Origin of the sequence: Marinobacter vinifirmus, assembly GCF_002258215.1 — a bacterium.
GTDB classification, from domain to species: domain Bacteria; phylum Pseudomonadota; class Gammaproteobacteria; order Pseudomonadales; family Oleiphilaceae; genus Marinobacter; species Marinobacter vinifirmus.
In genome coordinates this window covers 227,277-284,947 of sequence record NZ_NEFY01000003.1, presented here as the reverse complement: position 1 = coordinate 284,947, position 57,671 = coordinate 227,277, and the positions used below count along the sequence as shown (strand labels likewise).

Annotated in this window: 51 protein-coding genes (2 of these 51 cut by a window edge); 20 read left to right on the top strand and 31 right to left on the bottom strand. The window is 60.0% G+C overall.

Going from position 1 to position 57,671, the window contains the following annotated elements; translation table 11 throughout:
• The 3 genes in view from B9Q17_RS05805 to B9Q17_RS05795 are tightly spaced (each overlapping or abutting the next) and all read right to left on the bottom strand, a layout consistent with a single transcriptional unit that may run on beyond the window.
• Nucleotides 1-1,041: the 5' portion of a tripartite tricarboxylate transporter permease gene (locus tag B9Q17_RS05805; RefSeq protein ID WP_022989593.1), read on the bottom strand. The gene continues 486 nt to the left of window position 1, outside the view; the window shows 1,041 of its 1,527 coding nt (coding positions 1-1,041); its start codon is at nt 1,039-1,041; the stop codon falls past the left edge of the window.
• Nucleotides 1,041-1,487, bottom strand: a complete 447-nt coding sequence (locus B9Q17_RS05800; protein WP_022989594.1) for a tripartite tricarboxylate transporter TctB family protein — start codon at nt 1,485-1,487, stop codon at nt 1,041-1,043. The genes B9Q17_RS05805 and B9Q17_RS05800 overlap by 1 nt, the downstream gene beginning before the upstream one ends.
• Entirely contained in the window at nt 1,484-2,461 is a 978-nt protein-coding gene (locus tag B9Q17_RS05795; protein WP_094624473.1) for a Bug family tripartite tricarboxylate transporter substrate binding protein, read from the bottom strand. The genes B9Q17_RS05800 and B9Q17_RS05795 overlap by 4 nt, the downstream gene beginning before the upstream one ends.
• Before the next feature lie 247 nt (nt 2,462-2,708).
• On the opposite strand from B9Q17_RS05795, the gene B9Q17_RS05790 reads away from it, so the two are divergent.
• Nucleotides 2,709-4,322 (top strand): ATP-binding protein, encoded by a 1,614-nt coding sequence (locus tag B9Q17_RS05790; RefSeq protein ID WP_244177321.1) that lies wholly within the window; start codon nt 2,709-2,711, stop codon nt 4,320-4,322.
• Entirely contained in the window at nt 4,319-5,005 is a 687-nt protein-coding gene (locus tag B9Q17_RS05785) for a response regulator (protein ID WP_094624472.1), read from the top strand. Before B9Q17_RS05790 ends, B9Q17_RS05785 begins: the two co-directional genes overlap by 4 nt.
• Before the next feature lie 139 nt (nt 5,006-5,144).
• Here B9Q17_RS05785 and B9Q17_RS05780 read toward each other — a convergent pair whose 3' ends face one another.
• From B9Q17_RS05780 to B9Q17_RS05770, 3 genes are all read right to left on the bottom strand, one after another.
• Complete coding sequence (locus tag B9Q17_RS05780; protein ID WP_094624471.1) at nt 5,145-5,903, bottom strand: putative 4-mercaptohistidine N1-methyltransferase; 759 nt, start codon at nt 5,901-5,903, stop codon at nt 5,145-5,147.
• 23 nt (nt 5,904-5,926) lie between these two features.
• On the bottom strand, nt 5,927-7,075 hold the full coding sequence (locus B9Q17_RS05775) for a mechanosensitive ion channel family protein (protein ID WP_094624470.1): 1,149 nt from the start codon (nt 7,073-7,075) through the stop codon (nt 5,927-5,929).
• A 68-nt stretch (nt 7,076-7,143) separates the two neighbouring features.
• Nucleotides 7,144-7,674, bottom strand: a complete 531-nt coding sequence (locus tag B9Q17_RS05770) for a glutathione peroxidase (protein WP_425268610.1) — start codon at nt 7,672-7,674, stop codon at nt 7,144-7,146.
• A gap of 191 nt (nt 7,675-7,865) precedes the next feature.
• Between B9Q17_RS05770 and B9Q17_RS05765 the strand changes: the two genes are divergently transcribed.
• The 7 genes from B9Q17_RS05765 to B9Q17_RS05735 all read left to right on the top strand — a co-directional run bounded on the left by B9Q17_RS05765 (nt 7,866) and on the right by B9Q17_RS05735 (nt 14,652).
• Entirely contained in the window at nt 7,866-8,855 is a 990-nt protein-coding gene (locus B9Q17_RS05765) for an LLM class flavin-dependent oxidoreductase (RefSeq protein ID WP_094624468.1), read from the top strand.
• Nucleotides 8,856-8,884: 29 nt separating this feature from the next.
• A complete protein-coding gene (locus B9Q17_RS05760; RefSeq protein ID WP_094624467.1) occupies nt 8,885-9,424 on the top strand; it encodes a YqiA/YcfP family alpha/beta fold hydrolase in 540 nt (179 codons plus the stop codon).
• A 139-nt stretch (nt 9,425-9,563) separates the two neighbouring features.
• A complete protein-coding gene (locus tag B9Q17_RS05755) occupies nt 9,564-10,592 on the top strand; it encodes a TRAP transporter substrate-binding protein (RefSeq protein WP_022989602.1) in 1,029 nt (342 codons plus the stop codon).
• Nucleotides 10,593-10,706: 114 nt separating this feature from the next.
• The gene (locus tag B9Q17_RS05750; protein ID WP_036219755.1) at nt 10,707-11,303 is read left to right on the top strand and encodes a TRAP transporter small permease; all 597 of its coding nucleotides are present in this window, start codon (nt 10,707-10,709) and stop codon (nt 11,301-11,303) included.
• Between the two features lie 36 nt (nt 11,304-11,339).
• Entirely contained in the window at nt 11,340-12,626 is a 1,287-nt protein-coding gene (locus B9Q17_RS05745) for a TRAP transporter large permease (protein ID WP_022989604.1), read from the top strand.
• A gap of 32 nt (nt 12,627-12,658) precedes the next feature.
• Nucleotides 12,659-13,102 (top strand): universal stress protein, encoded by a 444-nt coding sequence (locus B9Q17_RS05740; protein WP_022989605.1) that lies wholly within the window; start codon nt 12,659-12,661, stop codon nt 13,100-13,102.
• Nucleotides 13,103-13,239: 137 nt separating this feature from the next.
• On the top strand, nt 13,240-14,652 hold the full coding sequence (locus B9Q17_RS05735) for an alanine/glycine:cation symporter family protein (RefSeq protein ID WP_058342352.1): 1,413 nt from the start codon (nt 13,240-13,242) through the stop codon (nt 14,650-14,652).
• A 3-nt stretch (nt 14,653-14,655) separates the two neighbouring features.
• Here the strand turns inward: B9Q17_RS05735 and B9Q17_RS05730 are convergent, their stop codons facing one another.
• The 10 genes from B9Q17_RS05730 to B9Q17_RS05685 all read right to left on the bottom strand — a co-directional run bounded on the left by B9Q17_RS05730 (nt 14,656) and on the right by B9Q17_RS05685 (nt 25,969).
• Nucleotides 14,656-16,896: a GGDEF domain-containing protein gene (locus B9Q17_RS05730; protein ID WP_244177320.1), complete on the bottom strand. Its 2,241-nt coding sequence runs from the start codon at nt 16,894-16,896 to the stop codon at nt 14,656-14,658.
• A gap of 65 nt (nt 16,897-16,961) precedes the next feature.
• The gene (locus tag B9Q17_RS05725) at nt 16,962-17,816 is read right to left on the bottom strand and encodes an ABC transporter permease (RefSeq protein ID WP_094624466.1); all 855 of its coding nucleotides are present in this window, start codon (nt 17,814-17,816) and stop codon (nt 16,962-16,964) included.
• 4 nt (nt 17,817-17,820) lie between these two features.
• Nucleotides 17,821-18,681 (bottom strand): ABC transporter permease, encoded by an 861-nt coding sequence (locus B9Q17_RS05720; protein WP_022989609.1) that lies wholly within the window; start codon nt 18,679-18,681, stop codon nt 17,821-17,823.
• Nucleotides 18,678-19,772, bottom strand: a complete 1,095-nt coding sequence (locus B9Q17_RS05715) for an ABC transporter ATP-binding protein (RefSeq protein WP_094624465.1) — start codon at nt 19,770-19,772, stop codon at nt 18,678-18,680. The genes B9Q17_RS05720 and B9Q17_RS05715 overlap by 4 nt, the downstream gene beginning before the upstream one ends.
• A 5-nt stretch (nt 19,773-19,777) precedes the next feature.
• Complete coding sequence (locus tag B9Q17_RS05710) at nt 19,778-20,851, bottom strand: extracellular solute-binding protein (protein WP_094624464.1); 1,074 nt, start codon at nt 20,849-20,851, stop codon at nt 19,778-19,780.
• A gap of 156 nt (nt 20,852-21,007) precedes the next feature.
• Nucleotides 21,008-22,048, bottom strand: coding sequence for an extracellular solute-binding protein (locus B9Q17_RS05705; RefSeq protein WP_094624463.1), 1,041 nt, complete (start codon nt 22,046-22,048; stop codon nt 21,008-21,010).
• A complete protein-coding gene (potC, locus tag B9Q17_RS05700) occupies nt 22,045-22,815 on the bottom strand; it encodes a spermidine/putrescine ABC transporter permease PotC (RefSeq protein ID WP_022990627.1) in 771 nt (256 codons plus the stop codon). The genes B9Q17_RS05705 and potC overlap by 4 nt, the downstream gene beginning before the upstream one ends.
• Nucleotides 22,812-23,669, bottom strand: a complete 858-nt coding sequence (gene potB / locus B9Q17_RS05695; protein WP_094624462.1) for a spermidine/putrescine ABC transporter permease PotB — start codon at nt 23,667-23,669, stop codon at nt 22,812-22,814. The genes potC and potB overlap by 4 nt, the downstream gene beginning before the upstream one ends.
• Entirely contained in the window at nt 23,662-24,783 is a 1,122-nt protein-coding gene (gene potA, locus B9Q17_RS05690; RefSeq protein ID WP_094624461.1) for a spermidine/putrescine ABC transporter ATP-binding protein PotA, read from the bottom strand. Before potA ends, potB begins: the two co-directional genes overlap by 8 nt.
• Nucleotides 24,784-24,901: 118 nt before the next feature.
• Nucleotides 24,902-25,969: a TRAP transporter substrate-binding protein gene (locus tag B9Q17_RS05685; protein WP_022990624.1), complete on the bottom strand. Its 1,068-nt coding sequence runs from the start codon at nt 25,967-25,969 to the stop codon at nt 24,902-24,904.
• A gap of 161 nt (nt 25,970-26,130) precedes the next feature.
• Between B9Q17_RS05685 and B9Q17_RS05680 the strand changes: the two genes are divergently transcribed.
• Entirely contained in the window at nt 26,131-27,483 is a 1,353-nt protein-coding gene (locus B9Q17_RS05680; protein WP_094624460.1) for a CHAD domain-containing protein, read from the top strand.
• Between the two features lie 7 nt (nt 27,484-27,490).
• Here B9Q17_RS05680 and B9Q17_RS05675 read toward each other — a convergent pair whose 3' ends face one another.
• The gene (locus B9Q17_RS05675) at nt 27,491-28,264 is read right to left on the bottom strand and encodes a cation diffusion facilitator family transporter (protein ID WP_094624459.1); all 774 of its coding nucleotides are present in this window, start codon (nt 28,262-28,264) and stop codon (nt 27,491-27,493) included.
• A 93-nt stretch (nt 28,265-28,357) separates the two neighbouring features.
• Between B9Q17_RS05675 and B9Q17_RS05670 the strand changes: the two genes are divergently transcribed.
• Nucleotides 28,358-29,239, top strand: a complete 882-nt coding sequence (locus B9Q17_RS05670; protein WP_094624458.1) for a LysR family transcriptional regulator — start codon at nt 28,358-28,360, stop codon at nt 29,237-29,239.
• On the opposite strand, the gene B9Q17_RS05665 is transcribed toward B9Q17_RS05670, so the two are convergent.
• The 4 genes from B9Q17_RS05665 to B9Q17_RS05650 form a co-directional block, all read right to left on the bottom strand.
• Nucleotides 29,236-29,463: a DUF3565 domain-containing protein gene (locus B9Q17_RS05665; RefSeq protein ID WP_022990620.1), complete on the bottom strand. Its 228-nt coding sequence runs from the start codon at nt 29,461-29,463 to the stop codon at nt 29,236-29,238. The two genes, B9Q17_RS05670 and B9Q17_RS05665, sit on opposite strands and share 4 nt — an antisense overlap.
• 39 nt (nt 29,464-29,502) lie before the next feature.
• Nucleotides 29,503-30,114 carry an outer membrane beta-barrel protein gene (locus B9Q17_RS05660; protein ID WP_167373009.1) on the bottom strand — a complete coding sequence of 204 codons (612 nt, stop codon included), beginning with the start codon at nt 30,112-30,114 and terminating at the stop codon, nt 29,503-29,505.
• A gap of 101 nt (nt 30,115-30,215) precedes the next feature.
• On the bottom strand, nt 30,216-31,106 hold the full coding sequence (gene rarD / locus B9Q17_RS05655; protein ID WP_094624456.1) for an EamA family transporter RarD: 891 nt from the start codon (nt 31,104-31,106) through the stop codon (nt 30,216-30,218).
• A 7-nt stretch (nt 31,107-31,113) separates the two neighbouring features.
• The gene (locus tag B9Q17_RS05650; protein ID WP_094624455.1) at nt 31,114-31,578 is read right to left on the bottom strand and encodes a YchJ family protein; all 465 of its coding nucleotides are present in this window, start codon (nt 31,576-31,578) and stop codon (nt 31,114-31,116) included.
• Nucleotides 31,579-31,680: 102 nt separating this feature from the next.
• Here B9Q17_RS05650 and B9Q17_RS05645 point away from each other — a divergent pair, with 102 nt between their 5' ends.
• Nucleotides 31,681-32,634, top strand: a complete 954-nt coding sequence (locus tag B9Q17_RS05645) for a sensor domain-containing diguanylate cyclase (RefSeq protein WP_094624454.1) — start codon at nt 31,681-31,683, stop codon at nt 32,632-32,634.
• 27 nt (nt 32,635-32,661) lie between these two features.
• Here B9Q17_RS05645 and B9Q17_RS05640 read toward each other — a convergent pair whose 3' ends face one another.
• Nucleotides 32,662-33,087, bottom strand: a complete 426-nt coding sequence (locus B9Q17_RS05640) for a hotdog fold thioesterase (RefSeq protein WP_022990615.1) — start codon at nt 33,085-33,087, stop codon at nt 32,662-32,664.
• Nucleotides 33,088-33,235: 148 nt separating this feature from the next.
• Here B9Q17_RS05640 and B9Q17_RS05635 point away from each other — a divergent pair, with 148 nt between their 5' ends.
• Nucleotides 33,236-33,700 carry a c-type cytochrome gene (locus tag B9Q17_RS05635; RefSeq protein ID WP_094624453.1) on the top strand — a complete coding sequence of 155 codons (465 nt, stop codon included), beginning with the start codon at nt 33,236-33,238 and terminating at the stop codon, nt 33,698-33,700.
• A 13-nt stretch (nt 33,701-33,713) separates the two neighbouring features.
• Here the strand turns inward: B9Q17_RS05635 and B9Q17_RS05630 are convergent, their stop codons facing one another.
• The gene (locus B9Q17_RS05630; RefSeq protein WP_094624452.1) at nt 33,714-34,400 is read right to left on the bottom strand and encodes a cytochrome b/b6 domain-containing protein; all 687 of its coding nucleotides are present in this window, start codon (nt 34,398-34,400) and stop codon (nt 33,714-33,716) included.
• 120 nt (nt 34,401-34,520) lie between these two features.
• Nucleotides 34,521-35,297 (bottom strand): substrate-binding periplasmic protein, encoded by a 777-nt coding sequence (locus B9Q17_RS05625; protein ID WP_244177319.1) that lies wholly within the window; start codon nt 35,295-35,297, stop codon nt 34,521-34,523.
• A gap of 165 nt (nt 35,298-35,462) precedes the next feature.
• Here B9Q17_RS05625 and B9Q17_RS05620 point away from each other — a divergent pair, with 165 nt between their 5' ends.
• Nucleotides 35,463-36,146 (top strand): type 1 glutamine amidotransferase domain-containing protein, encoded by a 684-nt coding sequence (locus B9Q17_RS05620; protein ID WP_094624450.1) that lies wholly within the window; start codon nt 35,463-35,465, stop codon nt 36,144-36,146.
• 87 nt (nt 36,147-36,233) lie between these two features.
• Here B9Q17_RS05620 and B9Q17_RS05615 read toward each other — a convergent pair whose 3' ends face one another.
• Nucleotides 36,234-37,346 carry an S-(hydroxymethyl)glutathione dehydrogenase/class III alcohol dehydrogenase gene (locus B9Q17_RS05615; RefSeq protein ID WP_094624449.1) on the bottom strand — a complete coding sequence of 371 codons (1,113 nt, stop codon included), beginning with the start codon at nt 37,344-37,346 and terminating at the stop codon, nt 36,234-36,236.
• 152 nt (nt 37,347-37,498) lie between these two features.
• Here B9Q17_RS05615 and B9Q17_RS05610 point away from each other — a divergent pair, with 152 nt between their 5' ends.
• On the top strand, nt 37,499-38,773 hold the full coding sequence (locus B9Q17_RS05610) for a DASH family cryptochrome (RefSeq protein WP_094624448.1): 1,275 nt from the start codon (nt 37,499-37,501) through the stop codon (nt 38,771-38,773).
• Nucleotides 38,774-38,897: 124 nt separating this feature from the next.
• Complete coding sequence (locus tag B9Q17_RS05605) at nt 38,898-39,293, top strand: YkvA family protein (protein WP_094624447.1); 396 nt, start codon at nt 38,898-38,900, stop codon at nt 39,291-39,293.
• A 10-nt stretch (nt 39,294-39,303) separates the two neighbouring features.
• On the opposite strand, the gene B9Q17_RS05600 is transcribed toward B9Q17_RS05605, so the two are convergent.
• Both B9Q17_RS05600 and B9Q17_RS05595 read right to left on the bottom strand, forming a co-directional pair.
• The gene (locus B9Q17_RS05600) at nt 39,304-42,465 is read right to left on the bottom strand and encodes an efflux RND transporter permease subunit (RefSeq protein WP_094624446.1); all 3,162 of its coding nucleotides are present in this window, start codon (nt 42,463-42,465) and stop codon (nt 39,304-39,306) included.
• Nucleotides 42,462-43,700: an efflux RND transporter periplasmic adaptor subunit gene (locus B9Q17_RS05595; RefSeq protein WP_094624445.1), complete on the bottom strand. Its 1,239-nt coding sequence runs from the start codon at nt 43,698-43,700 to the stop codon at nt 42,462-42,464. Before B9Q17_RS05595 ends, B9Q17_RS05600 begins: the two co-directional genes overlap by 4 nt.
• 135 nt (nt 43,701-43,835) lie before the next feature.
• On the opposite strand from B9Q17_RS05595, the gene B9Q17_RS05590 reads away from it, so the two are divergent.
• Nucleotides 43,836-44,282, top strand: a complete 447-nt coding sequence (locus B9Q17_RS05590; protein ID WP_094624444.1) for a potassium channel family protein — start codon at nt 43,836-43,838, stop codon at nt 44,280-44,282.
• Between the two features lie 5 nt (nt 44,283-44,287).
• Here B9Q17_RS05590 and B9Q17_RS05585 read toward each other — a convergent pair whose 3' ends face one another.
• The 4 genes from B9Q17_RS05585 to B9Q17_RS05570 all read right to left on the bottom strand — a co-directional run bounded on the left by B9Q17_RS05585 (nt 44,288) and on the right by B9Q17_RS05570 (nt 52,429).
• The gene (locus tag B9Q17_RS05585; protein ID WP_094624555.1) at nt 44,288-47,518 is read right to left on the bottom strand and encodes an efflux RND transporter permease subunit; all 3,231 of its coding nucleotides are present in this window, start codon (nt 47,516-47,518) and stop codon (nt 44,288-44,290) included.
• A 5-nt stretch (nt 47,519-47,523) separates the two neighbouring features.
• On the bottom strand, nt 47,524-48,579 hold the full coding sequence (locus tag B9Q17_RS05580; protein WP_208618759.1) for an efflux RND transporter periplasmic adaptor subunit: 1,056 nt from the start codon (nt 48,577-48,579) through the stop codon (nt 47,524-47,526).
• Between the two features lie 87 nt (nt 48,580-48,666).
• Nucleotides 48,667-50,274 carry a BCCT family transporter gene (locus tag B9Q17_RS05575; RefSeq protein ID WP_208618758.1) on the bottom strand — a complete coding sequence of 536 codons (1,608 nt, stop codon included), beginning with the start codon at nt 50,272-50,274 and terminating at the stop codon, nt 48,667-48,669.
• Between the two features lie 154 nt (nt 50,275-50,428).
• On the bottom strand, nt 50,429-52,429 hold the full coding sequence (locus B9Q17_RS05570; RefSeq protein ID WP_094624441.1) for a TonB-dependent receptor domain-containing protein: 2,001 nt from the start codon (nt 52,427-52,429) through the stop codon (nt 50,429-50,431).
• 249 nt (nt 52,430-52,678) lie between these two features.
• On the opposite strand from B9Q17_RS05570, the gene gdhA reads away from it, so the two are divergent.
• The 3 genes from gdhA to B9Q17_RS05555 all read left to right on the top strand — a co-directional run.
• Entirely contained in the window at nt 52,679-54,028 is a 1,350-nt protein-coding gene (gene gdhA / locus B9Q17_RS05565) for an NADP-specific glutamate dehydrogenase (RefSeq protein ID WP_022990586.1), read from the top strand.
• 7 nt (nt 54,029-54,035) lie between these two features.
• A complete protein-coding gene (locus tag B9Q17_RS05560; protein WP_094624440.1) occupies nt 54,036-56,609 on the top strand; it encodes a PEP/pyruvate-binding domain-containing protein in 2,574 nt (857 codons plus the stop codon).
• Between the two features lie 63 nt (nt 56,610-56,672).
• Nucleotides 56,673-57,671, top strand: partial view of a sensor histidine kinase gene (locus tag B9Q17_RS05555; RefSeq protein ID WP_094624439.1) — the 5' portion only. Its footprint extends 276 nt past the window's final position; the window shows 999 of its 1,275 coding nt (coding positions 1-999); it begins with the start codon at nt 56,673-56,675; its stop codon lies off the right edge, out of view.

Below are 57,671 nucleotides of genomic sequence, written 5' to 3'. Positions count from 1 at the left end.
CGGCCCCGGCGTAATGTTGAGGGAGATCAGCATGGCCAGCAGCACCGCAGTGGTTCCACTACCCGGCACACCCAGGGTCAGCATGGGCACCAGCGCGCCGGAAGACGCCCCGTTGTTACCCGCCTCCGGAGCAACCACACCCCGGATATCGCCCTCGCCAAACTTGCCCTTCTTGCCGATCACCTGCTTTTCCAGGGTATAGCTGATAAAGCTCCCCAGAGACGCACCGGCACCAGGCAGAACACCGGAGATAAAGCCCAGTACACCACCCCGGATCTGGGTAGGAATAGTACTGACGATTTCCTTGAAGCTCAGGCTCAGCTTACCCACAGACATCTTGTCGCGCCCACTGCCCATGCGATGCTCTACGAAGAACAACAACTCCGAAATCGCAAATAAGCCGACAATCGCCAGGATAAAATCAATACCTTCATACAGCTCCAGCACACCGAAGGTGTAACGCTGGGTGCCGGTCGAGATATCGATACCGACGGTAGAGATCATGATACCGAGCGCAGCAGCGATCACCGTTTTCATCGGGTTCTTGCCGGTAATGCCGCCCAGGGTGGCAAACGCCAGCAGGAACAGGGCGAAGTATTCAGCCGGGCCGAAACTCAGCGCAAAACGGGCCAGCACCGGTGCCAGCATGATCAAACCAATGGTACCGATCAGGCCACCGGCGAAAGACGCCACCGCCGAGATAGCCAATGCGTCTGCAGCACGCCCGTTCCGGGCCATGGGATAGCCGTCCAGGCAAGTCATCATGGCAGGCTCATCACCCGGAATGTTCAGCAGGATGGAGGAAATCCGCCCGCCATACATCGCCCCGGCGTACACCGAGGTGAGCAGGATCATCGCGGTTTCCGGCGGCAGCCCCAGGGTAAACGCCAGGGGAATCAGGATTGCAACACCGTTTGCCGGTCCCAGTCCGGGCAAGCAACCAATCAGGGTGCCGACAAAAGCGCCGAACAGCGCATACATCAGGTTATTGAGGGTCAGCGCAACCGCAAACCCCTCCATCAGATAACCGATCGTTTCCATCACTGCACCTCCAGCAAGCCGGCCGGCAAGCTCAGAGACAGGCCGTAGTTAAACAGAACAAACACCACGATGGCGCTCAACAGACCGGTCATAAACGCCGGCTTCGGATTTGCCCCCATCCGCCAGCTCAGTGTGCCCACCGCCATGGTAGTCGCGATGACAAAGCCCAGGGGTTCCAGTAACAATGCGTAGGCCACCAACACCACCAGCGACACCACCAGTTCCAGTGCCGACTTGCCAACCGGCCATTGGGCATCCGGGTCCGGCTTTACCATCAGGTACAGGCTGCCAACGACCAGCACCACCGAGAGAATGGTCGGAAAAGTTTCGGGGCCTACCGTTTCCGCGCCACCGAAAGGCTCGGGCCACTGCTGGGCAACCCAGCCATAGGCAACGGCAAGTACCAGCAGGCCCAGGCCGAGAATACGATCACCAAGGCCCGTCATTTCAGCAACCCGATTTCACGTGAGAGGGTTGCGATATCCTTTACCTGGCCCTGGACAAAGGCTTCAAACTCACCCGCCGGCGGGTGGAAAGGAATCAGGCCGTTGCTCTTCATCACCTTCTTCCACTGATCACTGGCATACAGGGTGTTCAGCGCCTCTACCCAGTATTCCCTGGCACCTTCCTCGGCGCCTTTGGGCATATAAAAACCACGCCAGTTCGGACCCACTGCATCAATGCCCTGCTCTTTTGCGGTCGGGAGATCAGCAAACTCACCGGGCAGACGTTCTTCGGCCAGGACTGCCAGCACCCGCAAGTCGCCGGACTTCATAAACCCGGTGGCTTCAGACAAGTCACCCGTGAAGGCATCTACCTGCCCACCCACAACCTGGCTCATGGCTTCACCGCCATTGTTGTATGACAGATAGGGCACAGAAGGCAGCTTCTCCGCACCAGCGGCCTTGGCGGCAATCAAAACCTTCAGGTGATCCCAGCCACCCCGGGCACTGCCGCCGGCAAACTTCACCGACTTCGGATTCTCCTTAACCGCCGCCAGCAGCTCGTTCAGGTTCTGGTAGCGGGAATCCTTACCCACAGCGATGATGCCGTAATCAGCACCCAGGGCGCCTATCCAGGTCACCATGTCAGCAGTCATACCCGGAAACTGTTTCTGTGCCAGCCGGGTTGTCGTTGCGGTGGATGCGGCTACCAGCAGCTTGCTGTCTTCCGCCCGCTTACTGACCGTGTGGGCATAGGCAACACCTCCGCCGGCACCGGCCATGTTCACGGTCTGCACACTGCCACTGACCAGGTCGAGTTCCTGCATCACATTACCTACACTGCGACAGGTGAAATCCCAGCCACCGCCCGGGTCGGCGGGCGCCAGGCATTCGACTTTGCCGGAGGGTTGCCAGGCCATGGCCGAGAAAGAGACAGCCGCAGCGGCTACAAAAGACAGAGTTCGTTTGATCAACATGGTTGTTGCCTCGTGAGTTTGTTTTTGTGCAGGCTCCCGAGGCACTTGAGCAGACAGGTATCGGCACAGGTGGCAACCGGGAGCAGCTTGAGGCAGGTTAAAAGTTGAGCAGGGCGGTCTTGAAGTTTGTGTGCGTAAAGCCTTTAAAAAGTAAAAAAACCATTTTGTTCATAAAGGGCACGGGTGTATCCGGCCCTGATGCATTACTCTGGATACCATAACGAAAAGAACCCGATTCAGACCCAGCATGCGCAAAACCCGACTGAAAACCAGGATGATCCTCACTCTGGGGCTGGCTGGCATCATCCAGACCCTGCTGGTGGGCGGCATCGCCGGCTATTACCTTAGCCAGTCCCTGTATGAGGAGACCGAGCAACGTGCGCTGATGGTAGCGAGAACCGTTGCCGCTGCCCCCTCGGTCATCGCCGGCATCAACCGCCGGGACATTCCTGCCCTGAACCGGACCGCCTCGCGTCTGACCGCCACCAACCAGGCACTGTTTGTTGTGATCGGCGACAAGCAGGCGTTACGCCTGGCTCACCCGGACCCCACTCGACTCGGCCGCTCGATGGCCGATGACGACGGAGATTATGGCCGGCGCGCCCTGGAAGACGGCGAATCCTACGTGGCCCGCGCCACGGGCAGCCTTGGCGAATCCATGCGGGCCAAGGCGCCGGTGATCGATCCGGAAACCGGCAGCATTATCGGCATTGTCTCGGTGGGTTACAGCCTTGAGCAGGTCGACACCACCATCCAGCGTTACAACCTGGTGTTTTATGGGGTGATCGGGCTGATGATCCTGGCAACAGTGATCTCCGCGATCTTTATCTCCAACCGGTTCAAGAAAGCCATTTTCGGGCTTGAGCCGGAAGAAATTGCCCGCCGGTTCCGTGAACAGGAAGCCACCCTGCAATCCGTGCGCGAAGGCATCATTGCCGTCAATCGGGACGGTGTAATCACCATGGCTAACCGGGCCGCCTGTGCCAATCTGGGTTTACCCGAAGAGACGGAACTGGCCGGCCGCCCCATCCTTGAAATTCTGCCGGAAAGTACCCTGCTGTCTGTACTGGCAACCCGGAAACCGGACTTTGACCGGGAAGTCTGGCTACGGGGCCGGAAAATGGTGGTGAACCGCCTGCCGGTGCGCCAGAACAACGAAGTGATCGGCGTGGTAACCAGCTTCCGGCCCAGTGACGAACTGCACCAGGTCAGCCAGCAGCTTACCCGTATCCAGCAGTACGCTGACACCCTGCGCAGCCAGACCCACGAATACTCCAACAAGCTGCACACCATTGCCGGCCTGATCCAGATAGGAGCAACCGACGAAGCCCTCACGCTGATCGGAAGCGAAGTCAGCGACCACCAGTCCCTGCTGAAACTGCTGCTGGAAGCCGTACCCGACCCGGTCATTGCCGGCTGCCTGCTGGGCAAGTACAACCGGGCGAGGGAAATGGGGCTGAACCTGGACATAGATCCGGACAGCGCCATGGAGGATATTCCGGACAACCTGCCCCGGGAACAGCTGGTCAGCGTGCTCGGCAACCTGATCGACAATGCCCTTGAAGCCACCCGCCAGCATACCGGCGAGAATGGCCGGGTACGCCTGTCGATGACAGACCTTGGCGATGAACTGATCTTCGAGATCGAGGATCAGGGCCCCGGCGTACCCGATGCTGTCCAGCAAACCATTTTCGAGCGCGGCGTCAGCGGCAAGGGCGAAGACCATGGCATCGGGCTGTACCTGGTACAGCAGTTCCTGAATCGCTGGGATGGCTCGGTCACCATTGAAAACCTGCCCGCCGGCGGTAGCCGGTTTACACTGTATTTGCCAAAGTATCAGGAAGAAGGAGAAAGCCTGTGATGCCTGTCAGGCTTCTGATCGTTGAAGACGACCGCAAGATTGCAGAGATCCAGCGCCGTTTTATCGAGCGGATGGAGATGGTGGAACTCTGCGGCATCGCCCACACCCTGGCCGATGCCCGGGATCAGGCTGACATCCTGGAGCCGGACCTGATTCTGCTTGATGTCTACTTTCCCGATGGCAATGGGCTGGACCTGCTGCGGGAACTCCGGGCGGCCAACAGTCGCAGTGACGTTATCCTGATCACCGCCGCCAAGGAAGTGGACACTCTGCGCGATGCTTTACGCGGTGGAGTGTTCGATTACATCCTCAAACCCCTGGTGTTCGAACGCCTGCACGAGGCCATCGAACGCTACCGGAGCCACCTCGACAAGCTGTCTGCCCTTGAGCAACTGGGCCAGAGCGAAGTCGATGCCCTGCTGCCCAGAGCCACCTCCGCGCCCGCAAACACCGGCCGCCAACGACTACCCAAAGGCATAGACGGCCTGACCCTGGACAAGGTTCGTGATCTTCTGCCACAACGCAGCCGCTGGAATGCAGAAGACATGGGCGCCGAGATGGGCGCGTCCCGAACCACGGCACGCCGTTACCTGGAATACCTGGTGGGCACTGGCGAACTCAGCGCCGAAGTAGCCTACGGTTCAGTTGGCCGGCCGGAGCGCCAGTACCTGCCGAAGAGCTGACGTGCCCTGTTTTGGCCAGACATAAAAAAACCGGGGAAGAACCCCGGCTGAAGTAATCACACGATGCACCAACACAATGCATTGTCCTGATGAGTGGTCAGAATAACCGCCCCAAGTGACCCTTTCGTGACAATATCGGTTAAGCCGGCAACTTTTCCCAGACGGTCAGCTCCGAGAAGCTGTGCTGGAACTTGTTACGGGTCTCCCGGATCACAAACGGCAGGCTGCGGGGCTCTGTCAGCAGCCGGAAACGGGGCGACAGCCTATCTTTCAGGCCATCGAGGGTGCTGTAGGGTTCGCCATCTTTCAGGAAACCGCCCACCCATTCCTGCTTCGGTGTGTACTCCTCCAGCCAGGTGTAGGGCGAGGCAATCACCAGCAGACCCAGGTCGTTGATGCGTTCGTGGATGGTTTCAAGGAACAGGGACGGCTTGTACAACCGGTCAATCAGGTTGCCCGCCAGCACCAGGTCGTAATCCCGGTAATCGTCACCCAACTCACAGGCGTCACCCTGGTGAAACGCCACCCTGCGTGCCGCGTCTGACAGCCCGAGGGCTTCCAGCGAGCGCTCCTGATAGCTCACCAGCTCCCCTTCTTCGGGCCTGGCGTAGCGGGCAGCGCCGTCGCGTATGACTTCCCGGCACTTGTTGATAAAGGTCTGGGAAAAATCCACGCCGTCTACATGGTCAAAATGCCGGGCCAGCTCCAGTGTGGTCCGGCCTACTGCGCAACCAATATCCAGGGCCCGGCAGGTTTGCCGGCCATCCAGCGCCTCCATGGCGGCATCCGCCAGCTCTTTCGGAAAGTTCGCCTCGCCATGCCAGCTTTCGCCAAAGTGGAACTCCAGGTACTGGGCCAGGGTGGTGTTGTCTTCGTAGTAGCCGGTCGGCTCCGTCATTGTGTTCTCCTCGTACCGGCAGGTCAGGACTTGCCGGCCAGTTTCGGGTAAAGCGGTTCCACCAGGGGCTTCAGGCCCTTGGCTTCATCAATAAACAGCTGCAGGTGCGGGAAAGGAATCTCGATGCCGGCGTCATCCAGTGCCTCCTTAACCTGCTCCAGCACATCGGCCATGATTCTGGGCTGAACATCCAGGTTATCCGGCGTAATCCAGATTTTCACTTCCAGGTCTACCGAGGAATCGCCCAGGTTCTTCAGCACCACCCGGGGTTCCATACCGGCGCTTTGCAGCACTTCCGGATGCGCCAGCAGCACCGGCATGATCACCTCCCGGGCTGCCTTGGCGGACTCCTTGTAGGCGATACCCACCGGTATATTCAGCCGGGTCGCGCCCTCGGCACTGTAATTGACGATATCGGAAGACGCCACGCTGTCGTTGGGAATCATGGTGAAAATGTTGTCCCGGGTGCGCAGCCAGGTGGTGCGCAGGGCTATCTTGACCACCTTGCCGTCCTGCCCGTTGATGGTTACCCAGTCGCCAATCCGGAATGGCCGTTCGATCAACAGGGTAATGCCGGCAATGAAGTTGGACAGGGTCGATTGAGCCGCAAAGCCCACCGCAATACCGACAATCCCGAGCCCGGCCACAATCGACACCACATCAAAGCCAAACTGTGCCAGCACGGTGACCGCCGCAAAGGTAGCGGTAAGCACAGAGAACAGGTTTTCCACCAGCTGCCGGATGGACGGATCCAGCCGGTAGCGGCTCATGGCTTCCCGGATCAGCCGGCCGGCAACCAGCCAGCCCACAAAGAACCCCAAGGCCATCAGCCCGGCCCGGGCCATGGATTTCAGCAATTCCGGCGCCGCCCCGAACTGGGCCATGATCACCAGCAAAGCGCCCAGCCCGAACAGATACCGGATCCCCGTACGGGCATGGTTAAATAACGGATGCTGGGCCCGCTTTTTGCCCACGGCAAAACGCACAATGCTGATCAGCAGGGCGTACACCACCAGAAACAGCCCCAGATACAAGGCCGAAATCAGAAGCTGGCTGAGGGCATGCACCGCCAGTTCCCCCCAGTCCGCCTGGCCATCGCCAAACGCATTCAGGGTGTCGGATACATTCTGTTTTATCTGTTCACGCACAGCGGCAAAGATGCTTTCTGCCATTGAAGGTTCCTTGTACAACGGTTCAGATACCCTGCCTGTAAGGGTAGCCGGTTATGCCATCCCGGGCGTTACAGTACAGACTCTACCGCCTCGATCAGTTGCGGGTCGTCCGGCCGGACCTTGCTGGGGAAACGCTCAACCACCTTCCCGCTGCGGTCCACCACATACTTGGTGAAGTTCCAGCGCGGCTGCTCACTCTGGCGGTTGATTTCCCGGAACACCGGGTTGGCCTGCTCGCCGGTAACCGGCGTGGGCGCAATCATGGTGAAGGTCACCCCGAAGTTCACAAAGCAGACCTTGGCCGCTTCTTCCTCGGTGTCCGCTTCCTGGCGAAAATCATCACTGGCAAAACCGACCACCACCAGGCCCCGGTCTTTGTATTGCTGGTGCAATGCCTCCAGCCCTTCAAACTGTCCGGTATATCCGCAACGGCTGGCGGTATTAACCACCAGCATGGGCTGGCCCGCCGCCACCTCGCACAGATTAACGGAATCCCGGGAATGCAGCTTGCGCTGCTCGTGGTCCAGAAATTCCGGGCAAGACTGGGCAGCCGCCGAAGAGGCAAAGCCCAGAAACACAACCAAACTCACACACTGCATCAGCACCCTACGCATGATCTTTCCTCCTGTTGTCTGGCCGGTATATACGAACCAGAGCGCCAGACTGTTCATGCACTTTAGCACTTGCAGGGAAATCCGGCCCCGCTACCGTGCCAGCCCTTGAAGAAACCGGCCCGAACCATCATTGTTTATTGATCACTATCGATAGTCCTTCAGAATCCCGGAGCTCCATGTCCATTAAACCCGATTTTTCCCTGCTCGAACTGGCCTCCGTCCGCGAAGGCGATTCCGTCTCCACCACACTGGCCAACAGCGTGGCCTATGCCCAGCATGCCGAGAAGCTTGGTTTCAAGCGTTTCTGGCTGGCCGAGCATCACAACATGGAAGGCATCACCAGTTCTGCCACCTCGGTACTGGTGGGCCACATTGCCGGCAAGACCGAGAGCATCCGCGTCGGTTCCGGTGGCGTGATGCTGCCCAACCACCCGCCCCTGGTGATTGCCGAACAGTTCGGCACCCTGGAATGCCTGTACCCGGGCCGCATTGACCTGGGCCTTGGCCGGGCGCCGGGCACCGACCAGATTACCGCCCGGGCGCTTCGCCGGGAGGGTCTGGGCGCGGAGCAGTTCCCTGAAGATGTCGCCCGCCTGCAAACCCTGCTCGGGCCGCTGCAGCCGGGCCAGCCGGTCAAAGCCATTCCCGGCGCCGGCACCAATGTGCCGATCTGGTTGCTCGGCTCCAGCCTGTACAGTGCCCAGCTGGCCGCCATGCGCGGGCTGCCCTACGCCTTTGCCGGCCACTTTGCACCTCGCCTGTATCGCGAAGCGCTCAGGGTGTACCGGGATAATTTCCAGCCTTCCGGGCAGCTGCAGCAGCCCTACGCCATGCTGGCCATTCCGGCCGTACCCGCAGACTCCATGGAAGAAGCCAAATTCCTGAGCACCACCAGCTACCAGCGGATTCTGTCGCTGTTCCGTGGCCAGCCGCTGTGGATGAAGCCGCCGGTGGAGTCCATGAATGGCCTGTGGAATGCCGCTGAAGAAGCCGGGGTTAAGGATTTTCTGGGCTTGCAGGTCATTGGTAATTCCGACGACCTGAAGCAACAGCTTGAGGAACTGCTGTCGGATATTCAGGTGGAGGAGCTGATGTTCACCGTTGATATCTACGAGCCGGCCAGGCGCCGCCACGCCCTCGACATCCTGGCCCAAACCCGGACCTGAACCGACTGACCGAATGCAGGGAGCCTGACATGCCCGAACAACCGTTTTTCGTGTTTCTGTCCCATGGCCTGGAAAGCGGCCCGGGCAGCACCAAGATCCAGGCCCTGAAAGCGGTGGCTGAAGAGTTTTATGGCGTGCGGGCCGAGGCCATCGATCACCGCAGCAGCAAAGACCCGGCAGTCAGGCTAAAGCAGATGCGAGCCGCCATTGAAAGTGCCGGCGCCGTGCCAGAGCGGACCATCCTGGCCGGCTCCAGCATGGGTGGCTGGGTGTGCGCACAAACCAGCGACACCACCCCGGTACTGGGCTGTTTTCTGCTGGCGCCGGCACTGGCATTGCCGAAATATCCGCAATCGAGCCCGGTGATTGGCGCCCGTTATACCCGCATCATTCATGGCTGGGATGATGATGTCGTACCTGTGATGCCGGTTCTGGAGTTGGCCCGTGAGCAGCGCCTCGAAACCCTGGTAATGCCAGACGGGCACCGGCTGGAGAACAGTGTCGACAGGGTGGCCCGGGAGTTCCACCGATTCCTCGAAACCTGTCTCAAAAATCCGAATAAAGTCTGAATTCATAGACTTGCGATACCGCGAAACCTGCCGCCAGTGTTTCCTGATTTCGGTCATTTCCTTGCGAAAACCGCTTTGTTTTGCCAGTCTAAAAAAAGGTAACAAGGAATTAACTGAAAAAAAGAGCGGAGACAACGCGATGAACAGCACAAGCAAATTCAGGAAACTGGCGGGTATTTCAGCACTGGCGTTTGCCGGTCTGACCGCAGCCAATGCGGTAAATGCAGCCAACTGGCGCTACGCCCACGAAGAATACGAGGGCGATGTTCAAGACGTTTACGCCTACAAATTCAAGGAATACATCGAAGAGAACTCCGACCACACCCTGCAGGTGTTCCGTTTCGGTGAGCTGGGCGAGTCTGACGACATCATGGAACAGACCCAGGCTGGCATCCTCAACTTCGTGAACCAGTCCCCCGGTTTTACCGGCTCACTGATTCCCGAAGCCCAGATTTTCTTCATTCCGTACCTGATGCCCACCGACATGGACACGGTGATCGAGTTTTTCCGTGAGTCCGAGGCCATCAACGAAGACTTCCCCCAGCTGTACTCCGAGCAGGGCCTGGAACTGCTGAAGATGTACCCGGAAGGTGAATTCGTGGTGACTGTAGACGAGCCGGTCACCTCCCCCGAGGAATTCAAGAACAAGAAGATCCGGGTTATGACCAACCCGCTTCTGTCTGAAACCTATTCCGCCTTCGGCGCGACGCCCACCCCGCTGCCCTGGGGTGAAGTGTACGGTGCCCTGCAGACCAATATGATCCAGGGCCAGGAAAACCCGATTTTCTGGATCGAGTCCGGCGGACTGTACGAAGTATCTCCGAACCTGGTATTCACCGGCCACGGCTGGTTCACCACCGCCATGATGGCGAACCAGGATTTCTACAACGGCCTGTCTGACGAAGACAAGAAGCTGGTGCGGGATGCTGCGGACTTCGCGTTCGAGGAAATCATCGTGCATATCGACGGCCTGGCCGACGAAGCCCTTGAGAAGATCAAGGCTGCCAGCGACGAGGTTACCGTTACCCGTCTGAACGAAGAACAGATCGAAGCCTTCCGTGCCCGGGCACCGCAGGTGGAAGACAAGTTCATCGAGATGACCGGTGAGAGTGGTCAGGAACTGCTGAACCAGTTCAAGGCCGACCTCAAGGCAGTCCAGGAAGACTAACCGGCAGGATTCAGGGGGTGGCCACGGCCACCCCTTGTTGTCCGGCCCTGGTTCAACCCCGCCCCGCCGGGGAATTTACCGGCCGGGAGCGACCTGTTTCGGAGTACCCCATCCATGTCTGAGCGTCCTCAGGAGGCTGTGGAAGACGATACCGGTGCCTATGCATCCGGTTTGCCCGGGTTTCTGGGCACTATTGATGAATGGATTGCCAGGATTGAAGCCGTCATGCTGGCCGGCGGCGTTATCCTCATGGCGGTCAACACCTGCGTTAACGTGATTGCCCGGTTTGTGTTCGGAGAAGGCCTGTTTTTCTCCGGCGAGATCAACCGGATCCTGATTATCCTGATTACCTTTGCCGGCATCGGCTACGCTGCCCGCCATGGCCGCCACATCCGGATGTCTGCCGTTTACGATGCCTTTCCTGCCAAGGGCCGCAAGGCTCTGATGATTTTCATTGCCCTGTTCACCTCCGTGGTGATGTTCTTCCTGTGCTACCACTCCTACGGCTACATCGAAACCCTGTACGGCCGTGGTCGCATTCTGCCGGCGCTGGGCCTGCCCATCTGGTGGATCTACGTCTGGGTACCGGTCGGTTTTGCCATTACCGGCATCCAGTATTTCCTGACCGCCATCAAAAACCTCACCAGTAAAGACGTTTATCTGTCGACGGGTGTGGTGGATGGCTACGCCGATACAGAAACCGAAGTCTGAAGCGCATGAACCCGAACCACTAAGGATATTCACACCATGGCAACTATGATGATGATTATCATGATCGGGCTGCTGCTTCTGGGCTTCCCGATGATGATCCCGCTGATCACCGCTGCGGTGTTCGGCTTTGTAATGATGTTTGACGGCTTCGGCCAGATGGGCACATTCGTCCAGCAGATGATGGGTGGCATCCGGCCGGCGTCGTTGATCGCGGTGCCCATGTTTATCCTGGCCGCCGATATCATGACCCGGGGCCAGTCGGCCGACCGGCTGATCAACATGGTCATGTCGTTCATCGGCCACGTAAAAGGCGGCCTGGCGATCAGTACTGCCACCTCCTGCACCCTGTTCGGTGCAGTTTCCGGCTCAACCCAGGCGACGGTCGTGGCCGTAGGCTCGCCCCTGCGCCCCAAGATGCTGAAAGCCGGTTATTCCGATCCCTTCACCCTGGCGCTGATCATCAACGCCAGTGATATCGCCTTCCTGATCCCGCCCAGTATCGGCATGATCATCTACGGGGTTATCTCCGAGACCTCCATTGCCGAGCTGTTTATTGCCGGCATCGGCCCCGGCCTGCTGATCCTGTTCATGTTCTCGGTGTACTGCCTGATCTACGCCTACAAGAACCAGGTACCTACAGAGCCCAAGGCCTCCTGGAAAGAGCGTGCTCTGTCGGTTCGGGATGCGTCCTGGCCGCTGATGTTCCCGGTGATCATCGTGGGCGGTATCTACGGCGGTATCTTCAGCCCCACCGAGGCGGCTGCTGTGTGCGTGCTCTACGCCTTCCTGCTGGAGTTTGTGATTTTCCGGTCGCTCAAGCTCACCGATGTCTACCGGATTGCCAAGTCTACCGGCCTGATCACCGCCGTGGTGTTTATCCTGGTGGCCGTGGGTAACGGCTTCTCCTGGATTATCTCCTTCGCCCAGATTCCGCAAAGCATTCTTGAAGCGGTGGGTGTGAATGACGCCGGCCCGGTCGGCGTGCTGATTGCCATCTGTGTGGCCTTCTTCATTGCCTGCATGTTTGTAGACCCGATTGTGGTGATCCTGGTACTCACGCCAATCTTCGCCCCGGCTATCCAGGCCACCGGGCTGGACCCGGTGCTGGTGGGGGTACTGATTACCCTGCAGGTGGCCATCGGCTCTGCCACACCACCGTTTGGTTGCGATATTTTCACCGCCATTGCGATTTTCAAGCGGCCCTACCTGGAAGTGATCAAAGGCACGCCGCCTTTCATTTTCATGCTGGTGGCTGCTGCCGGCCTGATCATTGCCTTCCCGGATATTGCGCTGTTCCTGCGGGACCTGGCTTACCGAGACTGAACCGGGCAACCGGCCACTGACAGGAGACTGGTATGTTCAAACGAATTCTGGCTGCCGTAGACGGTTCCAAAACCTCATTGAAGGCCCTGGACAAGGCCATCGAGCTGCAGCGACTGATACCGGATGCGGAAATTTTCATCATCTGTGTTTACAAACACCACAGCCTGTTCGAGGCCTCGCTCTCGATTGGCCGTCCGGATGACATGGACATCCCGGACAAGGTGCTGTCGGACTACGCCAAGGAGGTGGTGAACCATGCCAAGGAGTTTGCCAAAGAGCATGGGGCTACCAAGGTGCGCGGTTTCGTGAAAGCGGGCAGGCCGTCCAAGGTGATTGTGAAGTTTGCCCAGGAAAAGGAAGCAGACCTGATCGTGGTTGGCACCAAGGGCACCAACAGCGACAAAGACGGCATGTTCCTCGGCAGTGTGTCCCACCGGGTGGCCTCCCAGGCCAAGTGCCCGGTACTGGTGGTCTGAGGCCACCACTCAGGCCGGGCTGCACATCCCCAGCAGCCCGGCAATCACGGATTTCCGCAGTCTGCCTGTAATTTCACCGTGCTAGACTTCCCCGCGACTTCGTTAACTTTCATCCACAAATCACAAGGCGTCACTCCATGACTGCAATTGTCGATTTTCTTAATTCGATTCTCTGGGGCTACGTCCTCGTATACGGCCTGCTGGCCGTGGGTGTTTTCTTTACCATTCGCCTTGGCTTTCTGCAGTTCATCAACTTTGGCGAAATGGTCCGTGCCATCCGCGGTTCCCGCGAGAGCGATGTACACGGTATTTCGCCGTTCCAGGCCCTGTGTACCAGCCTCGCGTCGCGGGTGGGTACCGGTAACCTGGCCGGCGTGGCGGTCGCCCTTTACCTGGGTGGCGCCGGTGCCATTTTCTGGATGTGGATGGTGGCGCTGGTAGGCATGGCCACCGGCTATGCCGAAAGCACCCTGGCGCAGCTGTACAAGGTGCGTGACGGCAAAGGCCAGTACCGGGGCGGCCCGGCGGTCTACATTGCCAAGGGCCTGAAAGCGCCCTGGGCCGCCGCCATCTTTGCGGTGTGCCTGATCATTTCCTTCGGCCTGGTATTCAACGCAGTACAGGCCAACTCCATTGCCGATGCCATGGAAGGTGCCTTCGGTACACCGAAACTGGGCGTGGGTATTGCGATCGCGTTCTTTGCCGGCATCGTGATTTTCGGCGGCCTGCGCAAGATTGTACGCTTCGCGGAATTTGTGGTGCCGTTCATGGCCGGTGCCTACGTGCTGTTGGCACTGATTGTGATGGCCATGAACATCACCGAAGTGCCGGGCATCCTGGCGATGATCGTCAAGAGCGCATTCGGCCTTGAAGAAGCCGCCGGTGGCGCGGCCGGTTCCATCACCGCGGCCATGCTCAACGGCATCAAGCGCGGCTTGTTCTCCAACGAGGCAGGCATGGGTTCTGCCCCGAATATCGCCGCCACGGCCACACCTGCTCCGCACCACCCGTCTTCACAGGGGCTGGTACAGGCCTTCGGCGTGTTTATCGACACCATTATCGTGTGTACCGCCACTGCCGTAATGATCCTGCTGGCCGGCGTTCTGGAGCCGGGTTCCGGCGTAACCGGCACCCAGCTTACCCAGCAGGCCATGGAAGTTCACCTCGGGGATTTCGGCGGTTACTTCATTGCCATCGCCATCCTGTTCTTTGCCTTTACCTCTATTGTGGCCAACTACACCTACGCCGAGAACGCGCTGGTGTACCTGAAGGGCGGCAATACACTGGGCCTGACTATTCTGCGCCTGGCGGCACTGGGCATGGTGGTCTGGGGTGGTTACGAGGCCGTGGTAACCGTGTTCAACGCGGCCGATGCCTCTATGGGACTGATGGCGACCATCAACCTGATTGCCATCGTGCTGCTGTCCGGTACCGTGGTGAAACTGACCAAGGACTACCTGGCCCAGCGCAAGCAAGGCCTGGTGCCCCACTTCAAGTCACAGGATTACCCGGAACTGCACGAGAAAATCGACAGCAATATCTGGCACTGACCTTCATGCTTCGGCCGCAGCCACCCGGTTGCGGCCGGCATGTTTAGCTCGGTACAGGGCCCGGTCGGCGGCCCGGAACAGGTCACCAAACTCGGTACAGCTCTCTGGCCAGCAGGCCACCCCTACCGACACAGTCAGGTGTTCAGGCACCGCACCCCCCTCCCCCGCCGGCTCACTGGCAACCGCTCGCCGCAGGGCCTCCGCACGTTCGGTAGCCTCCGCAGACGTAGCTCCCGGCAGCAGCACAGCAAACTCCTCACCGCCATACCGGCACACGGTATCGCTACCCCGGAAATGCCGTGCCAGCACCCGGCTGAGCATTTTCAGGGCTTCGTCTCCGGCTTCGTGGCCGTAGGTATCGTTAAAGCGTTTGAAATGGTCAATATCCAGCATCAGCAAACTCAGGCTTCGCCCGCTGCGCCGGGAAACTTCCTGTTCATGGCGGAACAGTTCATCAAAATGCCGGCGATTTTTAAGGCCCGTCAGTCCGTCCTCGTAGGAGAAACGCTGCAATTCTTCCCTGAGCGCCAGGCCGGACAGAGTAATCCCGAGTTTCTCCACCGACTGGTAAACCCAGGCCACAACCCGCACCGTGCCATAACCCTTGAGGCTTTCAGGCAATCTGGGATGGGCCAACAGCAGCACGCCCTCCGGGCTGCCGCCGGTCAGCCCGGGTTCTACCCTGAGCAAAAAGCATAACGGGTCGGATAACGCCTGGCTGCGCAGCGGAAGCGTGGTTTCAGTCAGTGAAGGCAATCCCCTGTCGAGGCTCGCCGGAAAGGCGGTTTCGGCCGCCGGCCCCCAAGTGGCCACACGCTCATAGCTGCCATCCGGTCTGCGGCGGTAGAAACTGCCTGCCATCGGCATGTACAGCCCTGGCAGGGCCCGTGCCAGTAGCTCGAACGCCTCCTCCAGCACCGCACAGTCCTGGATTCCGGAGATCAGGTCCGCCAGTTTCTGGCTTTTCCGGCTCTCCAGGGTCAGCAGGCGGGAGCGGGCTGCCTCCCGCTCGGCCAGGGCCTCGGCCCGGGCCGTACGTTCGGCCACCTTTTGCTCCAGCTGCACCGTCATCTGCTGCAGTGCTTGTTGGGTGCGGCTGAAATGCCATACGGAAATACTGACCACCGCGAGGGCAAAGGCCAGTGCGCCCCAGCTTGCCGGTACCAGCCAGCCCCAGGGCAGGAAACCGTGTGCCACCGCCATGTCGGCAATCAGCAGCACCGCGAACAGCCCGCAGGTTACCAGCAGGATTTGTTGCTCCCGGTACAGCACCCGGAACCGGAGCGCCGCAGAGCCTACCAGCAGCACCAGCGACACCAGCAGCAAACCATCAAACACAAGAAAGGCGGACGACAGGTTGATCAGCCCTGACAACGACGCCAGCAAGGCCAGCACCGCAAACCCCAGATGAAATTTCCAGAGCCAGCCCAGTACAGCCGGGCTATGGTGAGCCAGCCACTGCTGCAGCAATAAAGCCAGGGTAACCGGAACCAGGAAATAGGAACCCGCCGCCAGGTAGTCCCAAAGCAGTGGCTGGTAGGCAATCAACAAACTGGCGGGGGTTTCCGCCACCAGCATAGTCCCGGTCACCAGGGAGAACAGGGCAATACTGGCAAACCCCATCGGCCCGCGCTGGATACTGGCAAAAATCAGGGCCAGGAGGGCAATCAGTCCGCAAATGGTGGCAATTACCAGGCTCTTCGCCGAGCGACTGACCAGGTGCAGCACCAGGTCCGGGTGGTCGAGTATGGCCACCTCGCCCCACAGCCCGATATCGGTGTAATTGGAAAAGACCCGGAAATACACCGTTTCGCCTTCGTAATTCTCCGGCAGGGGGATTTCGTGCCAGGGCCAGCCTTCAAACCGGCCCCGGCCCTGTTCATCAAAGGTGCCATACTGGTAGAGCAGCTCGCCCTGAAACCAGGCCTGCACAATGATATCCACGCTGTATATGTAGAGCATGGGGGAAAACCACTCGCCTTCCGGCAGGGTTACCCGGAACCACGCGTGCTCGCGGCCGGCGCGGCCGGGGGGATTGGAGGGAAAACCGATGTCGTGCCACTGCCCCGGCTCGTCTTGCACAATCCATTGCGGAGTGCCATCGGGCATCAGGGGTGAATCCCCCCAACGGTATTGCCAGCCTTCATCCACCGGCTGCATGGCAGCCTGGCCGGTTAACGGCAGGCACAGCAGCACAAAGCTGGCCAGGAGAGCTAGAAGCGAGAATCGATTGGCCGCACGCAAGACTAAACCTGCTTATAGGAGTTATTCAGGCAGTATAGACCGTAACCAACCGCGACAGAAACCGCTTAGCCTGAGCCTTTTTGTCGCAGGGTAAACAGGGCCAGCAGGGCCGACACCACCATCAGGAACAGCGCCACCGCATTGAGAACCGGTGTCGAGCCTTCCCGCAAGCGATTAAATAACGCTACGGTGAGCGGCGTGTCACTGCCGGTGAGCATCACGGTAGTGTTGAAGTTTTCGAAGGACATCAGGAACGCCATGGCGGCCGCGCCCAGGATGGACGGCAGCAACCAGGGCAAGGTAACGGTAAACCAGGCCACCAGCGGCGTTGCCCCCAGGTTCAGCGCGGCTTCCTCCAGTTGCCGGTCAAACTTTCGCAACCGGGCGCCGATCACCAGGGTAGCCAGGGTGGTGATAAAGGTCACCTGACCCATCACCACCAGGGGCATACCAGGCCGGAACACATCCAGTTCGATACCCCACAGCCGCGACACTTCATTGGCGGTGCCGCTGTAGAACACCAGGATGGACACGCCCAGAATGACCCCGGGAATCACCAGTGGCAACAGCATTAACAGATACAGGAATTCCTTACCCCGGAACTGCAAGCGCTCGAACAGCACCGCATTCACGCACCCCAGCGCCACACTGGCCAGGGTGACCCAGAAGGCGATCTTGGTGCTGACCCAGAGAGCGCCGAGCAGACTGTCATCGTGAAACAGCCCGGTACGCCCCGCACTGCCATCGGCCAGGTACCAGTCCAGGGTAAATCCCTGCCAGGGTAATGACGGAAAGGGCGAGTCGTTGAAGGCAAACACGGCCGTTACCAGCAGCGGCAGGGCCAGGTACACAAAGAACGCCACCAGGTAGCCCAGGTAGAGGGCATCAAACAACCGGGACCGGGGCACGGAACGGATCATGGCATCACCCCATCACCTTGCGCAGTGACTGGCCGGTCAGTTTCAGGCCAAGCCACACCATCAGTGATGACAACACCAGCAGCAAGACCCCCAGTGCGGCACCCTGCTCCCAGTTAAAGCGGGTAATAAACTGGGTGAAAATCTGCTCGGTAAACCAGGCGCTGTCCTTGCCGCCCATCAGTATCGGTGTCAGGTAACTGCCGAGGGTGAGCATGAACACCACGATACAGCCGGAAACAATGCCCGGCATGGCCCAGGGAATGACCACTTCCCGCAGCACGGTAGCGTGGCCGCCGCCCAGGTCGTAACCGGCTTCCACCAGGTTCTCGTCCATACCATCCAGCGTGGTGACCAGGGGCACCACCATAAACAGCAGGCCGTTGTAGACCAGGCCGATGATCACCGCCACATCGTTGTAAAGCATCTCCACCGGGCCGTCGACCCAGCCCAGCGCCTGCAGCCAGGAGCTGAACAGGCCGCTTTCCCGCAGCAGGATCATCCAGCCGTAAGTACGTACTAACTCACTGGCCCAGAACGGGATCAGGCAAGCCAGGAACAGGATGCCCTTGCTCCGGCCCCGGGCCAGGCGGGCAATGTACCAGGCAATGGGGAAGGCAATCAGCAGGGTCAGGAAGGTGGTGAACAGCGACATCACCCCGGTACGCACGAAGGTTCGCCAGTAATAGGATTCGCTGAAGAAGTTCTGATACTGCTCCAGACCCCAGGCCAGGGTATCCCAGCTTTCCCGCACCTGGAACGACACCCGCAGCATCTGCAGGTGCGGCACCAGAACCAGCAACACAATCCAGAGCAGAAACGGCGTTAACAGCAACCAGAGGGACAAACGGCTGGCAGAGGCATTCACGACTGACCGGCTCCGTAGACCCGCGCCAGTTTCGGATCCCAGGCCAGGCGGATCTCCGCGCCGGTTGTCAGGCGCGGTGCCGTGCCATCCTGCGGCAGGCGGGCAAACACCGGCTGGCCGCCGTTTTCTGCCTCAACCCGGCTGTTAGCACCGTCAAACAGGGTGGTCAGCACCTTCGCCTGCATGGCACAGAAGCCGTCTTTCAGGGCCTCACCGGTGAACATCAGGGATTCCGGGCGCACATACAGCTCGGCCCGGTCACCGCTGGACAGCCCGTTGGCGGCAAGCCGGCCCCGAACCACTTCGCCGTTATCCAGCCGGATATCGGCCATGTTGTCCGCCAGGGTGACGACCTCTCCGGAGAGCCGGTTGTTATCCCCCACGAAACCCGCCACAAAGGGTGTGGCAGGTTCCCGGTACAGCTCCTCCGGCGGCGCCACCTGCTCGAAGCGGCCGTTTTTCATCACCGCCACCTGGTCCGACATCACCATGGCCTCGGACTGGTCGTGGGTGATGTACACAAAGGTGGTGCCGAACTGCTTCTGCAGGTGCTTCAGCTCCACCTTCATCTGCTCCCGCAGTTTCAGGTCCAGGGCCCCGAGCGGCTCGTCCAGTAACAGCAGGGTGGGTTCCAGCACCAGGCAACGGGCCAGGGCCACCCGCTGGCGCTGGCCGCCCGACAGTTCCTGAGGGTTACGCTGCTCCAGTCCCGGCAGGCCCACCTGCTCCAGCACCCGGGCAATGCGCTTGCGGCGCTCGGCAGCAGGCACCTTGCGGCGTTTAAGGCCGTAACCGATGTTGTCACCAACGGTCATGGTGGGAAACAGTGCCAGGTGCTGGAACACCATGTTCACCGGGCGCTTGTTGGGCGGCACATCATTCATGCGCTGGCCGCGGATGAAGATATCGCCCTCATCCGGCTTGTCGAAGCCCGCCAGCAACCGCAGCAGGGTGGTCTTGCCGCAGCCGGAAGGCCCCAGAATGGAGAAGAAGGTGCCGGCCGGCACATCCAGCGAGATGTGGTCCACCGCTGCGGTTTTGCCAAAGCGGCGGATCAGCCCGTTACAGGACAGGTCAGACTCTGTTGCCATAGGGATCAGTTGGCAGCCTGGACGCGATCCAGCACCTGCCCTTCCATGGCTTCCAGCCCCGGCGGTACCGGCGGATACCATTTGATGTTGTTGATGGCTTCGTCATCAAAGCTCAGGCGATAGGCATCCCGCAGCTCGGCTTTCACAAACTCGTCGGCGCCTTTGGAGGCGGTGAAGTTTCCGGACGCATTGGTGATTTTGGCCGCGATTTCCGGCTGCATCACGAAGTTGATCCACTTGTAGGCGGCCTCTTCGTTCTCGCTGCGGCGGGGAATGGCGAAGGTATCAATCCAGCCCAAAGCACCGGATTCCGGGGCCACAAAGCGGATCTCGGGGTTTTCTGCGTTCAGCTTCCAGCCACCGGCATCCCAGGCCATGGCAGCGGTCACTTCACCGGTACGCAGCAACGACAGCAGTTGGTCGCCGCCGGTCCAGTAGGTTTTCACATTGGCCTTGCAGTCGATCAGCTTGTCTTCCACTTTCGCCATGATGGACTGGTACTCGTCGCGATCGTTATAGGCAGCAAACGGGTCCATGCCCATGGCGAAGGCAAAGCCCATGAGCGTCGGGCGCTTGAGTCGGTAACTGACCTTGCCGGCCACGGCCGGGTCACACAGGTCGGTGTAGTCGGTGACGGTGTCTGCCACCGAGTTGTGTACGATCAGACCACTGGTGCCCCAGACAGACGGCACCCCGAAGGATTGGCCGTTCAGGGCTGTCGATTCTTGCGTCGCCTTGACCATCGACGGCTGCAGCTGATCGGTATTAACCCGGCTGTAGTCGATGGGCTTGTAGATGTTGAACTGCCGCTGCACGCCCACGATGCGGTCCTGGCTGGGCTGGGCCAGGTCGAAGCCGGCACCGCCGGTGGCCCGCAGCTTGGAGATCATGTCTTCGTTGTTGGACAGGGTAATTTGCACATCGATGCCGGTTTCTTCTTCAAACTGGGCCACCACCTCATCCGGGGCGTAACCACCCCAGGTGATCAGGCGAAGTTCTTCAGCCAGAAGGTTGCCGGAGGCGGTCGTGGCGGCCAGCAGGGTGGCCAGTGCTGATATCCGTGTCTTGCGCAGTGCCATGGTCGTTCATTCCCCTGAAACAGTGTTATGCGGTTTCGCTAACGTTTTGTTATCAGGAAGTTATAGACCATGTATTTCAGTTTTGTGAAACCCGGATACAAAAAACGGAGGCCAGGGCCTCCGTTTTTTGTATCCGGGTTCGGAATGCCTTACCGGTTACTGACCGGACTTCAGCATTTCCCAGTACTTGGCGTACACCTGCAGCGCCTCGTCACCAATGTCGGTCTGGAACTCCGCATTGATCATGTCGGTGGCGTTCGGATAGCTGGCACGGTCATTTGCCACAGAGTCATCCAGCAGTTCACGGGCAGCCAGGTTCGGTGTGGCGTAGCCAATCTCTTCGCTGATCAGGGCAGAGATTTCCGGCTGCAGCACAAAGCTGATGAACTGGTGGGCCGCTTCCGGGTTCCTGGCGTTCTTGGGAATCACGAAGCTGTCCAGCCAGGCGATGATGCCCTCTTCCGGATACACGTATTCCAGGGACTCCAGGGTGTCACGACCCATCACGGCTTCACCGTTCCAGATCATGCCCACGTCGGTTTCACCTTCCAGGTACGGCATGCGCGGGGCATCGGAGTTGAAGGTCCGCACAGACGGCATCAGCTCGGTCAGCTTCTCGTAGGCTTCCTCGATTTCCTTGGGATCGGTGCTGTTACCGGAGTAACCCAGCACCCGCAGGCCTACATGGAACACTTCGCGCATGTCGTTGGTCAGCATCACCCGGGCTTCGAAGCGCTCATCCCACAGGTCTGCCCAGGCGGTCACTTCGCTTTCCACATCGGCAGTGTCCACGGCAATGCCGGTGGTGCCCCACAGGAAGGGCACGCTGTACTGGTTTTCCGGGTCGACATCCAGGTTCACCAGTTCCGGGTCCAGGTTGTCGAAGCCTTCAATCTTGCTGCGATCGATGGGCATCAGCAGGTCTTCCTGCCGCATCTTGCTCACGTAGTAGGTAGACGGCACGGCCAGGTCATAGGCGGCGCTCTCGTCCAGCAGTTTCAGCCGGGCGTACATGGCTTCGTTGCTGTCGTAGGTGGTGTACACCACCTGGATACCGGTTTCCTCGGTGAAGCGGTCCAGAACTTCCTGGGGCATATACTCGGACCAGTTGTACAGGTTCAGTACCTGCGGCTCCTCGGAACCACTGCAGCCCGCCAGGCCCAGTGCCAGCGCGCCGGCCAGTGCCAGTTTCTTCATCGTTTGCTCCTTAACAGTATCCATTGAGACAAGATCAACATGACCAGTGAAAACACCAGCAACAGTGTGCCCAGGGCATTTACCTCGGGTTTCAGGCCTACCCGCACCATGGAATAGATGCGCAAAGGCAGAATTTCGTAACTCGGGCCACTAACGAAGGTGCTGACCACCACATCATCCAGTGACAGTGTAAACCCCAGCAGCCAGCCTGCCAGTAATGCCGGCATGATCACCGGGATCAGTACGGTGCGGGTCATGGTGAAATCGGAGGCACCCAGGTCCCGCGCTGCTTCCGGCAGGCGCTCGTCAAAGCCGCTCAGGCGCGCCATCACGGTAATCACCACAAACGGCAGGCAGAAGGTTACGTGGGCCAGCAGCAGGGACACATAGCCCAGCTGCAGCCCCACCAGCAGGAACAGGGCCAGCAGGGAGATGGCCAGCACAATCTCCGGCGACATCATCACGATAAACAGCATGCCGTTAAGCACTTTCTTGCCCCGGAACCGGTAACGGTGCAGGGCCAGGGCGGTGAGCGCACCAATCAGGGTAGACACGGTAGCCGCAGACAGCGCCAGCCACAGGGAATTCCACATGGCCTGCACCATGGCCCGGTTGTTGAACAGGGCTTCATACCAACGCAGGCTCAAGCCGCCCCATTCGTAACCGGTGCGGGATTCGTTGAAGGAGAACACCACCAGCACCACAATGGGCACGTACAGCAGCAGGTACACCAGGGTCAGGTAGGTGCGGGGCAACCAGCGGTTCATACGCCGTCCTCCCCGATCCGCCGTTTACTCAGCCGGTGGGCGAACATCAGGAACGCCATGGCCAGGGTCAGCATGATGCTGGCGGCGGCACCGAAGGGCCAGTTGCGGGCATCCAGAAACTGGTTCTTGATGACGTTACCCACCAGCAGGTTGCGGGAACCGCCGAGGATATCCGGCACAAAGAACAGCCCCATGGCCGGCAACAGCACCAGCATGATGCCCGCCAAAACGCCCGGCAGGGTCAGCGGAACAATAACGTGGATAAAGGTGGACAGACGCCCCGCACCCAGATCGTGCGAAGCCCTCAGGTAATCTTCCTGCAGGTCTTCAAATACCGAGTACAGCGGTAGGATCATGAACGGCAGCAACAGATACACCAGCCCGATAATCACCGCCCCTTCGGTATACAGCAGCTGCATGGGCTCATCGATCACGCCAAGAGACATCAGCGCGTTGTTAAGAAGGCCATTGGTGGCCAGAATCAGCTTCAGGGCGTAGGTTCGCACCAGGGAATTGGTCCAGAACGGTACAATCAGCAGGAAGATCAGCAGCACCTGATTGCGTTTGCCGACCTTGGACAGCGCCCACGCAAACGGGTAGCCGATCAGCAGACACACCAGCGTGGTCATAGCCGCCATGTACAGGGAATGCAGGAACACTTCCAGGTACAGCGGATTGAGCAGTTGCCGATAGGCATCCAGGGTCAGCGGCAGCGAAATAAAGGAGCCCGGGTCCCGGGTCATTACACTGGCACCGACCACCAGCAGGTTGGGGGTCAGCACCAGAAACAGCAACCAGCCCCAGACCAGCACCAGCACGGCCGTTCTGAACGGCTGCTGTGTCAGGCTACGCATCGGTGCCTTCTTCCTCTGGCAGGGCTTCCGGCTCTGTGGGTAACAGCCATTCCCAGCCGTCGACCCAGCTGACTTTTACCGGCTCGCCAAGGCGATAGTCGAAGGTAGGATCGTCTTCGTCGAAGAATTCCGACGCCAGCACTTCGGTACCATCTTCAAGATGAATCACCGAATCCAGGGTACTGCCCTTGTAGTTACGCTCAACGATCTTGCCAGCCACACCATCCTCATCCTCCGGCGCCAGCACCCGGATATCTTCGGGGCGCAGCAGCACGTGCAGGCCCTGCCCTTCTTTGACCGGGAAATCGGGTTTGCGGAAGGTGCGCTTAAGGCCGAACACATCCACGGTGATGGTGTCATCGCCGTTGGCGGCATCCACCCGGCCCGGGAAGAAGTTGGTTTCACCCACAAAACGGGCGGTAAACAGGTTGGCGGGGCGTTCATAGACCTCGCGGGGAGTGCCCAGCTGCTGGATATGGCCGCCTTTCAGCACCACCACCCGGTCAGACATCGACAGCGCTTCTTCCTGGTCGTGGGTAACAAACACAAAGGTAATGCCCAGCTCCCGCTGCAGCCGTTTGAGCTCCACCTGCATGGTGCGGCGCAGCTTGAAGTCCAGGGCAGACAGGGGTTCGTCCAGCAGCAACATTTTCGGCCGCTTTACCACCGCCCGGGCAATCGCAACCCGCTGCTGCTGGCCTCCCGAAAGCTGATGCGGTTTACGCCTGGCAAAGTCTTCCAGCTGCACCATGGCCAGGGCTTCTTCTACCCGCTGCTGGATTTCCTCTTTTGGCCGTTTCTCCATTTTCAGGCCATAGGCCACGTTGTCGAACACCGACATATGGGGGAACAGCGCATAGTTCTGGAACACCGTATTCAGCGGACGGTGCTCCGGCGGCGTGTGGGTCAAATCCTGCCCGCCAAGGGTGATGGACCCTTCATCCGGGTGCTCGAAACCCGCCATCATCCGCAGCAGGGTGGTTTTTCCGCAACCAGACGGCCCTAACAAGGTAATGAACTCGCCATCGAAGATCTCGAGATCCAGCGAATCCAGTACTTTCTTGCCGTCAAATTGCTTGGTGAGATTGCTCAGAGATAGCAGTGTCTGTTTCATCGGCCCTGCCCAAAGTTTGAGCGGCGTATTTTTCCAGAAACAGCCCCGAACAGAAAGAGGCGCGAGGGTTTCGGATTACCCTCACGCCTTTTTTGTTCCAGCCTGCTGAAACGGATACTTACTGATCAGCCACGCTGTTCAGGTAAGCCTTGTCAGAAATGTTAGTCCACTTACGCACGCCCGCCAGGTATTCACGGATAGACGTGATGATTTCCCGGGCCAGCGGATCCTTCTCGGCTTCCTCTTCGAGCAACCGGTGAGTGGTCTCGCGCAGGGCTTCAATCACTTCCGGCGGGAACACCTTGTGGGTTACCTCCGGATAGTCTTTCTGCATGCGGTTCCAGGCATCGGCGCTGTCGTTGGTGCTCTTGGCATACATATCATAGGCAGCGGTACGCATGGCTACCCGCAGGATTTCCTGCAGGTCTTCCGGCAGTTTGTTCCAGGTTTTCTGGTTGATCAGGAACTGTACTTCTGCGCCCGGCTCCTGCCAGCCGGAGTAGTAGTACTTGGCAATCTGGTGGAAGCCCATGGGGAAGTCCAGGGCCGGTGCCACCCATTCCAGCGCATCAATGGTGCCACGATCCAGTGCCGTGTAGAGCTCACCCGGCGGCAGGTTGGTCACCGACACACCCAGTTCTGCCATCACCTCGCCGGCAAAGCCCGGGGTACGCATTTTCAGGCCCTTGAGGTCTTCCAGGGAATTGATTTCCTTGTTGAACCAGCCGCCCATCTGGTTACCGGTGTTACCACCCGGGAACGACAGCAGGCCGAAGGGCTCATACACTTTCTGCATCAGCTCCATGCCGCCACCATAGTAGAACCAGGCGTACTGCTCGGGAGCCAGCATACCGAACGGCACGGTAGTGAAATACATGGCGTTGGGGATGGAGCCCTTGTAGTAATAAGAGGCGGTGTGGCCCATGTCGTACTGGCCGTTACGCACCATGTCGAAGATGCCGAAAGGCGCCTTGTGCTTGTTGGCAGAATCAATGCGAACATCAATCCGGCCAGCAGACATCTTCTCCACCATGTCTTCGAAGTGCTTGGTGGTCTCGCCCAGAATGGGGGAATTCGGGCCCCAGGTTTCAGCCAGGCGCAGGGTATATTTCTCGGCCAGGGCCGACGAACTGAAGGCCGCCACAGCAACCGCTGTCGCCGCCAGGAGTGTTTTACGGATGTGCATGGTGTTGGCTTCCGTTTTTGTGTTATTGGTCTGAACTGTTCAGGGAACGGTAAAACATGATACCTGCGGCAGCCCCCAACGCCAATCCGGCGCCGTCATGTAAACGACTTGCAGCTGTGCCACACTGACCGCTGACCGAGTGCACAATCAGGACGAGCACCATGAAGCACCTGTTTCTTATCCGCCACGCCAAATCCAGCTGGGCCGATGAAGGCCTGGCCGACCGGGACCGCCCCCTGAACAACCGGGGCGAGCAGCAGCTTCAGCCTCTGGGCAAGGCCCTTCAACGGCTGGCAGTGTTCCAGTCGAGCGACGTCTTTGCCAGCGATGCAACCAGGGCCCGGCAAACCGCCCGGGGCATTCTGCCGGCGGACTTCCCCTCAGACCGGTTTCATATAGACCCGGGCCTCTATACTTTCGACTTCAAACGTCTTCTGGAGTGGCTGAAAAAGCAGGATGACGGGATCGAAAGGGTCGCTATTATCGGCCATAACCCGGCGCTGCAGGAGCTGGCCGACTGGCTGGCAAAGCACGCGCCGATGGCCCTGCCCACCGCCAGCTTCCTGCACATTCGCCTGCCGGGTAAGCACTGGCGCAAGCTCGATAAAAACTCCGGCAGTCTGGAACACTTCCTCACACCCAGAAACTACAGTTACCGGGAATTCGAACGCAAACACCGGAACCCGATAAAGCGACCAGCGCCAGGCGCCATTACCGACCTTCCGGCTACCCTGCAGCTTCAGGCTGAGCGCCTGAAACAACTGGAGCCGGGCGTGATACTCGGGCTGGATGACGAATTCCTGCACCAGTACCGCATTGCCCTGCGCCGCAGCCGGGCCCTGGCCGAAGCCATTGCTGAGGTAAGCGGCACCACCCGACTACGCCCGGCCGTTGCCCAACTCAAGCGGCATGCCCGGGCAACCGGCCGGCTGCGGGACCTGCACGTATTCCTGGCCGAATTGCCTACGCTGTGTCCGGAGAACCCGGAGCTACGTGCGGCACTGGAAACCTGGGCCGGAAGCAAGGCCGCCACCCGCCAGAAACGCCTGGCCAAACGCCTCGGCAGCGTCCGCTACCGCAACAGCCTGCACAGCTGGGAAAGCGAAATAGACTCCGGCAAATTTCGTAAACTGGTATCTGGCCTCAGTGGCGGAGACATCCGCAAGGCCATTCTGAAACGGCTGCGGAGTTTCAACCGGGGGACGGCAGAACTGCTGCATACCGCTCCGGATGAAGATTTCCACAAGCTGCGCAAGCAACTCAAACGCATACGTTATTTAATGGAGCTGGACCCGGGGGCGAGAAAGCAGGACCTGAAAACCCTCAGAAAGCGGCAAGACCTTTACGGCCGTTTCCAGGACCTGCACATACAGCTGGAACTGCTGGAACAGTTCCGGAAAGATGCCCCGGAAACCCTGCCGGAGGCGGTTGCCGGGATCATTGACTTGATCGGGCAGGAAAAAGCCGACACCCGCCGCCAGATTCTGGCCATGGGCGGGCTCGGCCTGGGCTGAGCTGGAATCAGATACGCACCATGCGGGCTTCAAGCAACAGGTTGGGGCCCAGCTTGGCCACCTTGACCTGCTCCGGGTTCAGGCCCAGGTCTTCCAGGGTCTCGTGGATGTCGTCCAGGGCGTCGTTCCGGGGTGCCGCCAGCAGCAGTTCCCGAACCGATTCCAGGACCATCTTCACCGGCACGGTCATAAAGTAAACCGAGATCACCAGCATCATCACCGGGTCAGCATACACCGCCAGTTCTGACCACTGGCTGCGCTCAAGCATCCAGGCGGCCGCAAAGCCGATCATGACGGCGGCACTCAGGGCGCTGTCCATCAGCCACTGGCGTTGTTCGGCTTTCACCAGCCCGGAATCATTACGGAAACTCGACCAGCGCAGGTAAACCCACACCGCCAGGCAGCCCACCACGTTCACTGCACCAAAAATCATCGCCATATCCGCAGCAACGGCCCGGCCGCCCTGAAGCAGCGACACCACGGCAGAGGCCAGTGACAGCACACACACCAACCCGATCACCAGGCCTTTCACGGCAATCACCAGCGGCTCCACCGCACCCATTCCGAACGGATAGTCTTCATTGGCGGGCCGGCGCACCAGGCGGGCGGCATAGAGTGACAGCAGCGACAGCCCCAGACTGATCAGGGAATAAGCACCGTCGAAGAGAATAACCAGTGAATCGACCCAAAGGCCCCAGGTAATGCCGGCGAGGGCAAACAGGCCCGCACCCACGGCAGATAACGTCAGCGCCAGATTTTCCCGCGCCAGAGAAGTAAACATTTTGACCTCCTGAGAATTGCCGGCCATATTATCGGCATCATTCAAAAGGCGTGAGTCGCTGAGCGACGGAAAATCCGTCGCATAGGTAAGCCCATGAAAACCTCCCAGATCAAAACCTTCCTTTCCGTGGTACGCAACGGCAGCGTAGCCGCCGCTGCCCGGGAGCTGAACCGCAGCCGCACCACGGTCAGCACCGTGCTCGCATCGCTGGAAGATGAGCTGGGCGTGGAGCTGTTCGAACGCAGTGGCAACCAGCTGCACCTGACCGCCATCGGCCAGTCCATCCTCACCGACTGCCGGCGTTTCGACCAGGTGGCCGGCCAGATACTGGCCCGCTGCCAGCATCACCTGAGCGGAGCCGAATCGGTACTGCGCATTGCCCGGGACGATTCCATTCCAGAGGACATCTGGCGGGACATCCTGCGCCGGCTGAAACAACGCTTCCCCCAAACCAGCCTGTCGATCTATCTTGCCCCTCCGCGAGAGCTGCCACCCCTGGTGCGCAACCAGTCAGTAGATGTGGCCTACGGCCTGATGCCGGAGCTGCTCAATGAAGGTTATCAATGGTTCCGGGAACTGGCAGATGTGCGCATGCTCACCGTGGCCGCGCCCGACCACCCCCTGAGCCAGCTAAAACGCGTTACCCAGGATGACCTGATCAGCCATACGGAAATCACCCTGGCCTACATGCAGGATTCGCTGCTGGTGGCAGAATCCCCGGAAACCGCCAATTACCTGGCCTTCACCCAGTACGAACTGATCCGGGACGCGGTGATGGACGGCGCCGGCTGGGCCGACTTGCCGTTACCTTTGATTGCAGAGGCGTTAAGAAAGGAACAGCTGAAAACCATCCACCATCGAAGTGCCCGCTGGTGGAAGGTGTTCAGCGCACTGGAATCGGAACAGGCGCAAGGGGGCGCCGTGGTAGGCTGGCTGGCCAACGAACTGGAAGCCTATCTGGAGACTCTTTCCTAGGGCTCAGCCTGCTGGCCCGGGCGCTCATCCGCCGGCGCACCGTTGTCGCATTTCACACAGTCCAGCTCGAACCCCAACATGGACTGCCGTCCCTCTACCGTGACAACCCAGGGCCGGTTCACCCAGGGCGGATCATGGCGCACATGCTGATTATGCCCGCAGGCCAGTTGCGCCACCCAGTGGTTTTCATCGTCTTTGTGATAGCCGGTGATGGGCTGTTTCATGTCAAAACCTCACACCGGCTATCAAACGCTATGCCGGCCTCAGAAACGGAATTCAGGCCCGACGGAGAAGATGTGGATATCCGACTCCAGGTTATCAAGGACATCATCACCCACATTCTGCAGGTAGTCCCACTCCAGCCGGAGGCCGAAGGACTCGGTAAAGTCGATGGTCGCGCCGGCGCCAGTGCGGAAAGCCAGGCCAGATTCATGTTCCGAACCGTTAAAGCTCTCAGATAGAACGGTCAGCTTCGCGTCCACATCCTGACGCCAGAACTGCAAACCAGCTTTGGCAAATAATCGAACCGGCCCAAACTCAGGTGTAAAGACAAGCAAAGAACTATCAAACATATGATAGGAGGCATCAATACCAGCGGAAACTAAGTCAGGAATTGCGCCTTCTGCGGACGTTTCATCGATATAGCGATAGCCTGCTTCAAATGCCAGATACTTATCGAAGAAACCGCCCGCGTAAAGCCGACCGCTCAACGCAGTGTCATCACAATCAACACCAGACCAGCCGTCACAAAAATCCTTAACCTCAGCCTGCCCCAGACTGATACCCGCATAGCCTTGCTGTGCCAGCGCCATGGAGGCAGAACCAGACAACGCAACACCGGCTACCAGAGAAGCCATCAACTTACCTGTTTTCATCATTTCATCCTTACCAAAGAAAGGTTTAGCCAACGAATGATAAGGATGGTACCTGCGGAGCCGACATAAACCTGCCTTTACTCCGCATATTTTGCAGGATTTTACACAGTGCGTGCCCGCCCGACCCAGGCAGACCACGAGTAAAGCGCCAGCGCTACCCAGATCATCACAAAACTCAGTAACTTTGCGGTGCTCAGTGGTTCATGGAAGATATAAAGCGCGATCAGAAACTGGATGGTGGGGTTGATGTACATAAGAAAACCCACGGTGGAGAGCTTCAGCCGCCGGGCGGCACCGGCAAACGCTAACAGGGGAATAGCCGTGACTGCACCACTGGAGAGCAACAGCAGCGTGCTGTAAGCAGACTCGGTAAAGTGCGAAAGATTCTGCGAAGACAACCAGACCAGTGTCAGCAACCCCAGCGGCAGCAGCAACAGGGTTTCCACAAACAGGCCGGACAGACCATCCAGTTCCACCTTCTTGCGCAGCAAACCATAGGTGCCAAAGCTGAAGGCCAGCGCCAGGGTTATCCACGGCAGCTCGCCCAGCAGGAAGAACTGGTAGAGGATGGCAACGCCGGCCATCACAACCGCCACCACCTGCAGGCGGGAAATACGCTCACCGAGTATCAACAAGCCCATGGCGACGTTCACCAGGGGCGTAAGAAAGTAGCCCAGGCTGGCCTGCAGCACATGGCGGGTTTCCACTGCGTAGATATAAATACCCCAGTTAGCGGCAATAAACACCGAGCAGCCCAGTACAAAGCCCAGGTTTTTCGGCTGTTTCAGAGCTGCGGTGACTGGTAGCCAGCGCCGAAGCAGAGAAATCACGACCGCTAGGAACAGGCATGACCAGATCACCCGGTGGATGAGCACCTCCCAGGCCGGAATACCCTCAAACAGGGCAAAGTACAGGGGAAAACTGCCCCACATGGTGTAGGCCGCCAGGCCATAGGCCACACCCTTGCCGGTTTCCGGCACTGTATTGGTCATAGCAGGTTCACCCGTTCAGGCAGCAGGATTTGTACTTTCGCCCGCTGCCACAGGGGCAGGGCTCGTTACGGCCGGGCTTGAGGGTACCTTCGCTGGTTTCACCGGCCACGTAGAACCAGTGCCCGCCTTCTTTGACGAAGTCCGAGTGTTCTTCCAGGTATCCCCAACCAGATCCTGTCCGGTAGATGGCCCGAAAATGAACCTGGCCTTTCGCTCCCTGCTCACCGGCACTGAAAATCTGCAAAGCTGTCCACTCGGGAGAACCGTCCAGTGACAAGCTTTCCGGGCGGGTGTCCGGGTGCCAGGTAGCCAGCAGGTAGTTGCTGTCTCCGGTTACAAAGGCTGTGAAGCGGGAGCGCATCAGGGCCTCGGGCGACGGTGCGGGAGCACCGGCATGCCAACGACCACAACAGGCCGAATAAACCTCGCCACTGCCACAGGGGCAAATCTGGCCGCCATTAGAATCAGACATAGTTAATTACCACAATCGGTATCAATTTCAGTACAGACAACCTGTGTAAAAAAAGGCCATACTGCAGTGATGACAGGAAACCGTACAAACGAAAACAACGCAATGAAATCAGGTATCCCCTCTCTCAACCTGCCTGCCGATGCAGGCCTTCCTGCCTCCGGGACCACTCCGGCGGCCGGGCTTCAGGCTGTACTCGATAACCTTGATGCCCTGGTTTACGTTTCCGACTTCCAGACCCACGAGTTGCTGTATATGAACGCCTACGGCCGGCGCACCTGGGGCAACATCGAGGGCCGAAAATGCTGGCAGGTGCTGCAAGACAGCGATGGCCCCTGCAGCTTCTGCACCAATCACCTGCTGCTGGCCGAAGACGGCACCCCCAACCCGCCCCATGTGTGGGAATTCCAGAACCAGCTGGATAACCACTGGTACCAGTGCCGTGACCAAGCCATCCGCTGGACAGACGGCCGGCTGGTGCGACTGGAAATTGCCACCGATATCACCCGGCGCAAGCAGGTGGAACTGGAACTCCAGGAGGCTCACCAGCAAGCCCAGGCCGCAGCCCTGGAAGACGAGCTGACCGGCCTTCACAACCGCCGCGCCTTCTACGAGTTTGGCGGGCAATTGCTCCGCCACGCCAAGCGCCACGCCAGCCCGCTGACCATGGTGATGATGGACCTGGACTACTTCAAGCAGGTTAACGACACCTATGGCCACGATGCCGGCGACGAAGCGCTCCGGCAGATCGCCCGACTGCTGCAGAACCGGGTTCGGGAATCGGACATTGTCGCCAGGTTGGGGGGCGAAGAGTTCGCGCTACTGCTGCCGGACACCACGATGGGTGAAGCCATCGAGCTGACGGAGCGGATGCTTGAAATGCTCAACGAGCTGGTCATCCAGCACAAAGGTCGTTCCATTCGCGCCAGCGCCAGCTTTGGCATTACCCGCCTCATTGTGGGCGACCAGACCCTGGAAGACCTGATGCACCGGGCCGACCGGGCACTCTACCAATCCAAGGATCAGGGCCGGGGCCGGGTCAACACCTGCTCGGACTGACCCCGCTTCCGGGTATACGGCCGCTCGTTATGGCCGCTTGGTAACCGCCATGGTCAGGCGCGAGATGCAGGTTACCTTGCCCTGTTCGTTCTCAAGCCGGATTTCCCAGACCTGGGTCGCACTGCCGATATGCAGGGCACGGGCGGTTCCGTAGACCCAGCCGCCGGTAACCGGGCGGATGTGGTTGGCATTGATATCCAGGCCAACGGCCACGGTGTTCTTATCTTTCAGGCAACAGTTGGCCGCCATGCTGCCCAGCGTTTCCGCCAGCAATACCGACGCGCCCCCATGCAGAATGCCAAACGGCTGAACCGTGCGTTCATCGACCGGCATGCGGCCTTTCACATAGTCGTCACCGACCTCAAGGTATTCAATGCCCATGTGACTGACGGCAGTTTTCTGGCTGTGTGCCATCATCTGGTCAAGATCGGGGGTTACTGTCCATATTGCCATGGTGGAATTTCTCCGGATTGAACTTTAGGCTCTTATAACTGTCAGCAATGAGTCTATACAGGTAGCGTGCTCATAACCAAACCTTTATAAGGCATTTTTGCAGCAAGACCAATCAGACCAAACGCAAACCATACGAGAGGGACCTGAAATGAAGAAAACAAGTTTCGTATCCGCCGCCGCTCTGGCGCTGTCTTTCGCCATGCCGGCCAGCGCCCAGATGAGTGTTGAAGACCAGATTGAAGCCCGCCAGGCAGCCTACCAGTTCATGTCCTGGAACATGGGCAAGATCAAGGCGCAGGCGGTCGATGGCGAGGTTGAGTTCAACGCCGACCAGATGAAAGCCGCAGCCAATGCCATTGCCGCAGTGGCCAACTCCGGCATGGGCGCACTCTACAGCCCGGATTCCACCCTGGACAAAGCCGAGAACACCCGCCTGAAGCCTGAGTTTTTCGAGCAGCCGGAAAAAGCCCGTGAAGTGGGCATGAACTTCGGCCGTGAAGCCAACAAGCTGCAAGAAGTTGCTGCTAGCGGTGATAAAGCCGCCCTGGCGCGCCAGTTTGCTGCCGTGGGCGAGACCTGCAAGGCCTGCCACGACAACTTCCGCGCGAAGTAAGACTGCCCCGGGCTTACCACCCCAGGTTCTGGGGTGCGGGCTCCGGTGCCGGTGGCGGCGAGACAAAGCTGCCACTGGCACCGACAACCACAATCCCCGCCAGCACCAGTGAAATCACAAACGCTACCGCACCACCGCCTCGGGCATCTTCCGCCAGGCCTTTCTCAACCGGCTTTTTACCGGTGATCATCGGCTTCAGCAGATTGTCTTTCTTCACTTTTGAGTACAGCACTACCGCTGCCACGTGCAGGATGACCAGCCCGTACAAGAACCATTCCGTCAAACGGTGCCAACTGCTGAGGGTATCGCTCCAGGCCGATGACACCAGCGGAGTCAGTGGGCCGTTAAAGGCAATTTCATCGTTGGCGAACAGCCCGCTTGCCGCCTGGAAGCCGAACAGGCCGATCAGCGCCAGCACGGAAAGCGCCCCCAGCGGGTTGTGGCCTACCCCCTGCCAGCGTCCGCGCACATAATCGATGATGGCTCCCGGCCCACGAACAAAGCTGGCAAACCGGGCATAGGTAGAGCCGGTAAAACCCCAGATAATACGGAACGACAACAGCCCGACTACTGCCAGGCCAAAGCGTTCATGCCAGTCAATCGCGCCCGATTTAATACTGATCACGGCACCCACGGCCGCCAGTACCAGCAACCAGTGAAACAGGCGTGTCGGTAAATCCCATAACCGAATGGTTGTCATACGAGTTCCTTATTCTCACAACAGGTTCTGCCTCAAGACAACCGTGAGCATACTAAGTTCCGTTAATGGTGGGCAGACCGGGATCAAATTCCGATAAGGGAGGGGCTCCCGACAGGCGTGTCAGGGAAGCGGCTGTTCCAGGTACTTCAGCACCAGGTTCTCCCGGATGCCTTCACGCTCGATCAGCTTCAGGGCAGCCCGGATATCATCGGCATAGCGAACGGCCGGTGATTGCCCGGACACCACAATCCAGGATCGCTCCCCCGGCACAAAAAACGGTGAGACCCGGGCCTCAATACCCAGATTCTTTGCTGTGTACAGCCCCACCAACTCCGGCGCAATGACCACATCCACCCGGCCCTTCTGCATCATCAACATCAGGTTTTCGTAATGGGCAGCCGAGGCCCTCATCAATTCCGAGTCTTTATCGAACCGGCTGAAATAACTACCACCTTCCAGTACGCCGATGGTTTTGCCATAAAGGTCCTGGTAGCGATCTACACGATTGGCGTCATCCAGGTAGAAAAACAACCGCCGCTCAGGCGGGAAGGCCGGCGCCACAAACTCCATCCACTGCTCCCGGGCACCGTTGCGCACCAGGCCCAGCATCATGTCGATCTCGCCCTGCTGCAGCATCAGCTGCAGCCGGCGAAACGGTGCTTCCCGGTATTCGACCGCCCAGCCAAGGCGACTGGTCATTTCCTCGAACATATCCAGGTACAGCCCGGTCTTCCGGTCCGACTCCAGGATCCGGTAAGGTGGCGCGTGATCCACACCGACCACCACCGTCAACGGCTCCACGGTTTCTGTCCCCTGCTGCGACCATGCAGGCGCTGCAGCCAGCACGAACAGGCACAGCATGGCTGCCTTGATGAGCGTTACCTTTATTGCGGACACTTTCCCTGACCCATTGAGCAATATGTAACCGGAGTATAGACACTCCGGGCATCCATTCCCGCCTTATTGCCGTAATTCCTGTTGAAATTTGCATCCCGGGCCACCACTAATTGTGGAGTAACGCCCGAACAAACTCCCCGATTCCCGACAGGAGGATCGACCGATATGAAAATTCTGATGGTACTGACATCCCACGACCAGATGGGCGACACCGGCCATAAAACCGGATTCTGGCTGGAAGAATTCACCGCGCCCTTCTACGTATTCAAGGATGCTGGCGCGGATATCACCCTGGCTTCTCCTAAAGGCGGCCAGCCGCCGGTAGACCCTAACAGCGAAGCAGAAGACGCACTCACTGATTCCACCCGACGCTTCATGGCAGATACCCATGCCAAGGAAATGCTGGCCAGCACCAAAAAACTGGCCGACGTGGACATGAACCAGTACGACGCCATTTTCTACCCCGGCGGACACGGTCCACTGTGGGACCTGGCCGAGGACGACAAGTCTGTCGCCCTGATCAAGACCGCCTACGAGCAGGACAAGGTGATCGGTGCCGTGTGCCACGCCCCCGCCGTATTCAAGAATGTGTTCGTAAAGCCAGACCAGAACATCGTAGGTGGCCGCGAAGTTACCGGCTTCAGCAACACGGAAGAAGACGCGGTACAGCTCACCAACATCGTGCCCTTCCTGCTGGAAGACATGCTCAAGCAGAACAACGGCCGCTACAGCCGCGGCGATGACTGGGCACCGCACATTGTGGTGGACGGCAAGCTGATTACCGGCCAGAACCCGGCGTCCTCTGAGGGTGCCGCGAAGGCTGTGTTGCAGGCTTTGCAGGAAAGCTGACAGTGTCCTGAAGCATGAAAGCAAAGGGGAGGCCGGCGGCCTCCCCTTTGTGGTTTCAGAACACTGCCGCGAACACGGCTGGTCCGGTCAGAAGTGAATCACCGACCGGATGCTCTTACCCTCGTGCATCAGGTCAAACGCCTTGTTGATGTCTTCCAGCTTCATCTCGTGAGTGATGAACACATCCAGCGGGATTTCACCTTTCTCGGCTTTTTCCACGTAAGACGGCAGCTCGGTGCGGCCTTTCACGCCACCGAAGGCGGAACCGCGCCATACCCGGCCGGTTACCAGCTGGAACGGGCGGGTGCTGATCTCTTCACCGGCACCAGCCACGCCGATGATGGTGCTTTCACCCCAGCCCTTATGGCAGGCTTCCAGCGCGGCACGCATCAGCTTCACGTTGCCCACACACTCGAAGGTGTAGTCGGCACCGCCATCGGTCATTTCGATGATGACTTCCTGGATCGGCTTGTCGTAATCGTTCGGGTTAACCACATCGGTAGCACCCAGCTGTTTGGCGATGTCGAACTTGCCCGGGTTGATGTCGACGGCAATGATGCGACCAGCCTTGGCCATGGTCGCACCGATGATGGCTGCCAGGCCGATGCCACCCAGACCAAAGATAGCCACAGTCGCACCTTCCTCAACCTTGGCTGTGTTCAGTACCGCACCGATGCCGGTGGTTACGCCACAACCCAGCAGGCACACCTTGTCCAGGGGCGCTTCCTTGGGGATCTTGGCCAGGGAGATTTCCGGCAGCACGGTGTATTCAGAGAAGGTGGAGCAGCCCATGTAGTGGTACAGCGGCTGGCCCTTGTAGGAGAAGCGGGAGGTGCCGTCCGGCATCACACCCTTGCCCTGGGTTTCACGCACAGCGCCACACAGGTTGGTCTTGCCGGAGGTGCAGAATTTACACTTGCCACACTCGGCTGTGTACAGCGGAATCACGTGGTCGCCCACTTCCAGGCCGGTTACACCCGGGCCCACGGCTTCGACAATGCCGCCACCCTCGTGGCCCAGAATGGTCGGAAACAGGCCCTCGGGGTCAGCGCCGGACAGGGTGTAGGCATCGGTATGGCACACACCGGTTGCCACGATCTTCACCAGCACTTCGCCTTCCTTGGGTGGTGCCACATCCACTTCAACAATTTCCAGCGGTTTATTGGCTTCAAATGCCACAGCTGCGCGGGATTTGATCACGTTCAGTCTCCTCGTTTCCGTTTGGTCGGGTCAGGCTTGCGGGATACACTCTTAACTTTAACACGCCTGCCGGCTGCAGGCTTTCCCGCGCTGCAATCTCATACGCAGGCGCGGGCGTATAGATTCCCGAACTGTCAGAAAGGGCCCTTCAGGTGCGCACACTCTACTGGTTTACCCGCGATCTTCGCATGCACGACAACGCCGCCCTGCTGGCCGCCGGCCGCTCAGACATGCTGCTGTGCGTGTACGTGGTAGAGCCCCGCTGGTTCCAACCCGGGCCGCTCGGGCTCAGTGCCATGGGCGAACACCGCTGGCGTTTCCTGTGGCAAAGCCTGATGACCCTGGAACGCAATCTCCGGCCCCTTGGCCAGCGCCTCCACATCGCGTTTGGGGAGCCGGAAAACGTGCTTCCCGAACTGGTACAACAACACCAGGTCAACCAGGTAATCCGCACCCGGCAGCCAGGCACAGAAGAAGCTAGTCAATGGCAGGGCCTTCAGGAGAAGCTGCCGGATGTGCACTTCCAGCAATTTGAAACCCTGAGCCTGTTCACTGAAAAATCCCTGCCCATGGACCTGGCCGACTTACCCCACACCTTCTCCCAGTTCCGCAAGCTGGTGGAGAAACAGGGTGACCGCTGCACCGACCGGCTACGCATCCGCACCATGACGGCCCTGCCGCCGCCTCCGGGATTTGCGAAGGACAACCGGGGCGATTGCCCACCGATTACCGAACCGGAACACGATGCCGGCTTCCGGGGTGGTGAAGAAGCCGGGCTGCGGCAATTGCGGGAATACCTGTTTGTCAGCCATGGCATAGCCCGCTACAAGGAAACCCGCAACGCACTGGATGATCCGCTGGCGTCATCCCGCCTGTCACCCTGGCTGGCCAACGGCTGCCTGTCGGTGCGCGAGGTGACCGGCATGATTGACGAATACGAGCAGTCCGAAACCCGCAACGATTCCACCTACTGGCTGTGGTTCGAGCTTCTGTGGCGGGAATACTTCTACTGGTACGCCATGAAACACGGCCGCCGGCTGTTCCTGCGGGATGGCGTACAACAGCAAAGCCGTGACACCGCCTTCCACCGGCCGGATTTCGAGAGCTGGTGCCAGGGCACCACACCCTACCCGCTGGTCAACGCCGCCATGAACCAGCTCCGGCTCACCGGCTATATCAGCAACCGGGCACGGCAACTGGTGGCCAGTTGCCTGGTCAATGAACTGGCCCAGGACTGGCGTTACGGCGCCGCCTGGTTTGAGCAGCAACTGGTGGACTACGATGTTGCCAGCAACTACGGCAACTGGCAGTACCTGGCCGGCGTGGGCGCAGACCCCCGTGGATTGCGCCAGTTTAATCTGGACAAGCAAGCCAGCCAGTACGATCCTGAAGGGCATTTCGTGGCACGCTGGCAAGGCGAAGCCTGAATATCATGCCGGGCTGGTAACAACCCTGCCACCCAGGGCCTCAAGGGAGCCGGCCTGGGGAAGCGGATTTTTGTCGGCTGACGGGTTATCTTGGGCGCACCAACGTTTAGTAAGGTAAGAGTGTATGGCGTGGATTACAGATAAAACGGCTAAGCATCAGCTGGACAAGGAAGCCAGCCAGGTTCACAAAGAGGACCTGCAATCCCTGCTGGAACGACAGAAAGCCATCGAAGACAAAGTGAAGAACAGCGGCAAGCTCAAGCGTTTTGGCACCGACATCCACCTGATGTTCTCGCTGATCCGGGACTACTGGCGCGGCGACTACCGGGCAATTCCCTGGAAATCCATTGCCGCCATCGCAGGCGCCCTGCTGTACGTGATGAACCCGCTGGACCTGATTCCGGACCTCATTTTCGGCTTTGGCCTGCTGGATGATGCCGGCGTGGTTGCCCTGTGCCTGAAACTGGTGGAATCCGACCTGCACAAGTACGCGGCCTGGAAAGACCTCAAGGAAACCTGAGTAACGGCACTCAGGCTTCCGACACCTCCGGCTGCGGGCCCCGACGGCTGGCCCGCCATTCCCGGAACTGCTCCACCCAGGACAACAGGGCCGGAACAACCAGCAACACCAGGAAGGTCGCCAACCCCAGGCCAAAGGCGATGGATGTCGCCATCGGAATCAGGAACTGGGCCTGCAGGGAGGTTTCAAACAGCAGGGGCAACAGACCGCCGATGGTAGTCAGGGAGGTCAGCAACACTGCCCGCACCCGCTGCACCGCCGCTTCGTTCAGGGCATCGGTAATGCCCAGGCCTTTCTGGCGTTGCTGGTTGTAGAAAGCCACCAGGATAATCGCGTTGTTGACCACGATACCGGACAGGCCGAACAGACCAAACAGTGACAGAATCGTCAGCTGAAGCCCCATGATCCAGTGCCCCAACAGGGCACCCACCAGGGCGAACGGGATGATGGCCATCACAATCAGCGGCAGACTCCAGGACGCAAACACCCAGGCCAGCACCACGTACATCAGCGCAACACCGATCACCAGGCCGGTTTTCATGTCGTCCATGGTTTCGCGCTGGTCAGCGGAACGGCCTTCGAAGCTGTAACGCACACCATAACGGCTGGCAATATCCGGCAGCGCGCCGGCCTGCAGGCTCTCGATCACCTGGTCGGTCGTGGCCACCCGGGTATTGAGTGCCGACGTCACTTCCACCGCCAGCTTGCCATCGGCGTGGCGCAGAGCCTGGAAGCCCTGACGGTGATCCAGGTTCATCACCTGGGCCAGGGGCACAAACCGGCCGTCGGGCAGGCGCACGGTCATGCGCTCGAGGGTGGAATACTGTTCCCGCTGATCCCGGGGCAGCTGCACCCGCACTTCCACTTCGTCGCGGCCATCCTGGTAGATCTGCGCAATCCGGCCGTCAAAGGCGGCCCGCAACTGCCGGCCAAGATCCACCGTGGTCAGGCCCATGGCCTCACCAAACGGGCTCACCTGGTAGATCAGTTGTTCCCGGCCCCAGGGCATGTCGTCTTCCACATCCAGCACCCCGGGCAGGGTGCTCAGGGCCTGGGCCACTTCATCGGCGGCCCGTTTCAGGTTTTCTGCGTTATCGCCGGTCAGGCGTACGTTCACATCCCGCCCCGGAGGCCCGGCCTGGCGTTCATTGATGTTCAGGGCATCCAGCCCGGCGGGCAGCGCCATGCGGCTGCGCCATTCCCGCATGAACTCCGGGTTGCGAACGTCCCGCCGGTCCGACGGCACCAGCTCCACCAGCATGGAGCCCAGTTCGTCATCGTTACGGGAGCTGCCCTCGGCACCCTGGGTGGCCCCGAAGGTGGTTACCGCATGGCGGATCAGGTTACCGCCCAGGGCCTGTTCGGTTTCGTTCAGGGTCTGCTGCATCTGGCGCATGAAATCTTCCACGGTGCCTTTGTCCGTGCCGGCCACAAAGCTGGCATTGGCATAGAACACGGAAGGCTCCGGTGTGGGGAAGAAGTTAAAGCCCAGGCGGCCGCCGGCCAGCAGGCCCACCGTCACAATCGCCAGGGCCAGGGCGCTGGCCACGGTGGCGCCGCGGTGTTTCAGGCTGTACCGGGAAAACCGGCGGAACGGGCCTTCCCGGAAACGATCAAATCTCTGCTCAAAACGATCCCGGAACCGGCTTACCGGGTTGCCGCGTGGGCGCGCGCCCTGCTCCGGTAGCTTGTCGCCCTTGTCCTTGACCACAAAGGCATGGCGCAGGTGCGCCGGTAATACCACAAAGCATTCCAGCAACGACGCCACCAGAACACAGATCATCACCAGCGGAATATCGCCCAGAATGTTGCCGATAATGCCGCCCACCACCAGCAGTGGCATAAAGGCAGCCACCGTGGTCAGGGACGAGGCCAGCACCGGCCACACCATGCGCTTGGCGGCGCCTTCGGCGGCGTAGATGGATTGCTCCCCCATGCGGGCATGGGCGTCGGCATCCTCGCCCACCACGATGGCGTCATCCACAATCACCCCCAGAGCCATGATCAGGGCAAACAGCGACATCATGTTGATGGAGCCACCCAGCAACCACAGCACCGCCAGCGCGGCCATAAAGGCGGTGGGAATACCGATGGCCACCCAGGCCGCCACCCGGCCGGGCAGGAACAGGTACAACAGGGCAATCACCAGCACCAAGCCGCTGAGGCCGTTATTCACCAGCAGGGAAATCCGGTCTTCCAGCAGCTGCCAGGTTTCGTCATACACCTGCATTTTGATGGTGGGTGGTAATACCGGGCGGGTGTCTTCCAGCCAGCTTTCCAGCACCCGGGCCGCCGCCAGCGAATTGCCGTTCTCCGCCCGCTGCAATTGCAGCTCCACCGCCGGCAGGCCTTCGTTTTCCATCACCGTCTGGTTGTCCCGGGCTTCCTGGCGAATGATGGCGATATCACCCAGCTGCAAGCGAATGCGGTCTCCGCTGAGTACCGGAATCGTTTCAAAAGCCTGGGGGCTGCGACGCTGCTCTACCGAACGTAATTCCCGGGTGGCGTCCTGCTGGGCCATCATGCCGGCGGGCAAATCCCGGGACAGGGAAGCAACGCGGTCAGCAATCTGCTCCAGCGACAGCCGCAGGGTTTCCAGGCGTTCTACCGGCACATCCACACTGACCTGCTGTTCAGGCAGGCCGCGGATGTTGATGCGGTCAATACCCCGCTCCAGCAGCTCGTCTTCAAACCGGTACACCAGCTGGCGCAGCTCGCTGCGGTCTACCTCGCCGTATACCAGTAGCCGGGCCACCGGTTCATAACGCTCCACCCGGGCTACCTGGGGTTCCTCGGCATCCCCGGGCAGGTTGTTGAATTCATCCACCTGCTGGCGCACATCGTCCACCGCCTGGATCGGGTCGGTGCCTTCATGGAATTCCAGACTGATGGATGACACCCCCTGGGCGGAGGTGGATGTCATCTTTTTCAGGCCATCGACACTGCGCAGGCGCTGCTCCAGCGGGTCGGTGATACCTCGCTCCACGTCTTCCGCAGAGGCACCACTCCAGACCACCCGCACACTGACCACGTCCAGGGCGAAAGTGGGGAAAAACTGGATATTCATGCGGGTAAGCGCCAATGCGCCACCCAGCAACATCACCAGCATCACCAGGTTGCCGGCAACCCGGTGATGAACAAAGAAGCCGATTACGCCCTGCTTGCGCTTCACTGGGCAGGCTCCCCGTCAGCATCTGCCAGTTCAACTTTCAAACCGGTCACAGCATTGGGCAGGTGGGTGGTGATCAGACGGGCACCGGGGGTGAGCTGCTCTCCGGCAATCAGCAACCGGCGTTCGCCGTTTTCGCTGCGGGCCTCGCCGATGCGTTCTACTTTAATCCGCTGCATGCGGCCGTCATCGGTCATCAGGTAAACACTGTCTGCGCCATACAGGGCGCTGAACGGTACCTCCACTGCCTGTTCCCGGGCTGGCCGATCAAGGGTCAGGGGCAGCAATGCTCCGGGCCGCAAGCCACCGGGTTCGCCCTGCAGCTCCAGCACGGCTTCGGTACCGGCGGGGTCCGACAGGCCGGCAAAGCGGGCCAGGACGAATTGATGGCCATTATCTGAAATCGCGGTCAGGGTTTGCCCCTGCCCAAGCGCGGTGATCAGTTCGTTCTGGAATACCTGGGGCACCCGGGCCCGCACTTCCAGGCCCCGGGTGGGATACACCGTCAGCAGAGGCTCGTTGCGGGATACCTGATCGCCTACGGCCACCTCAATGCCGGTCACCACACCGTCAAACGGTGCCACCACCCTGGCCCGGTCGACATCCCGTTCCGTGGCCGCCAGGTTAGCCCGGGCCTGGGCCAGTTTGGCCTCGAGGCTTTGCAGGCGGGCGGGGTGTTCCTGGATAGCCCGCTGCCGGGTGCTGACCGTCAGTTCGGCACGGGCCAGGGCATCGGTTGCCGCCTCTAGGTTTTCCCGGGAGGCCAGGTTGCGCCCCACCAGCGATTCAATACGCTCAAACTGGCGCCGGGCATTGGCAACAATGGCCTGCTCACTTTTCAGGGCTGCCTGGTCGTTGCGGTAGCGCACCTGTTCGGAGCTTATCTGGGCATCCAGGTCATCCACCTGGGCCCGGGCCTGGGCCAATGCCGGGGCGATGTCCGCTTCGTCCAGCGCCAGCAGCAAATCGCCCTGCTTCACGCTCATCCCCTCAGACACCGGGCGCTCCGCCACTCGGCCCGCCAGCGTGGCGGTGATGGTTTGCTGGTCCGGCGCAAGCACCTCGCCATATAGGGGCAATACCGGCACCTGGCTGCCCGGTGTAATGGCTTGCACCTCAACACGCCAGCTGCGTTCCGTGGCCGTAACCTCCGCCGGTTCCGGACGGGTGGCTTTCAGGGCAATAAAAACCAGTACACCGACAGCCAGGATGATCAGGGGTAACAGACGTTTAAACATAGCCAGGTTTCTTGTTCCGGTTGGCAGGGTAGCGTTAACGCGCTAAAACTACTATACAATTTTCAGGGCGGATCCGATTGACCGTACCCTGCGACAAATTCACACAGGCCCCTTCTTGACCAGGAAGCCCGCTCAATGCCGAGCACCTACGACACATTGCTGAACGTTGTCCTGCTCAACTGCGCCCTGGTGTGCATTGTGGTGTTTATCCATAATGAAACCTTGCTGCGCCTGAGCACCATGCTCGGCAAAATGAGAAAGAGCCACCATTTCCGCCTGATTGTGGCGGTATTGGGGTGCCTGATTTCCCACGCACTGCAGGTATGGGTGTTCGCCACCACATTCTGGTTCATGCACCACGCCGACGGCTGGGGCCTGCTGACCGGTAACTTCTCGGGCAGCCTGCTCGATTGCGTCTACTTTTCCTTCACCACGTTCACCACACTGGGCTACGGCGATGTTGTGCCTATGGGCCAGCTGCGCTACCTGACCGGCATTGAGGGGCTTACCGGGTTTCTCCTGCTGACCTGGAGCGCCTCATTCCTGTTCCTGGAAATGCAGCGTTACTGGCCCGCCCGCTAGCGGCTTCAAACCCACTTGCAGCGGGCCAGGGTGTAGTACAGCAGCGGCACCACAATCACCGTGAACAACGTGGACATGGCCAGCCCGAACACCAGCGAAATCGCCAGGCCGTTGAAGATCGGGTCACTGAGGATGAAGTAAGCTCCTACTACGGCAGACACCGCCGTCAGCGCAATGGGCTTGATCCGCACGGCACCGGCCAGAACCACCGCCTTCTCCAGCTCCATGCCTTCGTCCAGCAGCTGCTTGATAAACACCACCAACAGGATGGAATTACGTACGATAATCCCCGCCAGGGCGATCATGCCGATCATACTGGTGGCGGTGAATTCCTTACCCAGAAGGGCATGGCCGGGCATGATGCCGATCATGGTCAGCGGAATCGGCGCCATGATCACCAGCGGCAGGATGTAGGAGCGGAACTGGGCCACCAGCAGTACGAAGATCATGAACACACCCACACTGTAGGCAGCGCCCATATCCCGGAAGGTTTCGTAGGTGATCTGCCACTCGCCATCCCATTTCAGGGTGCCTTTTTCCGGCAGTGGCGGTTGCTGGATAAAGAACTGCTCCGGTGCCTGCTCCTGCTCGTTCAGCAAACTGACCATCCGGAACATGCCGTATAGCGGTGAATCAATCTCGCCGGCCATATCCGCCGTCACGTAGGTCACCGGCAGCAAGTCCTTGTGGTAGATAGCGCCCATCCAGTCCGCTTCCCGCACCTCGGCCACACTGGCCAGCGGCACCAGCTCGCCACTGCGGCTACGCACCTTGATGGACAACAGGGCAGACGGCTGGGCCTTGTCGGCTTCAGACAAAATCACCCTGATTGGCACCGGGTACTTGGCCTGTTCATCGTGCAGGTAACTGACGTTAACCCCGCCCAGGGTCGTCTGCAGGGTGGCCACCACCTGGGCCTGGGACACACCCAGCCGGGCCGCCCGGGCCCGGTCTACCACCACTTCCCATTGCCGGGTGGGTGCTTCCAGGGTGGTGTCGATATCCACCAACCCCTCAATGTTTGCCATATCACCGGCAATCAGCCTGGCTAGCTCGGCTCTGCGGAAAGCATCAGCAGCGTAGACTTCCGCCACCAATGGCGACATCACTGGCGGCCCCGGCGGCACCTCCACCATTTTCACTTTGGCGCCATACCGGTCAGCAATCTCGGTAAGCGGGCCACGAAGGGCCTGGGTGATGTCATGGGAGGGGCGGCTGCGCGCCTCCGCACTGGCCAGGTTGACCTGGATATCACCCTGGTAGGGCTCGCTGCGCAGATAATATTGGCGCACCAGGCCGTTGAAATTGATCGGTGAAGCGGTACCGGCATAGGCCTGCCAGTTATCCACTTCGCCCACGGTTTCCAGGTAATGGCCCATTTCGGTCAGCACCCGCTGGGTTTGCTCCATGGGTGTGCGCTCGGGCATATCCACCACCACCTGCAATTCCGACTTGTTATCGAAAGGCAGCATTTTCAGGATCACCGCCTGGAATACCGGCAAAGAGGCCGCGCCCAGAGTGAGCAGGACCACCCCAAGCGCCAGCAAACGCCGGCGCCAGGCGTGTTCACCCAGAAACGGCCCCAGCACGGTATTGAAGATTTTCAGGGACACCGAGCTGACGCCATCGGCAGAGCTGCCGGAATCGCCACCCTCTTCCAGGGCCTCGCCTTTCTTGTGCTTGAGCAGCCGGAAGGCCAGCCAGGGCGCCACCACAAACGCCACAACCTGGGACACCACCATGCCGGCCGATGCGTTGATCGGAATCGGGCTCATGTAGGGGCCCATCAGCCCGGACACAAACGCCATGGGCAGCAGGGCCGCCATGATGGTCAGGCTGGCCATGATGGTGGGTGTACCCACTTCATCCACTGCTACCGGGATAATATCCTTGATGGCCCTGCGGCTGTTCTGGATGCGACGGTTAATGTTCTCGGTGATGACAATGCCGTCGTCCACCAGGATGCCGATGGAGAAAATCAGCGCGAACAGCGAGACACGGTTGAGGGTAAAGCCCCAGGCCCAGGAAAACACCAGGGTCAGCAGCAGGGTGATCAGCACCGAAATACCGACGATCAGCGCCTGGCGCCAGCCCATAAAGGCGAGCACCAGCAGCATCACCGCCAGGGTGGCGGAGACCAGGTCGGAAATCAGCTTCTGCGCCTTGTCAGACGCGGTCACTCCGTAGTCACGGGTTACCAGTACCTCTACGTCGGCCGGCAGTGCCCGGTTGCGCAGCTGGTCCAGGCGCTGTTCGATCGCGGTAGTGATATCGATGGCGTTTTCACCCGGTTTCTTGGCAATCGCGAGGGTGACCGCAGGGTAGACATCGCCGGCCTTCCCTGCCCGTTCATCCCCATGGGCCGGTCCGAAGCCCGCCAGCACGCTCTGGTCGGGTACGGTACTGCCGCGACGAACCTCCGCCACATCATCCAGGTACACAGCCGCGCCCTGGTGCATCCCCACCACCAGGCGCTTTACGTCTTCGAGGGACTGCAACAGGGTACCGGCCTGCACCGGTATCGAGAGATTATCCCGGGTTACCCGGGCTTCCTGGCTGGAGGCGTTGGCAGACTGCAGGGCACTTTCGATATCCGCCGTGGTCAGGCCGAAACCGGCCAGCAGCGCCGGATCAAATACGATATCCACCCGGTCGGGCACGCCGCCCACTGTGTAGATATCCCGGGTACCGGGTACCCGCTTCAGGGCCACTTCCAGCATATGGGCCAGGCGGGTAAGTTCTTCCCCGCTGTGGGTGCCGGTGGGGTCATACAGTGTCAAGGTCATCACCGGCACATCATCAATGCCCCGGGGTTTTATGACCGGCTGGGAGGCGCCGAGATTCTGCGGCAACCAGTCCTGGTTCGAATACACCTGGTTGTACAGCCGAACCAGGGCGTCCTGGCGGGCGATGCCCACCTCGAACTGCACGGTGATCACCGCCTGGCCCTGGCGGGACACGGAATACACGTGCTTCACGCCCTTGATTTCGCTCATTACCTGCTCGGCAGGTGTGGCAATGGCGCTTTCAACCTCCCGGGTGCTGGCACCGGGCATGGCCACCATGATATCCACCATGGTGACATCGATCTGAGGCTCTTCTTCCTTGGGTGTCACCACGACAGACAAGACACCAAGAATAATCGCAAGGATCGCCAGCAGCGGCGTCAGGTGGTTGTTCTGGAATACCCGGGCAATGGCTCCGGACGGGCCGACCGGCGGCAGGTTATCACTCACGGCCATTACTCCCCTTCAGCCTGGGCGTTTTCAGACAGGCTCAAGCGTTCGCTGCCCACCAGCTCATCCGGATTGGTCACCACCCGTTCGCCTTCCGAAAGCCCGGCCAGCACCTCCAGCCGGTCGTTCTCGCGAACACCCAGGCGGACCTGGCGCAGACGGGGCTGATCCTGGCTGTCCAGCACAAACACGGCCCGCAGTTCGCTGCGCTGAATCAGCGCGCTGGCCGGTACCCACAGGGCCTCCCGGCTGGCTACCGGCACACTGACCTTCACCAGCATGCCCGGGAACAGGCTGCCATTGGGTTCATTCAGGCGCAGCCGCAGGCGAAAGGTGTGGGTTTCCGGGTTGGCGTAGGGATAGAACGTCAGTTCCCCGGTTTCCAGCACCCGGCCGTCGGCCAGGGTAACGGTAGCCTGGCGTTCGCTGCGGGCCAGGTCTGCATACTTCTGGGGCAGGTCAACCACCACCCGCAATTGCTCCAGCGACAGGCCGCTGAGCAGCGGCTGGCCCGGGTTTACCGACTCGCCCAATTCCACATGGCGCTCGGTCAGGATTCCGCCATAAGGGGCAATAATGCGGGTGTAGTCCAGTTGTTTCTGCGCTTCTGCCACAGAGGCTTCCGCCCGCTCCACCCGGGCCCTGGCCGCACTGAGGTTGTTCCTGGCCTGGTCAAACTCTTGCCGCGACACCAGGCCCCGCTCATGGATGGCTTCGATACGGGTGTACTGCTGCCGGGCATCCTGCAAACCGGAGCGGGCTTCTTCAAGGCCGGCTTGCGCCTGCCGAAGGCGCGACTGCTGCTCGCTGTCTTCAAGGCGCACGATCAGGTCTCCGGCTGCTACCGAATCGTCCACATCAAACGGCAACTCGACCACCGTACCGCTGGTCTGGGCCGACACCGTGCTCTGCTGAACGGCCTCAATCAGCCCGTCAAGGTGTACGGTTTCATTGAACGGCGCCCGGGTTACCGGCGTGGCCTGGAGATCCTGTGCCGGGACTGCGATGGGCAAGAGTAACCAGGGTGCCAGAATCCATCCGATCAACGCGCGCTTAGCCATCAACTTATTCCTTTTTGGCATTTGCTAATAACCGAATTATAGCACCCTTTTCACCCGATGAAATCAGGCCCGGGGGTTATTTTCCGGCTATTCCGGCGGAGCCTCTGAGCCGCCCTCTTCGGCCGGTTTCCAGCCTTTGTCACCCAGATCGTCACTTTCCGCCAGCAACCGCAGCAGGCGTTCCCGGGTCATGGCCTCGTGCAGCTCGATCTGGCGCTGCTCGTTACGCAGGGACTTCAGCAGTGCCGTTGCCATGAAGATCATCAGCATCATGAACGGAAAGGCCGCCAGTATGGATATGGTCTGCAACGCCTCCAGCCCGCCACTGAGCAACAGTACACCGGCCACAGACACCTGCACTATGCCCCAGGTCAAGCGGGACCAGCGTTTCGGGTTGAGCACCCCCTTGCTGGTGAACATCCCCAATACAAAGGTAGCCGAGTTAGCTGAAGTGATAACAAACAAAACGATCAGCACCAGCATCAGCCCGCCCAGAATGGCAGTACCCGGCAGGTATTCCAGGGTGGCAAACAAGGCCGAACTCATTTCCGTGGTCACCGCCTCGCCCAGCGCCGCGCCCTCGAACAGTTCGAAATACAGCGCCGAACCGCCAAAGGTGGAGAACCAGACAATACTCAGCAGCACCGGCATACCGATCACCCCGAACACGAACTCGCGGATGGTGCGGCCGCGGGAAATCCGGGCAATAAAGCTGCCTACAAACGGCGCCCACGACAGCCCCCAGGCCCAGTAGAAAATGGTCCAGCGCTCTACCCAGTCGTCGCCGGTGTAAGGTGTCATCACCAGGCTCATGCCCACCATGTTGGAAAAGTAATCCCCGATGGCATTGGTCATGGCCGCCGTAATGAAATCGGTGGGCCCGAAGAAAAACACGAATACCAGCAACCCCGCTGCCAGAACCATGTTGGCATCACTCACGTATCGGATACCGCTTTCCAGCGGCGCCAGCGAACACAGCAGAAATACCGCGGCCACTCCCGCCAGGATGAACAGCTGCTGGCTGACCCCGAATGCCGTGCCGGCCACCGCCCCCAGACCACTGTTAATCTGGATAACCCCCAGCCCGAGTGTGGTGGCAACCCCGAACACCGTGGAGACCACCGCCAGGATATTGATGGCATGGCCGGCACCGGAATCCACACGGTCGCCCATGGTGGAGCGGAAGGCCTCACTGATCAGGCCGGGGCGCTGCAGCCGGAAACGCACATAGGCAATCGCCAGCCCCACCAGGGCAAAGTTGGCCCATTGATGAAAGCCCCAGTGAAACAGCGAATAACGCATGGCCATACTGGCCGCCTGCGGGCTTTCCGGTTCAGCGGAACCAAACGGCGGCGAAACAAAGTGGCTCATGGGCTCGGCCACCGCCCAGAACACCAGCCCCACCCCCATACCGGCGGAAAAGATCATGCCCAGCCAGGTCAGGTAGGAGAACTCCGGCGCCTCGCCGTCGGCCCCCAGTCGTATCCGGCCGTAGTCACTGCCGGCAATCGCTATGCAGAACACCAGGAAACCCGAGGTGGCAAACAGGTACAACCAGCCAAAGTGCAGGGTGGTGAACTCCAGGGCCTTGTGGGCATAGAAGGACAACTGGTCCGGCATCAGCCCGCCGGCCACCACAAAGACCGCCAGCAGAACAAATGAACTGTAGAAAACCCAACCGGGACGATGACTCATAACCACCCTTTTACCTGATCTTGCTGAATTGATAGCGTCCCATTCTAGTCCCCCTGCAGAAAGGCACAAAAAAACCCCGGACAGACTCAACATCCGCCCGGGGTATAAATGTCACCCGCCGGCTATGAGAAGCGGGTAACCGCCATAATCGTCTTTACCACCGGGCCGTGAGTGCTGCGCGCACGGTGCGGCCGGGTTCGTTGACCTTGAAAAACTCCTCGCCCAGGGCATCCGCTTTGCTCACGTGAGATGCCCAGGTCTTGTCGAACACGTTATCCACCGCCCAGGTCAGGCTCAGGTTAGCCATTAATGGATGGGTTCCGGACAGGTTGAAGACGCCGTAACCCGGTGAGGTGCTGGGATCAAGGCCAGACTCCAGGTCTACCCGATCCTGCCGGCGCGCCAGCTGCCATTCGGCTTCCAGGGTGTGGCCCTGATGATGCCAGCCAAGGGTCTGGATAAACTGAATCGGCGGAATCCGCGGCAGCGCCTTGTCGGCATCCCGGTTTTCACCCCTTACAGACGCCAGCTTGCTGTTCGTGCTCCAGGTACCGTTGCTCCAGCCCAGCTGGCCTTCGACACCCAGCAAGCGGGCATCAATGTTGTAGTAGCGGTCCTGGGAACGCAGAACATAGTCGTCCACCTGGTCTACCCAGACCGCCGGACGCCAGTTCCAGTTGCCTTCCCGGCCCGACAGGCTGATTTCCAGCTTGTTGTGTTTCTCGGTGTCCAGGCCCGGGTTACCCACCCAACCCAGCATTTTGTTGACGTAGCGTTCGGTCACTCCAGGGCTGCGCACACTGTGGCTGGCCACGACATCCAGGCTACGGTTTTGCGCGTAACGCCACTCACCACTGACAAAGCCACTGACGTTGTCATCGTTAGCATCGGTGTTGGTGGTGCCATATACCTGCTTGTAAGCCTTGGCCGCACTCATCGACACCATGGTTCCATCTGGCTTTTTAAGCATGTAGGCCTGGTCAGCCTTGGTGGCCTGCATCTCTACGCGGTCGTAACGAATACCGGCACCCAACCGGGTGTTCATGCGGATCTGGTGGAAGGCTTCAACAAATACACCCACACGATCCCGCTCAACGCCAGGCCACATGTAAGAGGCCACAACGTCTTTATCCACGTTGTTCAGGGCGGCATCCCAGTCGTTGCTTTCTACATCGACACCGATGGCAATGTCTTTGGTGTAGTTGATGGTCTGATCCAGCACCAGCCGCACGCCTTGAGTACGGGTCTCCGAGGCGGTCAACATTTTCATGGGAGCCGTTTGCTCGCGCAGACTGAAGTTGTCCATCACATGGTCAACGTCCGCCTGCCAGGCCATCAGGTTCCAGTCGCCGTTGGCGACGGGCGCACCCAGCTCCATCCGGTACAGGTCGGTGTCGGTTTTCGGCGCATCCATACCACGGCCCGGAAAGCTGACATCCCGCTCTTCCTGGCGGCTGACCATGCCTTTGATGTAGAAGCCGTTATCAGCTGTCCAGGCGCCATCCACCCGGCCTTCGGTGTTTTCATAGGAGCTGCGGACTTCGTTACCGTCGCCGTCTTCGTAGTCGTCCGCTTCGTCGTAGCCGCCGGCCAATCGAATGAAGGCATCCTTGCTACCGGCCGCTACGCTGCCGTTCACCAGTTTGCCTTCGCCATTGTCGGCGCCGCCCAGGGTCAGGTGGCCGGTTGTGCGGTTGTCATCCGCAAATTCCGGAGCTGCAGTGGTGGCCACCACCTGGCCGCCGGCAATCGGACCCCAGCGCAGGGTGCGGTTGCTGGTGCGCACTTCCAGCACCGGCGCCAGCGCCGTACTCAGACGGCTGGTGGGCGGGTCCATCCGGCTCGGGCAGGCGCCTTCCACCCGCATGCCGTCCAGCAATACCTCAACCCGCTCCTCGTTCTGGCCACGGATTACCGGGTCCAGGCCACGGCCACCCATACGGGACAGGGACACAGACGCATCAGACGACAACCGTTGTACCGGCTCGGTCTGGATAGCCGCCGCAGAAAGCCTGGCCGCTTCGGCGGACTGGCCTTCGGTTACCCGGATGACCACCGGGTTTTCAGCTTCGGACTGGGCACTGGCAAGGGGTGCGACGGCATAGCCGGCCATCACAAGGCTGATACAGCGAGCCAGGTGGGTTTGTTTCAACATCGGTTGGCGGTCCTTGGATCGTTCTAGTTGGTTGCATGACTAATGATCCGGAATTGTAAGACCCTTCCTTAAGCCTGGCTTGAGACACAATGCCGCACCTCTTTGGGGGTATCTCCAATAGGTGCAAAAGCACATTGTTTTGCCCTGCACTTGCAAAACCACCGTCAGATGTGGTGAAATCTCGTCCCTTTTTTTGGGTGGTCGCAAATTCTTGCGACTTTCAATACGCGAATTCCGAGGGCTTATCCCATGACAGCAAAACTCGACGAAAAGCTGGAACCGATTTACCAGGACGTTCTGCACCGCAATCCCGGTGAGAAAGAGTTCCACCAGGCAGTTCATGAAGTGCTGGAAACTCTGGGGCCCGTACTGGTCAAGTATCCCGAGTTCGCCGACAAGAAGATCATCCAGCGTATCTGCGAGCCAGAGCGCCAGATCATCTTCCGTGTACCCTGGCAGGATGACAGCGGCGAGATCCACATCAACCGTGCCTTCCGCGTTGAATTCAACAGCGCCCTGGGCCCCTACAAGGGCGGCATGCGTTTCCACCCGTCCGTTTACCTGGGCATCATCAAGTTCCTGGGCTTCGAGCAGATCTTCAAGAACGCCCTGACCGGCCTGCCCATCGGCGGCGGTAAAGGCGGCAGCGACTTCGATCCGAAGGGCAAGTCCGACGACGAAATCATGCGTTTCTGCCAGAGCCTGATGACCGAACTGTACCGTCACCTGGGCGAGTACACAGACGTTCCTGCCGGCGACATCGGCGTGGGCGGCCGCGAGATTGGCTACCTGTTCGGCCAGTACAAGCGCATCACCAACCGTTACGAGTCCGGCGTGTTCACCGGCAAGGGCCTGGACTGGGGCGGCAGCCGTGCTCGAACCGAAGCTACCGGCTACGGCACTGTATTCTTCACCCACGAAATGCTGAAAGCCCGTGGTGACTCCCTGGAAGGCAAGACTGTCGTGGTTTCCGGCTCCGGTAACGTGGCCATCTACGCCATCGACAAGTGCCACGAGCTGGGCGCCAAGGTCATTGCCTGCTCCGACTCCCAGGGCATGATCGTGGACGAGAACGGCATCAACCTGCAGACCCTCAAGCGTATCAAGGAAGTTGAGCGTCGTCGCATCAGTGCCTACACCGAGTTCCACAAAGACGCCAAGTACGTGGAAGACGGCAACATCTGGAGCGTTCCGTGTGACGTGGCCCTGCCTTGCGCCACCCAGAACGAGCTCAACGGCAGCGATGCCAAGACCCTGGTCGAAAACGGCTGTATCGCCGTGGCTGAAGGCGCCAACATGCCGACCACCCCGGAAGGCATCATCATCTTCCAGGACGCCAAGATCGCCTACGGCCCGGGCAAGGCAGCCAACGCCGGTGGTGTTGCCACCTCTGCGCTGGAAATGCAGCAGAACGCCAGCCGTGACTCCTGGACCTTCGATTACACCCAGAAGCGCCTTGAGGAAATCATGATTGATATCCACAAGAACTGCTACGAGACCGCGGCCGAGTTCGGCGCCGAAGGCAACTACGTGCTGGGCGCCAACATCAATGGCTTCCTGCGGGTTGCCAAGGCCATGAACGCCATGGGCGTGATCTGATCCTGCCATGAACGGCGAAGAACCTCGCCAGTCCGAAGACCGGGTATCTACCGGTCTGGCCGGACTGGACGAGGTTCTGGATTACCTCAGAATCGGCGATAACGTTGTCTGGCGGGTTTCCCACCTTGATGACTATCGCCGTTTCGTCCTTCCCTTCGTTGATGCCGCCGCCGATGCCGGCCGGCAGATTCTCTACCTCCGGTTTGGCGACCATCCGCCGATCATTGAAAACCACCCTGCCGTCCGCACGATCGAAATCGACGCCCTTGGCGGTTTTGAAAGCTTCACCAGCCGGGTCTGGCACCTGATCGAGCAACACGGTCGCGGCGCGTTCTATGTCTGTGACAGCCTGAGCGAGTTGCTCAATGCCTGGGCCACCGACGCCATGGTGGGTAATTTCTTCCGGGTGGTATGTCCGTTCCTGTTCGAGCTGGATACCGTGGCCTGGTTTGCGCTGCACCCGGAGCGCCACTCCCGGATGACCCTGGACAGAATCCGCCAGACCACCCAGGTAATGCTGGACGTTCGCCGCCATGGCGACAATGTGCAGGTACAGCCAATCAAGGCCTGGCGCCGGCAATCACCCACCATGTTCCTGCCCCACCGGGAGCATAACGGCCAGTTCTGCCCGATTACCGACAGCAGCGATGCCACCCGGTTACAGGCGAGCCTGGAACAGGAAGGCCTGCACCGGCAGCCCCTTCTGGATTACTGGGACCGATTGTTCCAGGACGCCAGCCGGGCCCTGTCCGAAAACGATCCCGCCGCCATTGCCAACCTGCAGGAGCAGGTGCTGCAGGTTCTGGTCAGCCGGGACCCGCAGATACTGGAACTGGCCCGCCGTTATCTGTCGCTGGAAGACCTGCTGGCCATCCGCGGCCGGCTGGTGGGCAGCGGCTATATCGGCGGCAAGGCCACGGGTATGCTGATTGCCCGGAACATCCTGCTGAAAGACGATCCGCAACAATGGCAGGAGATGCTGGAACCCCACGACTCCAGCTATCTGGGCACCGATGCCTACTATGCCTTCCTGGTGCATAACGGCCTGTGGCCGGCGATCATGCGCCAGCGCTCCGCCACCGGTTACCTGGCAGAAGCCCCGGCCCTGCAAAACGGTATTCTGGAAGGCCGCTTTCCCGATGAAATCCGGGCAGACCTGGAGCGCCTGCTGGACCACTACGGCCAGTACCCGATCCTGGTGCGCTCATCCAGCCTGCAGGAAGACGGTTTCGGCAATGCCTTTGCGGGCAAGTACGACAGCGTGTTCCTGGTCAACCAGGGCTCGCCCGAACAGCGACTGGCCGCGCTGGAAGATGCCATCCGGCAGGTGTATGCATCGTCCATGAGCAAAGATGCGCTGGTATACCGCAAACAGCGAGGGCTCGACCAGCGGGAAGAACCCATGGCACTGCTGATCCAGCGGGTAAACGGCCGGTTCCACAACCGCTATTACCTGCCGGATGCCGCCGGCGTGGGGGTGTCCCGCAACACCTTTGCCTGGGACAGCAACATGGACCCGAAAGCCGGCATGGTGCGGTTGGTGATGGGCCTGGGCACCCGGGCGGTGGACCGTATTGAAGGCGACCACGCCTGCGTGATGGCACTGGACCATCCCACCCGGCAGCCGTTCCGCAACCAGGACGAAAGCTTCCGGTTCTCCCAGCACCTGGTGGACCTGCTGGACCTGGAAACCGGGGGCCTCGAAACCCGGCCCCTGAGCCAGATGCTTCCATCTGCGCCAAACCTGCCCATGAACCACCTTGCCGAAATCGACCGGGACGCCACCGCCAGGGCCGAGCAGATCGGCCTTGATGGCCCGGTCTGGCGCCTGACCTTCCGGCCACTGGTGCAGGGCAGCCGGTTTATCAACCGGCTATCGAGCCTGCTGGCCACCCTGGAAGCCGGTTACCGGCATCCGGTGGATGTGGAATTTACCCTGCATCTGAATGCCGAGGGAGAGCCGTCTTTCAACCTGGTGCAATGCCGCCCACTGGCCACCATTGGCGAAACCGGCCCGGTGCAGATTCCGGACCCGCTGCCCGAGCCCCGGCTGCTGTTCCGGACCCGGGGCCATTTCATGGGCGGCAACATCAACCTGGCCATCACAAGGGTGATCCGGGTAAACGCCGCCATCTATGCCGGCCTGAATACCAATGAGCGTTACGAGGTGGCACGGCTGGTCGGTGAAACCGTAAGGGCTTCAGCCGAACCCACGATGCTGGTCGGCCCCGGTCGCTGGGGCACCAGCAGCCCGGAACTGGGTGTTCCGGTGCGGTTTTCCGACATTGCCGGCGTGGCCGCGCTGGTGGAAGTGTCCGAAAATGCCGGCGACATGGTGCCGGACCTGTCCTACGGTTCGCATTTCTTCCAGGACCTGGTGGAAACCGGCATAGCCTATGCGGCCCTGTTCCCGGATACCGCCCACTGCCAGTACCACCCTGATCGCCTGCCACCCTGCCAGCTTTCAGGAATGGCTGGGCAAGCTGCAGAAGCCGTGGAAGTCCATCACATCACCCGGGGCCAGCTGCAACTGACCGGCGATGTGGTCAGCCAGCAACTGGTGTGTTATTTCACCGATTGACCCCTGACAAAAGGTCGCACGTTGTTCAGATGCGCCGCAGCCGCTTGCTGCTAGAATGCCCTCATGGAATGGCTCACTCACTCTCAGACCGGTTTTCGCCAGGCTGCCCGCTACCTGCTGGGCATGCGGCTGGCCATCATCACCACGCAACTGGTGGCTATTGCCGTTGCCGAATCCGTCATCACCCTGGCGCACCGGGCCGAGGCCCTGCTGGTTTGCCTGCTGTACGGCGTGCTGGCCACCCTTGGCTGGCTCTGGTTCAACCGCAAACCGCCTGAATCCTCGGTTCCGGTCAGCCTGACCCTGGCCACGGACCTGATCCTGATCGGTCTCTGGCTGTTCTACACCGGCGGCTATACCAATCCGCTGGTGTCGGTATTGCTGCTGCCCATTGCCGTGGCCATTATCCTGGTACCAACCCGCCAGAGTATTGCGCTGACGCTCACCGGCATTGCCGTGTACACCGCCCTGGTCATATGGCACACCCCGGTGGTGCACGATCACCACGGTGGCGACCTCGCCCAGCTACACCTTGTCGGCATGTGGGTGACCTTTGCCCTGACCGCCGGCATTCTGCTGCTGGTGGTGGGCACCCTGGCCCATCGCCTGCGACACCAGCAAAGCCAGCTGTCCCGGTTCCGGGAAAACCGGTTGCGGGATGAGCAGGTGATTGCCCTTGGCCTGTCGGCGGCGGCGGTTGCACACCGGCTCGGCACACCACTGAACACCATGACTTTGCTACTGGATGAAATCCGTTCCCACAGCGGCCAGGGCAACCCGGAGCTGGAAGAAGACCTGGACATGATGGGCCAGCAGGTGATGCTGTGCAGCAGCCACCTGCAGCAGCTCACCAAAACCGCTGTAGAAGCCAGGACCGCCCAACTGGAAACCCTACCAGTACGCGAGTGGCTGGCCAGGTTGCGGGAATCCGCCACCCTGCTGTGGCCGTCCGGCCCTATCCAGTGGGCAAAGGATCATCCCGATGCCCGCATTGCGGTCGACGCCACCCTCGACCAGGCCATCCTGAACCTGTTGGCCAATGCCCTGACCGCCAGCCCCCAG

Coding starts and splice junctions, on each gene's coding strand:
- B9Q17_RS05715 (WP_094624465.1), bottom strand. CDS start 19,772: ATGGCAACAGAGTCTGACCTGTCCTGTAACGGGCTGATCCGCCGCTTT.
- B9Q17_RS05635 (WP_094624453.1), top strand. CDS start 33,236: ATGAAGAAAACAAGTTTCGTATCCGCCGCCGCTCTGGCGCTGTCTTTC.
- B9Q17_RS05675 (WP_094624459.1), bottom strand. CDS start 28,264: ATGTTTACTTCTCTGGCGCGGGAAAATCTGGCGCTGACGTTATCTGCC.
- B9Q17_RS05800 (WP_022989594.1), bottom strand. CDS start 1,487: ATGACGGGCCTTGGTGATCGTATTCTCGGCCTGGGCCTGCTGGTACTT.
- B9Q17_RS05665 (WP_022990620.1), bottom strand. CDS start 29,463: ATGAAACAGCCCATCACCGGCTATCACAAAGACGATGAAAACCACTGG.
- B9Q17_RS05745 (WP_022989604.1), top strand. CDS start 11,340: ATGGCAACTATGATGATGATTATCATGATCGGGCTGCTGCTTCTGGGC.
- B9Q17_RS05660 (WP_167373009.1), bottom strand. CDS start 30,114: ATGAAAACAGGTAAGTTGATGGCTTCTCTGGTAGCCGGTGTTGCGTTG.
- B9Q17_RS05595 (WP_094624445.1), bottom strand. CDS start 43,700: ATGTTTAAACGTCTGTTACCCCTGATCATCCTGGCTGTCGGTGTACTG.
- B9Q17_RS05670 (WP_094624458.1), top strand. CDS start 28,358: ATGAAAACCTCCCAGATCAAAACCTTCCTTTCCGTGGTACGCAACGGC.
- potC (WP_022990627.1), bottom strand. CDS start 22,815: ATGAACCGCTGGTTGCCCCGCACCTACCTGACCCTGGTGTACCTGCTG.
- potB (WP_094624462.1), bottom strand. CDS start 23,669: ATGCGTAGCCTGACACAGCAGCCGTTCAGAACGGCCGTGCTGGTGCTG.
- B9Q17_RS05575 (WP_208618758.1), bottom strand. CDS start 50,274: ATGAGTCATCGTCCCGGTTGGGTTTTCTACAGTTCATTTGTTCTGCTG.
- B9Q17_RS05735 (WP_058342352.1), top strand. CDS start 13,240: ATGACTGCAATTGTCGATTTTCTTAATTCGATTCTCTGGGGCTACGTC.
- rarD (WP_094624456.1), bottom strand. CDS start 31,106: ATGACCAATACAGTGCCGGAAACCGGCAAGGGTGTGGCCTATGGCCTG.
- B9Q17_RS05780 (WP_094624471.1), bottom strand. CDS start 5,903: ATGACGGAGCCGACCGGCTACTACGAAGACAACACCACCCTGGCCCAG.
- B9Q17_RS05620 (WP_094624450.1), top strand. CDS start 35,463: ATGAAAATTCTGATGGTACTGACATCCCACGACCAGATGGGCGACACC.
- B9Q17_RS05765 (WP_094624468.1), top strand. CDS start 7,866: ATGTCCATTAAACCCGATTTTTCCCTGCTCGAACTGGCCTCCGTCCGC.
- B9Q17_RS05790 (WP_244177321.1), top strand. CDS start 2,709: ATGCGCAAAACCCGACTGAAAACCAGGATGATCCTCACTCTGGGGCTG.
- B9Q17_RS05760 (WP_094624467.1), top strand. CDS start 8,885: ATGCCCGAACAACCGTTTTTCGTGTTTCTGTCCCATGGCCTGGAAAGC.
- B9Q17_RS05740 (WP_022989605.1), top strand. CDS start 12,659: ATGTTCAAACGAATTCTGGCTGCCGTAGACGGTTCCAAAACCTCATTG.
- B9Q17_RS05680 (WP_094624460.1), top strand. CDS start 26,131: ATGAAGCACCTGTTTCTTATCCGCCACGCCAAATCCAGCTGGGCCGAT.
- B9Q17_RS05650 (WP_094624455.1), bottom strand. CDS start 31,578: ATGTCTGATTCTAATGGCGGCCAGATTTGCCCCTGTGGCAGTGGCGAG.
- B9Q17_RS05725 (WP_094624466.1), bottom strand. CDS start 17,816: ATGATCCGTTCCGTGCCCCGGTCCCGGTTGTTTGATGCCCTCTACCTG.
- B9Q17_RS05570 (WP_094624441.1), bottom strand. CDS start 52,429: ATGTTGAAACAAACCCACCTGGCTCGCTGTATCAGCCTTGTGATGGCC.
- B9Q17_RS05560 (WP_094624440.1), top strand. CDS start 54,036: ATGAACGGCGAAGAACCTCGCCAGTCCGAAGACCGGGTATCTACCGGT.
- B9Q17_RS05605 (WP_094624447.1), top strand. CDS start 38,898: ATGGCGTGGATTACAGATAAAACGGCTAAGCATCAGCTGGACAAGGAA.
- B9Q17_RS05645 (WP_094624454.1), top strand. CDS start 31,681: ATGAAATCAGGTATCCCCTCTCTCAACCTGCCTGCCGATGCAGGCCTT.
- potA (WP_094624461.1), bottom strand. CDS start 24,783: ATGAAACAGACACTGCTATCTCTGAGCAATCTCACCAAGCAATTTGAC.
- B9Q17_RS05750 (WP_036219755.1), top strand. CDS start 10,707: ATGTCTGAGCGTCCTCAGGAGGCTGTGGAAGACGATACCGGTGCCTAT.
- B9Q17_RS05710 (WP_094624464.1), bottom strand. CDS start 20,851: ATGGCACTGCGCAAGACACGGATATCAGCACTGGCCACCCTGCTGGCC.
- gdhA (WP_022990586.1), top strand. CDS start 52,679: ATGACAGCAAAACTCGACGAAAAGCTGGAACCGATTTACCAGGACGTT.
- B9Q17_RS05795 (WP_094624473.1), bottom strand. CDS start 2,461: ATGTTGATCAAACGAACTCTGTCTTTTGTAGCCGCTGCGGCTGTCTCT.
- B9Q17_RS05685 (WP_022990624.1), bottom strand. CDS start 25,969: ATGCACATCCGTAAAACACTCCTGGCGGCGACAGCGGTTGCTGTGGCG.
- B9Q17_RS05705 (WP_094624463.1), bottom strand. CDS start 22,048: ATGAAGAAACTGGCACTGGCCGGCGCGCTGGCACTGGGCCTGGCGGGC.
- B9Q17_RS05755 (WP_022989602.1), top strand. CDS start 9,564: ATGAACAGCACAAGCAAATTCAGGAAACTGGCGGGTATTTCAGCACTG.
- B9Q17_RS05590 (WP_094624444.1), top strand. CDS start 43,836: ATGCCGAGCACCTACGACACATTGCTGAACGTTGTCCTGCTCAACTGC.
- B9Q17_RS05640 (WP_022990615.1), bottom strand. CDS start 33,087: ATGGCAATATGGACAGTAACCCCCGATCTTGACCAGATGATGGCACAC.
- B9Q17_RS05580 (WP_208618759.1), bottom strand. CDS start 48,579: ATGGCTAAGCGCGCGTTGATCGGATGGATTCTGGCACCCTGGTTACTC.
- B9Q17_RS05770 (WP_425268610.1), bottom strand. CDS start 7,674: ATGCAGTGTGTGAGTTTGGTTGTGTTTCTGGGCTTTGCCTCTTCGGCG.
- B9Q17_RS05630 (WP_094624452.1), bottom strand. CDS start 34,400: ATGACAACCATTCGGTTATGGGATTTACCGACACGCCTGTTTCACTGG.
- B9Q17_RS05775 (WP_094624470.1), bottom strand. CDS start 7,075: ATGGCAGAAAGCATCTTTGCCGCTGTGCGTGAACAGATAAAACAGAAT.